Below are 57,011 nucleotides of genomic sequence, written 5' to 3' on the forward strand. Positions count from 1 at the left end.
GCCTCGCAGTCCTGACCGCCCCCGAGCGACGTGACCTCCTGGAAATCCTCGAAGATCGCCACGGCCGTGCTTCCACCATCGTCACCAGCCAACTGCCCGTCGAACATTGGCACGACGCCATCGGCGATGCTGCGATTGATCGACACGCGATCCGCCATGCTGGTCAGGGCGGTGACGCTGGATGGAAAGACCGCCGAGGAGGCGGGCGAGACGGTCGGGATGACAGCCGGCGCGGCGCGGGTTGCGCTGCACCGGGCGATGCGGCGGCTGTCGGGGCTGGCCGAAAGGATGATGAAATGACGGACAGGCGAAGCACGGACGATCTGATCCGTGACCTTGCGGCGGCCCCTGTGCCCGCCCGGTTCTCTCCTGCGGCCACCGTTGCCGGCATCGCGGGCCTGCTTGCGGGCGGATTGGCCCTGTATCTTGCCGGGTTCGGCCTGCGGCCCGATCTGGTTGCCGCATGGGCGCATCTGTCAGTGCAGGTCAAGACCATCTTGCCAGCGCTCCTGTCCCTCTCGGCGATCTGGCTGGCTTTGGGCTCTGCGCGGCCCGAGGGGCGGGTGGTCCTGTGGCCGCTTGCCGGTCCGGTCGTGCTTGCTTTTGCGATGGCCCTTTTCCGCATCATCGGTGCCGACGGGCCGCTTGTTCCGGAAGCGGTCGGGCAGACGGCACTGGCTTGCCTCGGCTCAATCGCAATGATGTCGGCCCTTCCGCTGGCGTTCGGCATCTTCCTTCTCCGCCGGGCTGCGCCGACGCGGCCTGCTCTGACTGGCGCGCTACTTGGTGTCGCGACAGGGGCAGGCGTCGCGGCAGGGTACGCTCTGCACTGCACCGAGGACTCCCCGCTCTTCTTCGTAGCGTGGTATGGGCTTGCGATCGCCATGGTCGGAGGCGGCGGCGCATGGCTCGGCCATCGGTTCTTGCGGTGGTGATGGGTCAGATGACCCGGCAGGCAGTCGGCTTATGTCGAATGCCTTTGTTTCGACGTATCCTGTCGTGGTCCCGACCGTCCGCTTTCCGCCCCTTTCTGCTTTCCGCCTTGTCACTTCCCGCTGGACTTCGTTGGCCTTGCAAGCGGTAGTCGGGTCGTGCCGGCGCGCTGAGAGCGCGCGCCGCTGCCGCCCGGATGTCCGGGCTTTGCCTGGTAGAAGGGCCGGAATGGATCCGGCCCGAACCAGGAGACCGACCATGGCAAAGAAACCCATCACCACGTCCGACAGCACCGAGGCCGCCAGCACGCCGCCCACACTGGGACCTGCCACCCGCCCCGAAAGCAAGAAGGCGCGGCTGATCGACATGCTGCGCCAGCCGGGGGGCAGCACGATTGCCGCGATCAGCGCGGCGCTCGGCTGGCAGGCGCATACGACCCGCGCCGCGATCACCGGGTTGCGCAAGGCGGGCCATGCGGTCGAGACGGCCAAGCCTGTGGATGGCAGCAGCGGGCTGATCTACCGCGTCGCCTCCAAACCCGGCGAACAGGCTGATGGCGTGACCCGTGCGGAGGCCGCGCAATGAACGCGGGAATGTCCGTGATCGTTTCGCCGGTTACCGCGAAGGAGCTGCCCGCAACCCTGGCCGCGCTTGAGATCGCCGACCGTGCCGACCTGCTCGATCTCTGGGGCAACCTGATCGGATCACCGGCCCCGAAGAACCTCTCGGCTCCCTTCCTGCGCCGGGCGCTGGCGTTTGAACTGCAATGCCAGGCTCACGGCGGTCCAAAGGCCCGAACGCTCGAGGACCTGAGCCGCATCGCCGCGGGTAGCATATCGCACGCGTCGGTCGGCACCCGACTGCGTCCCGGTGCGAAGCTGGTGCGGGAATGGCAGGGCAGGACGTGGACAGTCGAAGTGATCGACGGCGGGTTCCTGATGGGCGGCGAGCGCTATGCCTCGCTCACAGCCCTTGCCCGGAAGATCACCGGGGCCCGCTGGTCAGGGCCCCGGTTCTTCGGATTGACCGTGGAGGTCCGGGCGGACGATGGGTCTGCCGCATCCTCGCGTCGCAGAAAGGCGGCCTGAGATGGCGCGCCGGATCCGCTGTGCGATCTATACCCGCAAATCCTCTGAAGAGGGGCTCGACTAGGACTTCAACTCGCTCGATGCGCAGGCCGAGGCCTGTGCGGCCTATGTCGCCAGCCAGAAGGCCGAGGGCTGGGTGCTGGTCCCGACCCGCTACGATGACGGCGGCCTGTCCGGGGGCACGCTGGAGCGGCCGGCGCTGCAGCGCCTGCTCGCGGACATCGAGGCGGGTCTCGTCGACCAGATCGTCGTCTACAAGATCGACCGGCTGACCCGGTCGCTCGCCGACTTCGCGAAGATCGTTGACCGGCTCGATGCGGCGGGCGCCTCCTTCGTCTCGGTCACCCAGTCCTTCAACACCGCCACCAGCATGGGACGTCTGACGCTGAACATGCTCCTCAGCTTCGCCCAGTTCGAACGCGAGGTGACGGCGGAACGGATCCGCGACAAGATCGCCGCTTCGAAGAAGAAGGGGCTCTGGATGGGCGGGACCGTGCCCTTCGGCTACCAGCCCGACGGCCGCAGCCTGAAGATCGACGAGACGGAGGCGCCGATCATCCGCCATATCCATGACCTCTATCGCCAGCTTGGCTCGGTCCGGGCGGTCGCAGAGGAGGCCGAGGACCTCGGTTATCGGACGCGGGCACGACCGTCGGCCTCGGGCACCCGGAGCGGCGGGACGCCCTTCAGCCGAGGCCATGTCTATCAGATCCTGACCAATCCGCTTTATGCCGGACGGATCCGGCATCGCGACAAGGTCTATGCGGGCCAGCATCCGGCGATCCTCGATCCGGCCGTCTGGGATGTCTTGCAGGAACGCCTCATCACCGAGGCGGCGCGCAGCCGCGGCCAGTCGAATGCGGCCGAGCGCTCGCCCCTGGTCGGCAAGCTCTTCGACGAGACCGGGGATCGGCTGACCCCGAGCCATTCCCGCAAGAGCGGCAAGCGCCTGCGCTATTACATCTCACGCCGACTGGTCACCGACCGACGTGAGAGGCACCCCGATGCCTGGCGGCTGCCGGCCCGCGATCTCGAGACCGGCATCGCCCGGATTCTCCACGATCACCTGATGAAGCCCACCGTGCTCACCGATCTGGTGCGGGACCTGTTGGCGGCCGAGATTCCAGGATTGCTGGAGCAGCTGCGGCGCTTAGCGAACAGTTGCGACCCGGAGGGCAGCGCCGATCTCTGGGCGCCTCTGCTACGCCGCGCTGATCTCGTACAGGGCAGCATCCACTTGCGGCTCGACCGCAAGGTTCTGGCGGAACGGCTCGGCATCCTGCCGGACCGCATCGACAGCGCCGCCCGACGGATCAGCGCCTCCTTCCAGATGCAGCGCCGCGGTGTCGAGGCCCGCATCGTCCTCGGTGCCGCCGTGCCCCAAGTCGATCCGGTTCTGGCGAAGAACATCCTGATGGCACAGCGCTGGTATGTCGCCATCAAGGCCGGCGCCTCCTTCGGCAATCTCGCCGCCAGGGAGAAGACCACCACCAGCCGCATCCAGCAGATGATCGGCCTCGCCTTCCTTGCACCGGATGTTCTCGATCAGGTCGCAGCTGGCCGCCAGCCGGTTGCCTTCACCTCGGAATGGATCAAGCGACACCAGTTGCCGGCTGGCTGGGATCAGCAGCGGCAGATCGTCGGCGGACTTTGATCCTCTGAAGTGACGGCCGGGAACGCGAGGCCGCCCATTCCAGTCCCGGTGTGCACCACCAGCATGCTCGGAGCCCTGCATCTTTTGCGAAGTTTGGCACCTTTGCGACGGTTCCGTGATCGCAACCGCTGGCCTTCGGACCGCCGCGTCGCTTTCGAATTGGGCCAAAGTCAAGTCCAGCGCCAGATGCCGACTCCGAAAACCGTATCGCGCCAAATGCCAAACGGAGACTCGCGCCATTCCGGGCCGTTATTCCTCGTGCAAATTCAAGTCTCTAAGTGCCAGCGCACCTCGTAAGGCGCGGAAGACGTGCCACAATAGCCAAGGTTAAAAATCGTGCGATATCAATGTCTTATGTGGTGGCGGAGCACTCTGGATTCGAACCAGAGATATGTTCCTTTTTCTAACCCCCGGAAAACACGGCACAATTTCAGCGTAGAAAATAGGGTAGACTGTTGAACTTGCGCGATTTTTCAGCTTCCCGCGTCCGATCCTGCCTGCAGTCAAGATCGTGGTGTTGACGGTGGGATTGATCGAGGCAAGTCACCTGCCGCAAACATTGGCGATAGTCGCGATCATCGGCGCTGGTCTTGCAGCCCTAGCTCAACCCAGATCCAGCCGAAATCATACTCCGCAATCGGACCCTCGCCATGTTTGGCGCTACGGTTTTCCAACATCTTCAACCAGTCAATCACCTTCACGCGCCCCGCGGCCGTGCGCACAGCCTGGCGTGGCGACTTGCCGCCCAGAGCCGGGATCGGTGCGTCCAGCGTTTCGCGGTAATGATTGTCGAGGTGATCGTGCATGAGCTGGCGTGCAATCTCTGGCGGGATCTCGTCTGCCGCCTCGCCCGGCTCTGCATGCTGTTCCTCTGCCTGCATCTGATCAACCGTCCGGATCGTGGTCAACGGTGATTTGAGCAGACCACCGGCGGCCGCGCTGATCAAGGCCTCGACTTTGGCCGCGCGCTTGGCCGAGTTGACGGTCACCAGCAGCGTCTTGCCCTTCAGTTCCAGAGAGCCCAGGACGGTGGCCCCTTCCATCTGCGTGTCCAGCATGATGCCGCGGCCTGCCTTGCCGCCGCGCCCCTTGCGCGCTGCCAGCCAGTTCCAGAACTTCGGTCCTTCGGGCAGAAAGCCTTTCACTTGGTCCAGGCTTTCTGCCACCGCCTTCTGCGTCACGCCGCTGGCAAGCGGAAAGCGCAGATCGTGGAACAGGACATCATCACCGTCCGAATTGGAGAACTGCGGCAGCGCAGGGGAGAGTGCACGGTCGATCTCGATGAACAACCAGGCCGCGGTAAATATGGGCGCGCTGCCCATCAGTTGATCACGGGTGAGCCGCAGAGCATCTCGCTTCTTCAGCTTCAGGGCATCGCGGAGCCCGGCAAACAGGAAATCCACCGCCTCGGCGCGGAAGGGCAACAGCGCCCCGGAGATGACATGATGATCGCGTTCGGGCACCACCCGCACAGCGATGCGGTCCCATTGCTTCAACGTGCGCGTAGCGGATTTCTCTTTCACCGTGACCGGCGCCGCATCCGTCAACAGATCGCGCAGCACCATCGAAGCGCCGGGCTTAACATCACTGACCTCGTACAGACTGACCGGTGCATCCCGCAGGGCGGCGAAATAGGCCTGGTTCAAGGCCGTTTCCTTCCAGCCGCGCCGTTTCAGGTAAAGGTCGACGATGTTACCGTCTTCATAGCGCTGGCCGAGAAAATCCTCGAACCCGCAGCCCCAGAGCACACCAGACCACTGCTCGCCAATCAGATCGGCGAGGTCGTCATGGTCGATCTCGAACTCCTCCAGCGCGGGCATCAGATGTTCGGCAAGCACATCCTGCATCCGATCCCGCCAGTCGCCTTTTCGGCCGATAAAGGCCAGAAGGCCCGATATGTCGTTGCGCTCGGCCATTTTTTTACCCGTCTGAACACTTGGCCGTGGAGCCATGACTCGGACCGGAGCCCCGCAGCCTGTCATCATACCTATAAGCGATGACACTGGAGGGCCACACAACAACCGAAGGACGTCACTCCTCTGCCGCCACCATGTCCCAGGCACGCAAGTCAATCGATGGTGACACTAAGTCGCGTCAGCTTCCAAAAAGCAGAAAGTCAAGTCCAGCGCCAAAAGCCGCGGCCGCAAACCGTATCGCGCCAAATGCCAAACAGAGACTCGCGCCATTTTCGGCGACTATTTCGCCTGTGAATTCAAGTCTCTAGGGGGTAGCATGTCTCACATGCCGCGGAAAACACGCCACAATACGCGAGGCTAAAAATCGTTTAAAATCAATAGCTTATGTAGTGGCGGACAGTGAGGGATTCGAACCCTCGAGACGGTTCCCCGCCTACACACTTTCCAGGCGTGCGCCTTCGACCACTCGGCCAACTGTCCGTGGGGGGGTGTTTAGCGGCAAGTCCGGGGGTTCTCAAGCGGAAAGGTTGCGGCAAGCCGTGGGAAAATCAGGGCCATATCCCTGCGGGATCAGGTCAGGATCAGGCTGACTCGGCGGTTCTGCCGGCCCTTCTTCTCGATCTTGCCGAACTCGACGCGGCCGATCTCGGCAGTGCGGGCGACATGGGTGCCGCCGCAGGGTTGCAGGTCGATCTGGTTCGCCCCGTCGCCGATGCGGACCAGCCGCACCCGGCCCTGCCCCATCGGCGGCATGACCGACATGGTTTTCACCAGGCCGGGGTTGGCCAGCAGTTCGTCATCGGTGATCCAGGCATCGCTCACCGCCAGATCGCGCGCAATGAGCGCGTTGAGCGCGGCTTCCAGCGCGGGTAGATCGGCGGGGGCCTCGGGCATGTCGAAATCGAGCCGCCCCTTGTCGGCGCCGATCTGGCCGCCCGTCACCGGCAGCGGGATGACGACCGACAACAGATGCAGCGCGGTGTGGACGCGCATGTGGCGGTGGCGTCGGTCCCAGTCGAGACGCTGGCGCAGGGTGGCGCCAACGGGCGGCAGGGCGGCAGGCTCGGCCGGCACCAGTGCGATGCCGCCACCTTCGACCTTGACCGCCGTGGCGATCGCCATCCGGCCGCCGTCCCACTGGATCAGGCCGCTGTCGCCCGGCTGCCCGCCGCCGGTGGCATAGAACACCGAGGCATCGACCACGATGCCGCCCTCGGGCGTATGGGCCAGAACGCGGGCCTCGGCCTCGCGCAGGTAGGCGTCGTCGCGGAACAAGGGCTGGGTCATCATGGGGCGGGGGTGTCCTTGGGGCGGGGCTTGCGGGTCGGGACCGGGTCTGCGGGCGCAGGCATCTCGGGCGCGGGCGCGGGTGCCTCGGGCGCGGCCAGAAGATCGCCGACCGCCTCCATCGCCTGCCGGGCCATGTCCTCGTCCGCCGCCGCCTCGGCCAGTCTGGCCAGATGGTCGCGGTGGGCGTTGGAAAACTCGATCCCCGTTTCGGCAAAGCGCCTGACGATGGCGTGATTGATGTCGGAGCGCACCTGCATCTGGAAGTTCACGTCGCGCAGGATGACACGGATTTCGAAATTCATCGTCTCGGCGCCAAAACCCACCAGCGCCACGACGGGCGGCGGTTGCAGGATGACAAGGGGCTGGGCCTCGGCGATCTCGCGCAATACGGCCTCGACCTTGCGGCTGTCGCTGGTGAAGGGCACCGGCACCGGCACGATCAGCCGGCCAGTCAGGTTGAAGCGTGTCCAGTTCGTCACCCGGCCCGAGATCAGGTCCGAGTTCGGCACGATGACGTCCGAGCGGTCGAAGGTCTGGATCCGGGTCGAGCGCACCGAGATCGACTTGACGATGCCCTGGGTGGTGCCGACCTCGATCCAGTCGCCTTCGGAAACTGGCCGTTCGATCAGCAGGATGATGCCCGAGACGAAGTTCGACACGATGGTCTGCAGGCCGAAACCGATGCCGACCGACAGCGCACCGGCAACGATGGCAAGGCCGGACAGGTCGATCCCGGCAGCATTGATGGCGATGAGCGCCGCGAGGAAGATGCCGATGTAGCCCAGCCCCGAGACGATGGCGTTCTGGCCGCCCTGATCCAGCGAGGTGCGCGGCAGGATGGTGTTCTTCAACCCCCCCTGGAACATCCGCGTCAGCATGTAGCCAAGGCCGAAGACCACGGCAAAGACCAGGAAGTTCGCCGGCGAGATCCGCGTCTCGCCCATGGTGAAGCCTTCGCGGAACCGCGTCCAGAGTTCGGTCAGGTCCGAACTGCGTGCCCCCCAGATCAGGGCAAAGACCGGCAGGCTGGCAAGGGCAAGGGTGAAGTTGGCAAGCACCGGCAGCAAGGCGTCACCCGCGTCGCCGTCGGTTCGGGTGATGGCCGCGTAAAGGTCGGTCACCAGATCCTGCGCCACCAGCAGGAGGCCGACGGCAAACAGGCTGAGCATCGCGGGATAGACCAGGGCCGAAGCCGCCGGCACATAGCCGACCGCCGCCAGAAGCGGACCGACCACGCCGACCGCCATGGCGCCCTGCCCCAGGATGCCGATCAGCCACTGGCCATAACTCGCCGCCTCGCCCTCGCGCCGTTCGCCCGTCAGATGGCGGTGCAACAGCTGGCCCATGCGCACCAGCAGAAGGCCCGAGACCACGATTCCTGGGAAGGACACGACCGAGGTGGTGCCTTCGGAATAGGACTGCGCGTCCATGGCCGCGAAGCGCAGGTCGTCAAGCGCGAAAAGCCCGGCCATGGCAACGGCGTTGAACCGCGCCTCGACCCGGCGTTCGGGCGGCAGGCCAAGCGGGCCTTCGGACAGGCCGCGCGGAAAGACCCGCCCGGCAAGCCAGGCCGCCAGCACGACATAAAGCGCCAGATTGGCGGCGGCATCCGTCACCGTCTCGCCCACGGGACCGACCATCTCGGTCATCGACAGCGCGCCGAAGGCGCAAAGGATGCCGATCAGCGGAAAGGCGATCTCGCCGAGCGAGGCAAAGAGCGCCAGAATCCTGCGCCCGCGGGCCGAGGCCCGGTCCTGCAACCGGCTGGCCATGCCCTGCATCCAGACCCGGCCATAGACCAGAAGCACCACCGCGAGCGCCAGGAGCAGCAGGATGAAGGGCACATTGTCGCCAAAGGCAGTACGGGCCTTGGTGTCCTGCCACTTCTCGGTGGTTTCATCCCACAACAGAAGGCCGGTATCGGTCAGGCCGATCACCGCCTCGGGCCAGTTCGCCGGGTTGATCGGCGCGGGCCAGAGCTTCAGCAGCTGGTCAGCCTGCCGCTCGCGCAACACCCGGTCAATCTCGCTGACCAGACCGTCGGCACGACGGTAGGCCTCGTCCGCGGCAAGGCCGGGGGCTTGCAGTTCCACCAGCTGTTCGGTCAGGGCCGAGCGGCGGTTGGCGATTTCCTGCGCCTCCGACGCCCCGTCGGTCGGCGCAGGCCCAAGCGCGGCGATCTGGGTGCGCAGCGTGGCGATGCGGGCGGCGTTGGCGTTCTGCGCGCCCAGCAGCGCACCGCGCCAGTCCACAAGCTGACCGCGCAGCGCCTCCAGCGCGTCGGACGAGATGTTGCGGTTGGCCGCCGCCTTTTCGGCGCGTTCGGCCAGCCGTTCCCAGGCGGCATAATCCAGCGTGGTATTGGCGTCGGGCAGCGCCTGCCCTGCGGCTGCGGCCGGTTCGGCCCCTTGCCGCGGCATCAGCGCGCCGGTCTCATCGACCTGCCGCACCGCCTCCTGCGCCTGAACCGGCCCAAGCGCCAGCATCAGGGCCAGCGCAACGACCAGCCCCAGCCCGGCCGTCAGAGGACCGAAAGCGGCTCTCATGCGTCCTGATAGACGGACGGGATCTGCATCGGCGCGCGGTCCAGCCAGCGCGGCACCGGCAGGCCCTTTTCCTTCAGGAAAGCCGGATTGTAGAGTTTGGACTGATAGCGGTTGCCATAGTCGCACAGCACGGTGACGATGGTGTGGCCCGGCCCCATTTCCTGCGCCATGCGGATGGCGCCGGCAATGTTGATGCCCGACGAGCCGCCAAGGCAGATGCCCTCTTCTTCCACCATCGAAAACACCAAGGGCAGCGCCTCGGCGTCCGGAATGCGATAGCTGAAATCGGGGGTGAAACCTTCGAGGTTCGCCGTGATCCGGCCCTGCCCGATGCCCTCGGTGATCGAGGTGCCCGGCGCGTCAAGCTGGCCGGTGGTGTAGAAGGCGTGCAGCGCCGCGCCTTCGGGGTCGGCCAGACCGATCTTCACGCCCTTGGGCTGCAAGGCCATGCCGACGCCTGCAAGCGTGCCGCCCGAACCGACAGCGCAGATGAAGCCGTCGACCTTGCCGCCGGTCTGCTCCCAGATCTCGGGGCCAGTGGTTTCGATGTGGGCCAGGCGGTTGGCCACGTTGTCGAACTGGTTGGCCCAGATCGCGCCGTTGGGTTCAGTCTGCGCCAGGGCCTCGGCCAGACGGCCCGAGTAGCGCACATAGTTGTTCGGGTTGCGATAGGGCGCGGCCGGCACCTGCACCAGTTCGGCGCCGGCCAGCCGGATCATGTCCTTCTTTTCCTGACTTTGGGTTTCAGGAATGACGATCACCGTCTTGAACCCCATCGAGGCGCCGACCAGCGCCAGCCCGATGCCGGTGTTGCCCGCCGTGCCTTCGACGATGGTGCCGCCGGGGCGCAACTGGCCCTTGGCCACCGCGTCCTTGATCATGTAGAGCGCCGCGCGGTCCTTGACCGACTGGCCGGGGTTCAGGAATTCGCATTTGCCAAGGATGGTGCAGCCGGTCAATTCCGACGCCCGCTTGAGCTTCAGAAGCGGCGTGTTGCCGATGGTGTCGGCCAGATCGCTGTGAATACGCATGGTCTTTCCTTGGCTGTGGGCCTTGCCCCTTGCGGTGAACCTATTGGCAAGGGCGCGCAAACTCAAGCCGGGGCTTCGGAAAAGGTCGCGGGACCAAGGCCGGGGGAAAAGCGGGAATGGCGTTCCGGCGGGCAGCGGGCGGGCGGGATTTTGCCCCGCTCAGGCCAGCATCAGCGGGACAGTCTCGCCAAGGGCAAAGCGGCGCAGCACGGCGGGATAAAGCCGGTGTTCCTGCACCAGCACCCGCGCGGCCAGCGTGTCGGCGGTGTCGCCGGGCAGGACAGGCACGCGGGCCTGACCAAGGATCGGCCCCGCGTCCAGCTCTGCCGTCACCTCATGCACGGTGCAGCCCGCCTCGGTGTCGCCCGCGTCAAGGGCGCGCTGGTGGGTGTGCAGGCCGGGATATTTCGGCAAGAGCGAGGGGTGGATGTTCAGCATCCGGCCTTCGAAGCGCCGGATGAAGGCCGGCGTCAGGATGCGCATGAAGCCGGCAAGGCACAGGATGTCGGGCCGGGCCGCAAGGATCGGCTCCAAGAGCGCCGCTTCAAACGCGGCGCGGTCGCGGCCAAAGGGGCGGTGATCGACGGCGGCAGTCGGGATGCCAAGGGCGGAGGCGCGGGCGAGCCCCGCGGCGGCCGGGTCATTCGAGGCGACCAGCACGGGCGTACAGGGGTGCGCCCCCTGCCCCATGTCCCTGACCAGCGCCAGCATGTTGGAGCCACCCCCGGAAATCAGGATGGCAACGCGCTTCACAGCAGGCGGCCCTTGTAGATCACGCCCTCGCCCTTCACGACGCGGCCCAGTTCCACCACGGTTTCGCCCTGGGCGCGGAGCAGGTCGGCCAGCGCCGCGGCGCGGTCAGGCGCGACGAAGGCGATCATGCCGATGCCGCAGTTGAAGGTTTTCAGCAGTTCCGGCTCGGCCATGTTGGCGGTCTGGGCCAGCCAGCGGAACACCGGCGGCAAGTTCCAGGACGACAGGTCGATCTCGCAGGCCAGCCCCTCGGGCACGACGCGCGGCGGGTTTTCGGTCAGGCCGCCGCCGGTGATATGGGCCAGCGCATGCACGCCGCCTGCCCGCACCGCCGCCAGCGCCTGCTTGACATAAAGCCGGGTCGGCGCCAGCAGCGCCGCGCCGAGCGTGCCGTCCGAGAAGGGCGAAGCGGCGTCCCAGCCAAGGCCCGAAAGTTCCACCACCTTGCGGACAAAGGAATAACCGTTGGAATGCACCCCGTTCGAGGCCAGACCCAGAAGCACGTCGCCCTCGGCCACGCCCGCCGGCAGTTCGGCCCCGCGTTCCATCGCGCCGACGGCAAACCCGGCAAGGTCGAAATCGCCCTTGTGATACATGCCGGGCATTTCCGCCGTCTCGCCGCCGATCAGCGCGCAGCCCGAAGCCTCGCAGCCCGCCGCGATGCCGGTGATGATGCGGGTGGCTTCCTCGACATCCAGCTTGCCGGTGGCGAAGTAGTCAAGGAACAAGAGCGGCTCGGCGCCCTGACACACCAGATCGTTGACGCACATCGCCACAAGGTCGATGCCGATGGTGTCGACATTGCCGGTGTCGATGGCGATGCGCAGCTTGGTGCCGACGCCGTCGGTGGCCGCGACAAGGATCGGGTCCTGATAGCCCGCCGCCTTCAGATCAAAGAGCGCGCCAAAGCCGCCAAGCCCGCCCATCGTGCCAGTGCGGCTGGTGCGTTTGGCTGCGGGCTTGATGCGGTCCACCAGCGCGTTGCCCGCGTCGATGTCCACGCCCGCGTCGGCATAGGTCAGGCCATTGTGTCCGGTCGTCATGTCGAGAATCCCATGCTGGCGGCGATTGCCCTGCCCTTACGCGATCTGCCGCGGGCGCGCAACGGATCACGCCCCCCGGCTTGCATTGGCAGGCCCCGCTCTGCTAGGCAAGCCTTGGGGGGCTGTAGCTCAATGGTTAGAGCCGGGCGCTCATAACGCCTTGGTTGGGGGTTCGAGTCCCTCCGGCCCTACCAGTTTCCACCATTTGGCAACAACGCCCGCCTCCGCGCGGCTCTGTCGCCGATCTGGAAAAGTCTCGACGCTTTCGAATCAAACTTCTTTCGGCGGGTGTACCCCCGGCTTTCCGGCACAACCGCCGGAATATGGTGCGAAATGGCCTGATTCCGGGCCAGAGGCCATGCTATTGCCCCATGTTCACCCCACTTGCCGCGGCGCACGCCACATTGAGACCCGATTTCCTGCCTACCTCTGAACGCCGGAAAACTGGGGACCGGCCTGCGGGCTGATACAATTTGGTGGAGACTTCGAATGGCACTCATTGAAGGCGGCGCGGGCAATGACTCGCTTGTCAGCGCGGGAACGGCAGACGAAATCTACGGCTACGCAGGCGACGACACCCTTGACGGCGGCAGCCTGAACGACACGCTGGACGGCGGCACCGGGCTTGACTCGATGACGGGCGGTTCGGGCGACGATCTGTATTACGTCGATGACGCCGGTGACACCGTGGTCGAAGCGGCGGATGGCGGCAATGACACGGTGATCGCCTCTGTCGCGCATACGCTGGCCGACAATGTCGAAGTGCTGATCCTTGAAACCGCCAGTTCCTCGGCCGACATCAACGGCACCGGCAACGCGCTGAACAACCTCATTCAGGGCAATGAGAGCCTCAGTTCGACCGGCGGTCGCAATTACCTGTCGGGCCTTGCCGGCGATGACACGCTTTACGGCTACAACGGCCAGGACACGCTGGACGGCGGCACCGGCAATGACGTGATGTATGGCGGCACCGGCGGCGATACCTTCATCGTCGACAGCGCCGATGACGTGGTCGTCGAACTGGTGGGCGAAGGCAATACCGATACCGTCCAGGCCTCGATCAGCTATACGCTGACCACCCCTGTCACCACCAACTACATCGAAAACATCACCCTGACCGGCACGGACAATCTGACCGCCACCGGCAACGGCCTTGACAACACGCTGATCGGCAACAGCGGCAACAACACCCTGACCGGCGGTGCGGGCGATGACGTCCTGCGCGGCGCGGCGGCCATTGCGACGCTGGGCGATGACGTCCTTGACGGCGGTGCCGGCAGCGACGACATGACCGGCGGCAACGGCAACGACACCTACTATGTCGATACCGCCGAAGTCCGCGATGCCAATGATGTCATTGTGGTCGTCGGCGACCAGATCACCGAATACTCGAACTATGGCACCGACACGGTTCACACCACGATCGACGGCTATACGCTCGGCAGCCATCTTGAAAACCTGATCTTCGGCGCCGGCGTCGTGTCCGGGACCGGCAACGGCGAAAACAACACGCTGACCGGCAACGAGCTGGACAACGTGCTTGCCGGCGGCACCAACGCGGACACCCTGATCGGCGGCGCCGGCAACGACACGCTGGACGGCGGCGCGGGCAATGACCTGATGCAGGGCGGCGCGGGCAATGACGTCTACAAGGTCAACACCACCGGCGACGTGACCGATGAAAGCGCCCTGGACGCGGACGGCACCGACCTTGTCGAAGCCACCGCCACCCACACGCTGGGCGCCGGCATCGAGAACCTCACGATCACCTCGGCCACCAACATCAGCGGCACCGGCAACGGACTGGACAACGTGCTGACCGGCGGTGATGGCAACAACCGTCTCGACGGCGGCGTGGGCAATGACAGCCTTTATGGCGGTCTTGGCGCCGATACCCTTGTCGGCGGAGCAGGCGTCGACAGCCTTGACGGCGGCGCGGGCGATGACCGCTACGAACTGGACAATACCCTTGATGTGGTGAGCGAAGCGGCGGACGGCGGCACCGACACCGTGCAGATCGCGGCCGACTTCACCTTGGCTGACAACGTCGAAAACCTGATCCTGTCGGGCTCCGGCCATTTCGACGGCACCGGCAACTCGGCCGCCAACACCATCACCGGCAACGGCGGCGACAACGCCCTTGACGGCGGGGCTGGAAGCGACATCCTGACCGGCAACGCCGGCAATGACTATCTTGATGGCGGCACCGGCGCCGACCTGTTGACCGGCGGTGCGGGCGACGACGAATACATCGTGGACGACGCGGGCGACATCGTGGTCGAAGCGGCGGACGGCGGCGAGGACTGGGTCGGGTCCTACATCACCTACACGCTGGGCGAACAGCTTGAGCATATCATGCTGGCCGACACCGACATCAATGCCACCGGCAACGCCAAGGCCAACCAGATCATTGGCGGCGCGGGGGCCAACCTGCTCAGCGGGCTGAACGGGGACGATACGCTTGCGGGCGGTGACGGCCAGGACACGCTGAACGGCGGCTTCGGGGTCGACAGCATGGCCGGGGGGGCCGGCAACGACACCTACATCGTCGATGTGCTGGGCGATGTGCTGGTCGAAAATCTCGACGAGGGCACCGACACGGTACAGACGGCGCTGGCCTATACCCTGGCGGACAACTTCGAGAACCTGACGCTTTCGGGCAATGACAGCGTCAGCGGCACCGGCAACGCGGCGGCGAACGTGCTGACCGGCAACGTCGGCAAGAACAATCTCCTCGGCCTGGACGGGGACGACACGCTGAACGGCGGCGGCGGGGCGGACACGCTCAACGGCGGCGCGGGGGCGGACAGCATGACCGGCGGCGCGGGCGCCGACCTCTATATCGTCGACAACGAACTTGACGTGGTGGTCGAAGGCGAAGCGGCCGGGATCGACACGATCCGCACCATCTTCTCGACCACGCTCGATGCCAATGTCGAGAACCTGACGCTGCAGGGCACCGCTGATCTGACCGGCACTGGCAACGCATCGGCCAACACGATTGCGGGCAATGCCGGGGCGAACCTGCTGGAAGGTCTGGCCGGCAACGACACCCTGACGGGTGCCGGCGGGGCCGACACGCTGGATGGCGGCGAAGGCGACGATTCGATGGCGGGCGGCGCAGGCGATGACACCTACCATGTCGATGCTTCCGGCGACCTCATCACCGAAGCGAGCCTTGGCGGCACCGATCTGGTGCTCACCACTGCCACCTTCACCATGGGCGCCGGTCTGGAACAGCTTACCATGCTGGGAACCGACAATCTGGACGCAACCGGCAACGGCGCGGCCAACACCCTGACCGGCAACAGCGGTGCCAACAACCTCAAGGGCGGTGCCGGCGACGACACCCTCCTTGGCGCTGCGGGCGCGGACACGCTGAACGGCGGCACTGGCGCCGATGAACTGCGCGGCGGCGGCGGCAACGACACCTACAATGTCAACGCGATCGGCGATGTGGTGATCGAAGGGGCGGGTGCCGGCACCGACACGGTTCTGGCAAGCGCCACCGTGACGCTTTCGGCCAATGTCGAAAACCTGACCATGCTCAGCACCGGCACCTACAGCGGCACCGGCAACGCGCTGGCCAACACCATCACCGGCAACGGTGCGGCGAACATCATCCGCGGTCTTGCCGGCGATGACGTGCTGAACGGGGGCGGCGGCGCCGACGTGCTGACCGGCGGTCTTGGGGCCGACAGCTTCGTCTTCTCCTCGGCGACGGCGGGCAATGACACCGTCACCGACTTCAACGCGCTTGACGGCGGCGTTGCCGAGGGCGACCTGCTGGTCTTCCAAGGCCTGCTGGTCGGCGAGTTCAGCTACCTTGGCGGCAATGCCTTCTCGGGCGGCGCGGACAACTCGGAAGCGCGTTTTGACGCGACCACCGGCAAGCTTCTGGTCGACACCGATGGCGACGGCACCGCGAACCTGACGCTGACGCTGACCGGCATGGATGCGGCCGCGGATCTGACCAGCGCGGACTTCCTCTGGAGCTGATCTCTTCTGCCGATCAAACTGAAAGCGCCGCCCGATCAGGCGGCGCTTTTGCCATGCGGCCGCGCTAGAACCGCCAGCGCCCGAAGGTGCAAAGCCCCCTGGCATGCGCGGCGCTGACCGCGTTGTCCGCGGCCCCGAACCTGAACAGACCGGTCTTCTCGCCCGGCCCGGCGCCGACTGCGAAGAGAACACTTTCGCCGCCGCGCCGCGGCGGCGCGGACAGCCGGTAAATCGGCGTCTCGGCCGGCAATCCAAGCCCGCGCATCACAAAATCCCCTGCCGCGCACCAGCTTTGCGGCGCGGCTTGTCCGGCGCTTGGCTGCACTTCGATCTGATCGGCGCTTCCGATCACATTGATGCCATTGCGGGCCTCAAAGGCCATAGCCGGCGCGCCGATCAGCGACAGAAGCAGGATAGAACGGAACATGGGCGGCCTCCTTGGACGGTTCGCCCCTATGTGCGGCCTCGGGCCGGCATTGGCAAGAGTACACCCCGCCGGATGCCTGAACGGCAAACCGCACACGCCGCCGCGCGGTCGCCCCCCCAAGGCCATGCGGCCCGCGCCGGTCGGTCCTGTCCTGCTCCGCCGCGGGCCTTCCGCCGCGGCTCAGCGCACGCGGTGCAGTGCCACGTCACCCGACCAGGGCTCGGTCACGCCACGGCCACCGCCGAGATCTTCAAGCAGCGGCCGCAGGCGGTCGAGGTTCTGGATCATCGTGGGCCGGGCATTGGCCATGGCGTCATGACTGTCCCATTCCCCGACGATGATGTAACTGCGGCCCCCGGTGTTCACCGCCCAGAAATTCCGACTGCCCTGCATCGTCTCCATCGACATTTCCTGATGGATCTTGAGGAATTCTTCTTCCTTGCCGGGCTTCACACGCATGTGGACGACATTCATTGCAGTCATAGAAGCCTCCCGTTTTATGTGAGGCTTCAGCATAGCATGAAAACGGCCCCGGGGGCTGGCAAATTCAGGGGGATCGATGGGGGGCATCGACGGGGGAGGCCGTGCGGGTGAGGTGTTGACGGTGGGGGACGGTGGGCTGGAAACCCACACCACGGCTCATGGAGAGTTACTCTCCGTCAGCAACGACAACGGCAGTACCATACGCCATTACAAAGAGCATGGATTTTCCACCCCCGGAAAACTCGCTCAACTCAAGCATAACTGAAACGACAGCATTAGCGCCGACCAAAGCCGCCTCTCGCTTCAATTCCCTTAGTGCGGCTTCCCTTGCATCCCGCAGCGTGTCTTCAACAACCCTCGCACGTCCGCCGACAACGTCCCTGATACCTGCCGAAACATCCTTCAGGGCATTCATTCCAAAGGCGCACTGAGAACCAACCATGCCAACCCTGGAAACAAGATGCCGATCAGAGAGTACAGGTTCAGTCGTAAGAACAACAGTGTCAGCAGCGGCAAGCAGATCTCCCATCTGTTCCTCTGCCGTTGCAATCTCCTGCCTTTTCCTTTTCGCTTCCAGCTCCCGGCAGTTCTCACATACCCCGGTCAACGCGTCGATCATTCCAAGCTTAGTGCCGCAGTGCTTGCAGTTTGCCAATTGGGGCGCCCTCTGTACTTGACCTCTTACTGATCCAGGAAACTCCGCAGCTTCCGGCTCCGGCTCGGATGCTTCAGCTTGCGCAGCGCCTTGGCTTCGATCTGACGGATGCGCTCCCGCGTCACCGAGAACTGCTGGCCGACTTCCTCGAGCGTGTGGTCGGTGTTCATGCCGATGCCGAAGCGCATCCGCAGCACCCGCTCCTCGCGCGGGGTGAGCGAGGCCAGAACCCGGGTCGTGGTTTCCTTCAGGTTTTCCTGAATGGCCGAATCCAGCGGCAGCACGGCGTTCTTGTCCTCGATGAAATCGCCAAGCTGGCTGTCTTCCTCGTCGCCGATCGGCGTTTCCAGGGAAATCGGTTCCTTGGCGATCTTCATCACCTTGCGAACCTTTTCGAGCGGCATCTGCAGCTTTTCGGCCAGTTCTTCCGGAGTCGGCTCGCGGCCGATCTCGTGCAGCATCTGCCGCCCGGTGCGCACCAGCTTGTTGATCGTTTCGATCATATGCACCGGAATACGGATGGTGCGGGCCTGATCCGCGATAGAGCGCGTGATCGCCTGACGGATCCACCACGTTGCATAGGTGGAGAATTTATAGCCGCGGCGGTATTCGAACTTGTCCACGGCCTTCATCAGGCCGATGTTGCCTTCCTGAATGAGATCAAGGAATTGCAGGCCCCGGTTGGTGTATTTCTTGGCAATCGAGATCACCAGACGCAGGTTGGCCTCGACCATTTCCTTCTTGGCTTGCCGCGCCTCTTTCTCGCCCTTTTGCACCTGATTGACGATGCGGCGGAATTCGGAAATGTCGACGCCGACATATTGGCCGACCTGCGCCATTTCGCTGCGCAGCTCTTCCACCTTGTCGCGGCTCTTTTCAATCAGCGCCTGCCAGCCGCGTCCGGCCTTCGCCGCCATGCGGTCCAGCCAGGTCGGGTCCAGCTCGTAGCCCTGATATTCGTCGATGAATTCGCGGCGGTTGATGCGGGCGGCGTCGGCCAGCTTCACCATGCCCGAGTTGATCGCCATGATGCGCTTGTTGATGCCGTAAAGCTGGTCGATCAGCGCTTCGATCCGGTTGTTGTGCAGGTGCAGCGCGTTGACCAGCACGACGATTTCCGAGCGCAGCTTCTGGTAGGCCGCCTCTTCCGAGGCCGAGAAGCGCACGGTTTCCGACAGGGTCGCGGACATCCGGGCGTCCTGCATGTCGGCCAGCTTGTCATAGTCGCGCGCGATCAGGTCCAGCGTTTCGAGAACCTTCGGCTTCAGCGCGGCTTCCATCGCGGCAAGCGACATCGAGGCGCCGTCCTCGTCATCCTCTTCCTCGGGCTCCGAGAAGATCGGGTTGCCGTCGGCATCCAGTTCCGGCTCGGCTGTGCCCGCGGCCCGGCGCGGCGCCGGGGTGGCGCCCACATCGACGCCTTCCAGATCGGCGCCGACCATGTCGTCCTCGCCGTCAAGGCTGCGGCCGAAGGTGGCTTCAAGGTCGATCACGTCGCGCAACAGGATGTCTTCGTTCAGAAGTTCGTCGCGCCAGATGATGATGGCCTGAAAGGTCAGCGGGCTTTCACACAGGCCCGCGATCATGGTGTTGCGGCCGGCCTCGATGCGCTTGGCGATGGCAATCTCGCCTTCGCGCGAGAGAAGCTCCACCGAGCCCATCTCGCGCAGATACATCCGCACCGGGTCGTCGGTGCGGTCGAGCGTTTCCGAACTTGCGCCGACAACGGCCACCTCGCGCGAGGTCGAGGCGGTTTCCACCAGCTCGCCCACCGGCGCCTCGCCCTCTTCGACCTCTTCGTCGTCGATGATGTTGATGCCCATTTCCGACAGCATCGCCATGACATCTTCGATCTGCTCGGACGACACCTGTTCGGGCGGCATCACCGAATTCAGCTGGTCATAGGTGATATAGCCGCGCTCCTTGGCGTCGGCGATCATCCGTTTGACGGCCGCCTGCGAGAGATCAAGGGAAACGTCGGCCTCTTCGCCTTCGGGCTTGCCGTCTTCGGTGTCTTTCGAGGCCATGTCGTCTCCGTCGGTCAAAAGCGAATCAGGAAGCCACGAATCAACGTGGCGGGATGCGAATCAATAGCGCGAATCACGGGAAAGCACAGGGGGGGTGCGGACGCTGGCTTAGCGTTTCTTTTCCCAGACCTTTTCGTCGATCATCGCCTGCAACACCCCGGACAGGGCCGCGCGATCCTCGCCCATGTCGGCACTGTCCTCACGCGAGGGATGGTCGGCCTTGTGACGCGCCTCGGCGGCCTTGGAAAGCCGCCAGGTCAGGCCCTCGTCGGCAAGGCCGGTGAGGTCATGCACCGCGTCCTCCACCTCGCGGCGGGCGGCGCGATGGGCGTCAAGCTTGGCCATCTCCTCGGCCAGACACAGCGTCGCAAGCTCGGCGTCCGCGCGGTTTCGGACCGGGGGCGCGATCTGCACATGGGGACGGCGCATCAGTGCGTCAAGGGCATCGCCCGCCTCGCGCCGCAGGATGTCCTGCAGGCTGGCCACATCCTCATCGGCATGGGAGAGAAGCAGGCGGCGCAGGGCGTTGTGGTCCTCGCCCGTCAGGTCCAGCCGTTCGAGGGCAGATTCAAAGCGGTGGATCAGCGCCGGATGGGCGATCAGGCTGGCAAGGATCACCGCCTCGCGCAGGGCTTCCTCCACGGCCTGCCCCTGCGCCAGAAGCGACTGGCGGGCGCTGGCGGTGGGCGGCAGCGGCGTGCCTTTCGGGGTAAAGTTTCGTTGCCGGAAGGCCGGCACCCGCGCGCCGCCCTGACCGAACAGCTCCAGCCGCAGCCGCTTGATGTCTTCGCCATAATGGGCGCGGATCGAGGGGTCGGCGATGCGCCTCAGATGCGCGCGCAGCGATTTGTCCAAGGTTGCCTTGCGCTCGGGACTGTCGAACACCCGGCCTTCGGTCTCGCGCTTCCACAGCAGGCTGACCATCGGTTGCGCCGCCTCCAGCACCGCCTGCATCGCCGCGGCGCCCTGGGCCTTTATCAGGTCGTCGGGGTCTTGCCCGCCGGGCAGCACGGCAAAGCGCAGGCCCTTGCCGGCCTCCAGAAGCGGCAGCGCGAGGTCGATCACCCGCAGCGCGGCGCGGATGCCGGCGGCATCGCCATCCAGAGCGATGACCGGCTCGTCATGAATGCGCCACATCAGCCGCAGTTGCTCGTCCGTCACGGCGGTGCCCAAAGGCGCCACGGCGGCGGTGAACCCGGCCTCGGCAAGCGCGATGACGTCCATATAGCCTTCGGCGACAATCAGGGGCTTGCCCTTGCCCGCCGCCTCGCGCGCCGGGGCGTGGTTATAGAGGTTGCGGCCCTTGTCGAAGATCTCGGTTTCCGGGCCGTTGAGGTATTTGGCGTTGTCCTTGGGGTCCATCGCCCGACCGCCAAGCGAAATCGCCCGGCCCCGGCCATCGCGGATCGGAAAGATGATGCGGCCCCGGAAGCGGTCGTAGGGCTCGCCCCCCTTGTCGGATTTGGCGCAAAGGCCGGCACCGATCAGCAGGTCATCCGCGATGCCCTTCTGCTTCATGGCCAGCTGCAGCCCGTGCCAGCCATCCGGCGCAAAGCCGATCTCCCAGCGGTCCTGGGCTGCAGGGGACAGCCCGCGCCGGGCCAGATAGGCCCGCGCCTCGGCCGCAGCACTGGTCTTCAGCTGCAGGCGGAACCATTTCACCGCCTCTTCCATCACCGCGATGAGCTGGCTGCGGCGGTCCGCCACCTCTGCGGCCTTGGGGTCGCGCGCGGGCATCGGCATGCCGGCCTCGCGCGCCAGCACCTCCACCGCCTCCATGAAGCCGAGATTCTCGGTCTCCTTGATGAAGGTCAGTGCGTCACCCTTGGCATGACAGCCGAAGCAATAGTAATAGCCCTTGCGGTCATCCACATGAAAAGACGCGGATTTTTCCTGATGGAACGGGCAAGGCGCCCACATGTCGCCTTTGCCCTGATTGGACTTGCGCATATCCCAGGTGACCTTGCGCCCGACGACGGACGACAGGGACACGCGGGTGCGCAGTTCGTCGAGAAAACCGGGCGGCAGGGACATAGGGTCTATATGTGTTGTCAAACATCGGCTGTCCACGATTCTCCTCGGGCGCCTTCGGCTTCTCGTCGGGGCGCCCTGAGGAGCGACAAAGTCGACGACGAGGTCAGCCGAGAAGGTCGCGCGCGATGCGGTGAAAGATCGCAACGCCCGGCGCGATCAGGCTGTCGGGAAAGTCGTAATCGGGGTTGTGCAGGGCGGGAAAATCGGTGCCCGCACCCAGAAACAGCATGGCCGACCGCGTGCCGGGCTGGCCGAAGCGGCCGAAATCCTCGGACGCCCGCATTGGCAGATCAGCGTCGTCATGAACCATGCCCAACGCCTCCAGTGCGGCGGCAATCCGCGCCGTGGCCTCGGGGTCATTGACCGAGGCGGCAAAATCGTCATGCGCCTCGAAGGCGACCGTCAGGCCATGCAGGCGGGCCTGTGCCTCGGCCAGCGCCACGGCCTCGGCGCGCAGGCTTGCCATTTCGGCGTCTTCGGTCGTGCGCAGGGTGATCCACAGCTCTGCCGCCCCCGGTGCGATGCCGAAGGCCGGCTCGCCCAGCCGGGCATGGGTCACGGTCACCAGCCGGTAGCCGGGTCGCAACGGGCCGGGAGGCGCGAGGTGGGTAAACCCGTCGATCAGCGCGGCCAGCGCCAGAGCCGGCGACGTGCCCGCCTCGGGCTGGCTGGCATGCGCGGTCTTGCCGCCAAGCGTGATCTTCAGGCCCTGACTGGCGCAATTCACCACGCCCGCCTTCAAGAGCCCCCGGCCGAAGGAAATTCCCGGCATGTTGTGGAGCGAAAAGGCCCAGTCGGGCTTGATGGCGGCAAAAGCCGGGTCTGCCACGACGGCCGCCGCGCCGGAGCCGTCCTCTTCGGCGGGCTGGAACATCAGCACCACCCTGCCCCGCGCCGGCCGCCTGCGCGCGATCAGGCGACCAAGGCCAAGCAACAGCGCCATGTGCCCGTCATGACCGCACAGATGCCCGGAGCCGGGGATCGTCGAACGGTGGGGCGCGTCTGACACCTCCTCGATCGGCAGCGCGTCAAGTTCGGCGCGGAACAGCACGGTTGGTCCCGGCGCCGCGCTGCTGAACACCGCCGCCACGCCGTGACCGCCCAGCCCCGTCAGCACCTGATCGGGGCTGAGCGGGGCGAGTGCAGCGACCACCCGCGCCGCCGTACCCGCCTCATCGCGGCTGACCTCGGGGAAGCGGTGCAACTCGCGCCGCCAGTCGGTCAGCTCGGCAATGTCGCGGTTGGTCAGCATCAGGCCCGCGCCGCGAGGGTGCGCATGGCGACCTCGATCTCGTGCCATGCCGTGCGCGCCATGGAGCGGAAGATCAGGATCAGGAAGCCGGCCTCCTCGCGGATCACGACCGAGGACATGTGGCCCAAGGGCGCGCGCACCGCCCGGCCCGGCGGGAAGGCCGCCGCGCGCAGGTCCAGCGGCACATGGCGCATCAGCACCTCGGCCGCCTTGTCCCCCGACAGCCGCAGCGCGGCCCAGCCGCCAGACTGGTCGGTGACAGCCGCCGCGGCGCCGAAATCCGGGGCTGTGACGCCGATCAGGAAGGCCTGCTCGCGCCCCGTCCAGACCAGCTGCACCCCGGCCTTTGCCGACAGGCTGTTCGGGTCGGGGAAGGACAGGCCAAGGGGTTTCAGGGCTTTCGCCATGGCCTTTTCCTGCCCCGGAAACAGCGCGACCGAGGTGATGGGGCCAAGATCCACCGCTTCCAGCCGGCAGGTGCCAAGGGTCAGCGGCGCCTTTTCCAGCGCGGGTTTGGCAATCAGTTCAGGCACGCAGTTTCTCCCCGTCCTTGTCGTGGAACACCGGATCGCAGACCTCGGCGGTCAGATCGAGGCCGCGCAGATGATCGACAATGCGGATGATCTCCCCATGTCGCGCCCGGCCGTTCTTCAGGAACCCAAGGCCAAGGCAGGCGCCCATCAGGTCGGAATGCGCAAACGAGGTGATGTAGCCCTGGCTTTCCTCGCGCCCGACCTTGTCGCCAACCGTGAACAGATGCGCCCCGGAACAAGGCGGCGTGCCGGTGGCGATCTTCAGGCCGACCAGCTGCTGGCGCTCGGGGCCGACCAGCGCCGGCCGCGCCGCCATGGCCTTGCCGATGCAATCCTTCTTCGGGCTGACCATCTTTTCCATGCCAATGTCGAAGGCCGTGGTGCGGCCGTGAATCTCGGCATGCGTGATGAAGCCCTTCTCGACGCGCAGCACGTTCAGCGCCTCCATGCCGTAAGGCCCGCCGCCCATGGTCTCGGCCTTGGCCACCAGATCGCGGAACAGGCTTTCGCCATAGCGGGTGGGCACGGCGATTTCATAGCCCTGCTCGCCGGAAAACGAGATGCGGAACAGCCGCGCGGTGACACCGCCGAGTTGCACCGCGCCACAGGCCATGAACGGGAAATCCTGAACAGGCTGATCGAGAACCGCGTTCAGCAGGGCGCGGGATTTCGGCCCGGCCACCGCAAATTGCGCCCAAGCCTCGGTGACGGAAATGAACCGCACGTCCCAGTCGGCGCAATGGGTCTGATGCACGAAATCCAGATGCCGCATCACCTGGCCCGCCGCCGCCGTGGTGGTGGTCATCAGGAAATGGTTTTCCCCCAGCCGCGCCGTGGTGCCGTCATCCATGACGAAGCCATCCTCGCGCAGCATCAACCCATAGCGGACGCGGCCCACCGGCAGGGTGCTGAAGGTGTTGGTATAGACCAGATCAAGGAAGCGCGCGGCATCGCGGCCCTGAATGTCGATCTTGCCAAGGGTCGAGACATCGGCCACGCCCACGGCCCCGCGCACCATCGCCACCTCACGGTCACAAGAGACGCGCCAGGTGGCCTCGCCCGGTTTCGGGAAATAGCTGGGCCGATACCACAACCCCGCCTCGATCATCGGCGCGCCCCGGTCGCGGCTCGCCTGGTCCGAGGTCAGGAAGCGCTGCGGGGCAAAGCCCATGCCGCGCCCTCCGGCGCCCAGAGCGGCGACCGAGACCGGCACATAGGGCGGGCGGAAGGTGGTGATCCCGGTCTCCGGGATCGCGCGGCCCGTGGCATCGGCCAGCACCGCCAGCGCCCCCATGTTCGAATTCTTGCCCTGATCCGGCGCCATGCCCTGCGTGGTGTAGCGCTTCATGTGCTCGACCGAGGCATAGCCCTCTTGCGCCGCCAACTTCACATCCTTGGTCGTCACATCATTGGCGAAATCGAGCCAGGCTCGGCCCTTGCCCTCGACCGCCCAGAGCGGTTCGACGACATAGGGCAGGCCCTCGGCCCGGGGCAGCGCGACCTTGGCAGGGCTCAGCCCCAGATCGGCCAGGGCTGCCTCGGCCACAGCATGGCCCGCGGCAAGACAGCCGTGGGTGGTGAACGTGCCGTTGGCGGCCCCTGCGGCGACCAGACCCGGCACCGCGCCCTCCATCGGCACGAAGGCCGCGAGCTCCTCCGACCAGCGCGGACGCCCGCCCATGTGGCAGGTGAGGTGCAGCGTCGGGTTCCAGCCGCCCGACATGGCAAGGCAATCCGTCTCCAGCTTGAACGCGCCGCCGGCATGGTGGCCCTCGATCAGCCGCAGCCCGTGGCGACCCGAGGTGTCGGTGATCCGCGCGCCCAGATAGACCGGGCAGTTTTCGACCGCGCTGGCGTTGGCCCGGCTGTCGAGAATGGCCGCCACCTGAACGCCCGCCGCCATCAGGTCGCGCGCCACTGCGCGCGCGCCGTCATTGTTGGCAAACAGCGTCACCCGCTTGCCCGAGGCCACGCCATAGCGGTTGAGATAGCTTTGCACCGCGCCGGCCATCATGATGCCCGGTCGGTCGTTCATCGGAAAGGCGATGGGCCGCTCCAGCGCACCCGAAGCCAGGATCGCGCGGCGCGCGGTGATGCGCCAGAACGCCTCGCGCGGCAGGTCGGGGCGGGCGGGCTTGTGCAAACCGACCCGCTCCAGCGCGCCATAGATGCCACCGTCATAGGCCCCGCTCACCGTGGTGCGCGGCATGAGCCGCACATTCGGCAGGGAAGAAAGCTCAGCCAGAACAGCGGCCACCCAGTCCGGCCCCGGCTGACCGTCGACAGTCTCGCCATTGGACAGCAGACGCCCCCCCATCCGGGAATCCTCATCGGCAAGGATCACATCCGCCCCGGCGCGCGCTGCGGTCAGGGCGGCGATCAGGCCGGTCGGGCCGGCACCGATGACCAGAAGGTCACAAAAGGCAAAGGCCTTTTCATAATGGCCCTCGTCATGGCGACCCGACAGACTGCCCAGACCCGCCGCCCGGCGGATGGCCGGTTCATAGACCTTTTCCCAAAAGGCGCGCGGCCACATGAAGGTCTTGTAATAGAAGCCGGCCGAAAAGAACGGCGCCATCAGGTCATTCACCGCCAGCAAGTCCCAGCGCAAGGAGCCCATCCGGTTCTGGCTGCGCGTGACCAGCCCCTCGAACACCTCTTGCACGGTGGCGCGCACGTTCGGCGTCTGGTTCTTCGCGCCCACCACCTCGATCAGTGCATTCGGCTCCTCGGACCCCGCCGTCAGCACCCCGCGCGGACGGTGATACTTGAAGCTGCGCCCCACCACCCTAACCCTTGCCGCCAGCAGCGCCGAGGCCACAGTGTCGCCCTTGAAACCCGCGTAGGTCCTGCCGTCAAACGTGAAGGACACCGGCTTTTCACGCTCGATCAGCCCCTTGCCCGCGACCCTCATTGCGCACCGCCTTTCAGGCCGGCGACAAGCGCGGCGCCGTAGATTTCATGGCTCACGGTGTTGCGATGCACCCGGAGCCACTGGGCGCAACCGGCTTCGTGATACCACAGGTCATGCGTCTCGCCGGCCGGATTGGCGCGCAGATGCAGATGGTCGTCCCAAGGCCCCGCTCCGGCATCCGGCGCAGGGCGGTTCAGGTAATCGTCCGAGCCGTAATAGGTGAATTCGCGCCGGTCGCGGGGGCCACAGAGAGGGCAGGGAATACGCATCGGTCAAGCTCCTGAAACGGCAGTAGAAAGGGGCGCTGCCCCTCGGCGCATCCGCGCCTCACCCCGGGATATTTTCGCCAGCATGAAAGAAACCCGGGCTTTCATACTGGTACAAATATCCCCGCCAGAGGCTCCCGCAGCCGGGACGGGGCGTTGCGCGCAAAGGTTCGGGGGGCGGGTCATGTCAGTGCAGGTTGTGCTGGGAACCGGTGCCTTCCTCGTCGAGGACATGGCCGGTACGGAAGCGGTCAAGGCGGAAGCGGCGGGCAACTTCGTGGGGCTCGCCGGTGGCCATCAGATGCGCCATGCACCAGCCCGAGGCCGGCGTCGCCTTGAACCCGCCGTAGTTCCAGCCGGCATCGACGAACAGGCCCTCGACAGGGGCCTTGTCGATGATGGGCGAGCCGTCGGGCGTCATGTCCATGATGCCGCCCCAGCCGCGCAGGATCTTGGCGCGGCCGATCATCGGCATCAGCGTCATCGCCGCCTCCATCACATGTTCCAGCATCGGCAGGTTGCCGCGCGCGGCGTAGGAGGCGTAGAAGTCGAGATCGCCGCCAAAGACCAGGCCGCCCTTGTCGGACTGGCTGATGTAAAAATGCCCCATGCCGAAAGAGATCACGCTGTCGATCACCGGCTTCAGCCCTTCGGTGACGAAGGCCTGCAGCACATGGCTTTCGATCGGCAGCCGCATCCCCGCCATCGCCGCCACCTGGCTGGAGCGGCCGGCGACCACCATGCCGACCTTGCGGGCCTTGATCGCCCCGCGCGTGGTCTGCACGCCGGTCACCCGGCCGTTCTCGATGTCGATGCCGGTGACTTCGCAGTTCTGGATCAGATCGACGCCCAGCCGGTCGGCGCCGCGGGCATAGCCCCAGGCCACCGCGTCATGCCGCGCGGTGCCGGCCCGGCGCTGCATCAGCCCGCCGTAGATCGGGAAGCGGGTCTGTTCGAAATCGAGATAGGGCGCGAAGTCGCGCACCTGATCGAGCGACCACAGCTCGGCATCGTCCCCCTGATTGACGATCGCGTTGCCGCGCCGGGCCAATGCGTCGCGCTGGCCGTCGGAATGGGCAAGGATCAGCTGGCCGCGCTGCGAATGCATGACGTTGTAGTTCAGCTCACCCTCGAGCTTTTCCCAGAGCTTCAGCGAATGGCTGTAAAACTCGGAATTGCCGGGCAGGAAATAGTTCGCCCGTACGATGGTGGTGTTGCGCCCGACATTGCCGCCGCCGAGATAGCCCTTCTCCAGCACCGCAATGTTGCGCAGCCCGTGGTTCTTCGCAAGGTAATAGGCGGTCGCCAGACCATGCCCGCCGCCGCCGATGATGAGGATGTCATATTCGGCCTTCGGGGCCGGGTCGCGCCAGGCCGGTTTCCAGCCCGAGTTGCCGAACAGCCCTTCGGTAAAGACCTTGAAGCCCGAATAGCGCATGATGACCGCCTTTCCATTCCGGCCCAGTGAACCGGTATTGGTGGCGATATTCAACAGGCTTGCGCAAATTCCTGCCACGAATGCGACAGGGAATGTCGCGGACGCCAGAAGGATGCAGTCGGCCCGTCAGTCAACCATGCGGAAATATTCGGCTTCGAAGTTGTTTTCCATGCCCGTGCCGCAGAAGGCCATCGACATGTTCGACGTCCCCGACACCGTGCCGCCCGACACCATGGCCGCGCCCTGGATGCCATCGGCCTGCGCGGCGAACTCGATGTCGCCGATCGCCAGCAGCTGGCTGCCATAGATCTGCAGGTTCGCGGCAAAGTTCATGCCGCCCATGGTCACGAGCTGCGAGCCGCCGCCCGGGGCGCAGTTGTCATTCTTGCCGAGCTGGAAGCCCGAAGGCGAGTTGAAGGACCTGGCCGAGGTATTGCTGTTCACGATCACCGAATTCTCGACCCTGACGCCCGAGCCGAAGCTGACTTCGCAGGCGGTCTTGATGACCACGCTGTCGACGAGCGTGTCCTTGTAGATCGTGCCTTTGCCGCCCGAGCAGTTCCAGTAGATGATCCGACCGGCCGGCAGGTCTGCCGCGGTGATGGTCTTCTTGGTCACGGTCAGCGGCGACGAATTGGTGATGTAGTCCTTGTAATATTCCGAACCGGGAACCGCGATTGTGTTGATGATGTCGTCGATCCGGCTGACGATGCGGATGTTGTAGCTGCCCGAGCGCAGCGCCGCATCAAGGCCGAGGTTGGTTTGAAAGCCCGAGTTCGGAATGTCGAGATCATCGACATCCGGCATCGACACCACGGTGCCCGGCTCGAAATAGTTGTTCGAGTTCAGCGAGACATAGTCGTTCGAATGCACGCAGAAGCCATTCTGGAAGATGTTGTTCGACTGGATGTCCACCGGGCCGGTGCCCACAAAGCCCTCGCGGAAGCAGGTCGGGCGGTAGGTCACGAAAGTCGAGGTCGCCTCGAGGTTCCACTGGTCGATGCCGACCATCTGGAAGAGATAGGTGCGGATCGCGTTTGCCCGGCCTTCCGAGCGCGCCAGCCGCACGCGCACCGCGTCGCGCTCGCCGGGATCGGGCGTGAAGGTCAGGGAGGCGTGGTCCCAGGTGCCGAACTCGACATCGGATTCGTTCAGCACCGCGCCGAAGGTGCCGGGCGGCATGTTCGCCTCGGCAACCGAAAGGGCCGCGTCGATGGCCACGCTTTCGGAGTTGTGTTCGCGCGTCAGAAGCGCCGCATGCGCCGCGGAATCGGCGACGGTCTGCAAATGGGTGCGTTCCATCGTGACGTTCTGGACGTCGATGGCATAGCCGCCCGTCATCAGCACGGTGGCCATCAGCAGCAGGCCCCAAGCGGTGCCACCGCCGTTTTCCGAGCGGGCGAAGCGAGAGAGCGGGAGCGGGAGATACGAAAGCATGGTGTCAGGCCTCCGACAGATGTTGGGCGCGCACGACGATGTCGATGTTGGCGAAGCCGTCAAAGAAGCCGGTCGCCGTCAGGTCACTGGCGGGAATCTGGACAACCGAGGTGATGATGCCGTCAACCACGTCGACGCTCACCACGGCGCCCGTGGTCAGCGGGGCGATTTCGCTCACGATATGGGCGCGCGCGTCTTCCAGGTTGGGGTAACGCCCCAGCGAAACGGCCCGGTTGGTGTCCTGCACGACGCGCAGCACTTCGGCCTGACCACCCAGCACCAGCGAGGCGTCCACGACCATGCTGAACAGCAGCATGAAGAAGGGCATCCACAACACGGCCTCAACCGTGGAGCCCCCGTCCTCTTGCCGGATCATGGATCGAATGCGGTTCAGGATACCCAGCGAGCAGCTACACATGACGAATCACTCCGCGCGTTCTTGCGCAAGGCCGAAGTAGCCCGTCAGATGTGACCGAATTTGGGCGGGACGGTGGCGCGGCCCGGTTTTGGGCCGCGCAACGGTTTGAAAACCGTGGAATCCCGGCTTACAGGCCCTTGGAGCGGTAGGTCTTGGCCACGCGGTCGATGGCCACGATATAGGCCGCCACGCGCAGGTCATGCACGTCGGTACGGCCATGCCAGACTTCGCGCATCGCCTGGTAGGCGGTGCGCATGGTGTCATCGAGACCCGAACGCACCAGCGCCAGCTCGTCCGAGCCTTGCAGGAATTTCTGCTTGAAATCGGCATTGAGCGACCAGCCGAGCCCCTGATCGGCGGACAGCTGTTCCAGCTCTTCCACCAAGAGCCGCGAGCGCGCCTCCTCCGCCCGGCGCTGCATGCGGCCAAAGCGGATATGGGACAGGTTCTTGACCCATTCGAAATAGCTGACCGTCACGCCGCCGGCGTTGGCATACATGTCGGGGATGATGAGCGTGCCCTTCTTGCGCAGGATCTCGTCGGCGCCGTAGGTCACCGGGCCGTTCGCCGCCTCGATGATGAGCGGCGCCTTGATGCGGGCGGCGTTGCCAAGGTTGATGACCCCTTCCATCGCCGCCGGAATGAGGATGTCGCATTCCATTTCCAGCACCGCCGAGCCGTCTTCGACATGGCGGCCCTTCGGGTAGCCTGCCAGCCCGCCGGTGCGGTTCATGTGCTGGCGCAACTCCTCGATATTGATGCCCTTTTCGTCAATGATCGCGCCGTCGCGCTCGATCACGGCGATGACCCGCACGCCGTCTTCTTCCGACAGGAACTTGGCGGCGTGATAGCCCACGTTGCCAAGGCCCTGCACGATCACCCGCTTGCCGTCCAGATCGCCGGTCAGCCGCGCGGCCTCCTTGTCCTCGCGGTAGCGGAAGAACTCGCGCAGGCCGAATTGCACGCCGCGGCCCGTCGCCTCGACCCGGCCCTGAATGCCGCCCGCATGCGGCGGCTTGCCGGTGACGCAGGCCTTGGCGTTGATATCGGTGGTGTTCATCCGGGCATACTGGTCGGCGATCCAGGCCATCTCGCGCTCGCCCGTACCCATGTCGGGGGCCGGCACGTTCTGCGCCGGGTTGATGAGGTCGCGCTTGATCAGCTCATAGGCGAAGCGGCGGGTGATCTGTTCCAGCTCATGCTCGTCCCATTGCCGCGGGTCGACGCAGAGCCCGCCTTTCGAGCCGCCGAACGGGGTTTCCACCAAGGCGCATTTATAGGTCATCAGCGCCGCCAGCGCCTCGACCTCATCCTGGTTTACCCCCAGCGAATAGCGGATGCCGCCCTTCACCGGTTCCATGTGTTCCGAATGCACCGAGCGGTAGCCGACAAAGGTTTCGATCTTGCCGCGCAGGCGCACCCCGAAGCGCACCGTATAGGTCGAGTTGCAGACCCGGATCTTTTCTTCAAGGCCGGGGCTGAGGTCCATCAGCGCGGTGGCGCGCTTGAACATCAGGTCTACGGATTCACGAAAGCTGGGTTCGCCGGCGACGGACATGTGGTTCTTCTCCCTTGGGGACCTGCGGACGGGGCAAGGCCTGCCCCAAGGTTTAGGCGCAAAGACTGGCAATTGTCCGCGTCTAAAAGACGATCTTTTCCGACAAATTGCAGCATCCTGTGATTCGCCGTCGCCCAATTTGGACAGGATTGCCGCGTCTCGGCCCCAATTCGGGCAGCGCGTCGTTCGCCGTTCCGGAACAATGCGCAGCCCCGCGCCGCATCGTTTCCACCCTGCCCCACCCAGCCGACCTTCCGCCGCCTTTGCCACAATTTCGCCACAACTTCTGGACATCGACGTGGCGGGGGCAAGGAAATCTGATGGCAGGGCAACCTGTCCGGAAGCAGGAATGTGACGCAAATGGCTGCCCAGCTCCCCTCCGCGATTGCCGCGTTCCGCAAGGCCGAAGACGGCGCGCTCATCATCTTCGCGCTGTTCCTGTTCGTGCTGATGGCCACCATGGGCGGCGTCGCAATCGACATCATGCGCTATGAGACCACCCGCACCGAGCTGTCGCAGACGCTCGACCGCTGCACGCTGATGGCGGCAAGCCTGGACCAGCAGCTTGACCCGGAATCGGTGGTGAACGACTGCGTGGCCAAGGCGGGGCTGGCGGACAAACTGCAGAACGTGGTCGTTCTGGACGGGCTGAGCAGCCGCGACGTGCAGGCCATCGCCCGCGCCGATTCCGAACCCTTCTTCATGCACATGATCGGCATTGACCATTTCGACGCCGTGGCGCGGTCGCGCGCGGTGCAGACCGTCACCAATGTCGAGATCATGCTGGTTCTGGACGTGTCGGGCTCGATGTCGGGCGCCAAGATCGCCAACCTGCGCAGCGCGGCGTCGAATTTCGTGCATCGGATGCTGTCCACCGACACCAACAACCGCGTGTCGATCGGCATCGTGCCCTACAATGCCCAGGTGAACCTTGGCGCGGCCTTGCGCGGCAAGTTCAATGCGACCGACCTGCACAACGTGTCGGACGTCAACTGCCTTGAACTGCCGCCGGCCGCTTTCGCCTCGCCCGCGCTCTCGCGCACGCTGGCCCTGCCGATGATGGCCTATTCCGATCATTACTACGGCACCAACACCGGCTCGTATTACACGTCGACCAGCGATGCCGCGGCCCGGCCGAATTTCTCGAACAACTATTGCCGCCGCGCCGCCAACAACACCGTCTACATGCCCAGCCAGAACGAGACGGCGCTGCAGGCGCGGATCAACGGGCTGACGGCGGGCGGCAACACCTCGATCGTGCTGGGCATGAAATGGGGCACCGCCCTGCTCGATCCCTCGGCCCGCTCGATCTATGACGAGTTCATCGACGCGGGCCAGATGGGCGCGGGGCTGGCCGGTCGTCCCTTCGACTATACCGATACCGAGACGCTGAAGGTGGTGGTCCTGATGACTGACGGCGAACATGTCGCCCATGACCGGATCAACGATGGCTACAAGAGCGGCCTCTCGCCGATCTATCGCAGCAGCGGCGACGGCATGTATTCGATCTACCACGCCAGCCGCGCCGGCACCGCGAAATTCTATGTGCCCCACCTCAACACCTGGCGGTCGACGGCCTGGACCAACAACGCGACCCCTGCCGTGCAGCAGGACTGGCGCGCGATCTGGGCCAACCTGAAGCTCAGCTATGTCGCCTGGCAGTTCTATGGACGCGCGCTCGGCTCCAGCGCCTATTCCGCCGCGCTGAACGAGATGCGGTCGGTCTATGCCTCGGTCGGCACCATGGACAGCCAGTTGCAGACCACCTGCACCCAGGCCAAGAACGCCGGCGTGGTGGTCTATGGCATCGCGTTCGAAGCCCCGACCAACGGCCGCACCCAGATCTCGCGCTGCGCCTCGACCCCGCAGCACTTCTACGCCGCCCAAGGCGCCGAAATCGGCACCGCCTTCGACTCGATCGCCAGCAACCTGTCGATGCTGAAGCTGACGCAATAGTGCAGAACGTCACGAGTGCCGCGGCAGGCCCTTCCCGGGGGCCGTGCCGCAAGTTCCGAAACCCTTTGAAAGACCCGCATTCAACGAGTTGTATTTGTTATCGCTCTTTTGATCCCGCTCCGCGCTCTCGCGGCTTCCCCCGCGAGAGCGCAATTCTCCCCTTCAGGTGCGGCATGCCCCGCCCTGAGCGCAGTCTGCCCATGGAAGAGCCATACTTCCGCCTCAGGTCTCACGCACCGTCGGCGGGACGCATCGACCAGCGCAGACTGCGGTTCGGCATGGTGCAATTTGATGGTCCGGAGGCGCAAATGGCGCGTGACAGGGTTGAAAAGGCAATTGGCGGGGCCGACGGGGCTTTGCCCAGCCGCGCGCCGGACGCCCCGGGGGCGGCCCGGTTTCTGGCCGGGAGTCTTCGTCGCGCCCTGCGCCGCTTTGGCAGCAATCAGGCCGGAACCGCCGCCGTCGAATTCGTCATGACCGTACCGCTCCTGATCGGCATCTTCATGGCCTCGTTCGAAAGCGGCTTTCTGATGATCCGGTCGATCATGCTGGAACAAGCGGTCGATGTAACGATGCGCGAGTTGCGGCTCGGGCATCTTCCGCTGCCGACCGCAGCGCTTCTGAAACAGGAAATCTGCCGGCGCAGCGTGGTGCTGACCAATTGCGAGGCCAACATCTCGATCGAGATGACACGGATCGACACGGCCAGCTGGTCGATGCCGACCAACCGCGTCGCCTGCGTTGACCGCGAAGAAGACATCCAGCCCGTGACCCAGTTGCAGATCGGCCAGCAGAACGACGTGATGCTGGTCCGGGTCTGTGTCGTGCAGGACGCAATGTTCCCGACCACCGGCATCGGGCTTGGCCTGCCCAAGGACCGGGCGGGCGGCTATGGGCTGATTGCGGCCTCGGCCTTTGTGACCGAACCAGACTGACAGGTGCGCCATGACAATGCTTCGCCGAACCCTCACCCGCTTTGTCACCCAGGAAACCGGCACCCTGATGGCCGAGGCCGTGCTGGTGCTGCCCTTCATGCTGTGGTCCTATCTTGCGCTTTTCGTCTATTGGGACAGCTTTCGCGCCGTGAACACGGTGCAAAAGGCGGCCTATACCGTCTCGGACATGATCTCGCGCGAGATGGTGTCGGTGACGGATGGCTATATCGACGGCATGGACGCCATGATGGAATACCTGATCGACCCCGATCAGGACGCCACGATCCGCGTCTCCTCGATCACATGGTCTGCCCTGAACAACCGCTACGAGGTGGAATGGTCGCGCGCGCCGGGCAACGGCATGGCCCAGTTGACCACGTCGAGCCTTGTCGATCTGGCCCCTGCCCTGCCGACGCTGGCCGACGGCGATTTTCTTGTGCTGGTCGAAGCGGCAGTGAATTACGAGCCATCCTTCGATGTCGGGATGAACGATCAGACGCTGCGGGAATTCATCGTCACCCGACCGCGGTTCATGCCGAAGATCTGTCTGGTTGGCGTTGACTGCACCTGAGATAGGCAAACACCGAAGAACTGTGCAAGCCTGCACATCTGCCCTGCAAGCGCCCTCGGTTGCCGCAGCCACGATCAGACCCTAGCTATGGGGACATGAACCAATGGCAAAGGGAGACCACCCATGTCGATCCGTCCTGTTACCCAGACCAGCCGCGCCCGCCCCGCCATGGAGGGCGCCGGCGTCCACCTGCACCGCGCCTTCGGGTTTGGCGATCCGTCGCGGATGGACCCGTTCCTGCTCTTCGATGACTTCCGCAACGAAAACCCGCGTGACTACATGGCGGGCTTTCCCTGGCACCCGCATCGCGGCATCGAGACCATCACCTATGTTCTGGCCGGCTCGGTCGACCACGGCGACAGCCTTGGCAACCGCGGCACGCTGAAAGGCGGCGATGTGCAATGGATGACCGCCGGGTCGGGCATCCTGCATCAGGAAATGCCGAAGGGAAACGCCAAGGGCCAGATGCACGGCTTCCAGCTCTGGGCCAACCTGCCGGCGCATCTGAAGATGACCGAACCGCGCTATCAGGATGTGAAATCCGGCGACATTCCGGAAATCATCGACGATGACGGCACTGTGGTGCGGGTCATCATCGGCGAGTTCTGGGGCAAGCGCGGCCCGGTCGACGGCATCGCCGCCGATCCGCAATACCTGGACATCTTCGTGCCCGAGGGGCGGAAGAAGACCTTCAAGGTCGACACCCGCCGCCATGCCTTCGCCTATGTCTTTGACGGGGCGGCGAAGTTCTCCGACGCGGCCAACCCGCGCGGCGTTCTCTTGGAAAAAGAGGTGGACGGGCAGGAAGTGAACATCCGCGACCTTTCCGGCAACCGCACTCTTGTCGAGTTCGGCAAGGGCGACGAGGTGACGGTGCAGGCCGGCCCCGACGGCGTGCGCTTCCTGCTGATCTCGGGGGCGCCGCTGCAAGAGCCGATCGCCTGGCACGGCCCGATCGTGATGAACACGCAAGCCGAGTTGGAAACCGCCATGCGCGAATTGCGCAACGGCACCTTCATCAAGCCGGCCCATTGAGACCCCGGCCCCGGCGCTTTTCCCGCAAAGAGCGCCGGGCCTTTCGCCGCCCTCCGCCATCGGCTAGGCTGTGCGCATGATCCGCGCCCTGCCCGCCCTTCTCCTGCTCGCCGCCTGCGCCGACTTCCCCGACGTCGGCGCGGCCGTTGCCGTCCCCGGCGCCAGGCCGCCGCTGCTGACCGCAACCGAGCTGGCCGCCGTCACCGGCACAACGCCCGATCTGTCCAATGCCCTCGCCGCCGAAGCCGCCGCGCTGCGCAGCCGCGCCCGGCTTCTGCGGCAAAGGTGAAGGCCCCGCCACCTGTCGCGTTGCACGCTGCCGCCGAAACCGCTAACAGGCGGGAAGCAATCACGACGAGGTTTCCCATGTCCGCCCCCGCATCCAAAGCCCCCTTGCGTCTTGGTCTTGCAGGGCTTGGCACTGTGGGCATCGGCGTGGTGAAGATCGTGCAGGAGCACGCCGCCCTGATCGAGGCCCGCACCGGCCGCCCGGTGGTCATCACTGCCGTCTCGGCCCGCGACCGCACGAAGAACCGCGACGCCGACCTGTCGGGCTATGCCTGGGAAACCGATCCGGTGGCGCTGGCCCGGCGCGAGGATGTCGATGTCTTCGTCGAGGTGATGGGCGGCCACGAAGGCCCGGCGCGCGATGCGACCGAAGCCGCCATCGCCACCGGCAAGGATGTGGTCAGCGCCAACAAGGCGCTTCTGGCCCATCACGGTCAGGCGCTGGCGCTGGCCGCCGAAGCCGCGGGCCGGGTGATCCGCTTCGAGGCCGCCGTGGCGGGCGGCATCCCTGTCATCAAGACCCTGACCGAGGGACTTGCCGGCAACCGCATGAAACGGGTGATGGGCGTGATGAACGGCTCGTGCAACTACATCCTGACCCGGATGCAGGCCGCGAACCTGTCTTACGAAACGGTTTTCGAAGAGGCCCGGCAGCTTGGCTATCTCGAGGCCGATCCGAACCTTGACGTCGGCGGCATCGACGCCGGCCACAAGCTGGCGCTTCTGGCTTCCATCGCCTTCGGCACCAAGGTCTCCTTCGGCGCAGTCGAGCTGGAAGGCATCGGCAATGTCTCGATCGACGATATCCGTCTGGCCGAGGACATGGGCTATCGCATCAAGCTTCTGGGCGTGGCGCAGATGACCGGCCGGGGGCTGGAGCAGCGCATGACGCCCTGCCTTGTGCCGGCCTCGCATCCCTTGGGCCAGTTGCAGGGCGGCACCAACATGGTGGTGCTGGAGGGCGACTCTGTCGGCCAGATCGTCATGCGCGGCCCCGGCGCCGGCATGGGCCCGACCGCCAGCGCCGTGATGGGCGACGTGATCGACCTTGCCCGCGGGTTGCACCTGCCGACCTTCGGCCAGCCCGCCGCCACGCTGGCCGACCCCCAACCCGCCAAATCGGCAACCCCCGCGCCCTATTACCTGCGCATGACGCTGCTCGACAAACCCGGCGCGCTGGCCAAGATCGCCACCTGCCTTGGCGAGGCCGGCGTCTCCATCGACCAGATGCGCCAGTATCGCCATGAGGGCGCCAATGCCCCGGTGCTGATCGTCACCCACAAGGCCAGCCGCGACGACATTGACCACGCCATGGGCCGCTTCGCCGCCACCGGCGTTCTGGTCGGCGCCCCGGTTGCGCTGCGCATCGAAGAAGTCTGAGACCGCAATCCGCAAAACCCCCTTGCCCGCTTGCTGCGCGGCCCGCTACACGGGGGGGAAACCGAAGCTCGCAAGGACAAAGACCATGGCCGACGCCGTTGAATTTCATGACCGCCTTCTGTCGCTGGGCCTCGCCCGCGTCTCCGAGGCGGCGGCGCTGGCCTCGGCCAGCCTGATCGGGCGCGGCGACGAAAAGGCCGCCGATCAGGCCGCCGTCAACGCCATGCGCAACCAGCTGAACCTGCTCGACATCGCCGGCGTCGTGGTGATCGGCGAGGGCGAGCGCGACGAGGCGCCGATGCTGTTCATCGGCGAAGAGGTCGGCACCGGCAAGGGCCCGGCGGTGGACATCGCGCTCGACCCGCTGGAAGGCACCACGCTGACCGCCAAGGACATGCCGAACGCGCTGACCGTCATCGCCATGGCGCCGCGCGGCACGATGCTGCATGCTCCCGACGTCTATATGGAAAAGCTGGCCATCGGCCCCGGCTACAAGCCCGGCGTCGTCACCATGACGATGAGCCCGTCCGAGCGCGTCTCGGCCCTGGCCGCCGCCAAGGGGGTTTCCACCGAAAACATCACCGTCTGCGTGCTGGAACGCCCGCGCCATGAGGATCTGATCCGCGAGTTGCGCGGCACTGGGGCGGCGATCCGCCTCATCACCGATGGCGACGTGGCCGGCGTCATGCATTGCGCCGAACCCGAGGTGACGGGCATTGACATGTACATGGGCTCGGGCGGGGCGCCCGAGGGCGTGCTGGCCGCCGCCGCGCTGAAATGCATGGGCGGGCAGTTCTACGGCAAGCTCCTGTTCCGCAACGATGACGAGAAATCCCGCGCCCGCAAGGCCGGCATCAGCAATTTTGACCGGGTCTATACCCGCGACGATCTGGTGCGCTCGGACGTGATCTTTGCCGCGACCGGCGTGACCGATGGCTCGCTGCTGGCCGGGATCAAGCGCGAGCCGGGCTGGGTGACCACCGAAACCCTGCTGATGCGCTCGAAAACCGGCTCGGTGCGGCGCATGACCTATCGCAGCCCGGCGCGCTGATCAGTCCGCCTGCAGGTCGATCTCTGCCTTGGCCTTGGCGGCAAGGAAGGCGACAAAGGCCCTGACCCGCAGGGCAATCAGGCGATTGTCGGGGTAGACGGCGTGCAGCGGCACCGGGCGGCCGCGCCATTCGGTCAGAATCGGCTCCAGCCGCCCCGCACGCACGTCGTGACCGACGATGAAGGCGGGCAGTTGAACGATGCCCGCCCCTTCCAGCGCCGCAACCCGCAAGGCCCAGCCGTCCGAAAGCTCCAGCCGCGGGGAAATCGGCACCTCCACCCGCTCCTCCCCGCGCAGGTAGGACCAGCTGCGACCCTGCCGCAGCGCCGAAAAATGCAGGAGGTCATGGTCGGCCAGGTCCATCGGCGCGGCGGGATTGCCCCGGCGCGCCAGATAGTCCGAGCGGGCGCAGGTGATGAGCCGCGACTGGCCCAGCGCGCGGGTGACAAGGTTGTCCTCGACCGCCAGCGTGCCGCGGATCGCCAGATCGAAGTGGCTTTCGATCAGGTTCCGCGGCGCGTTCGACAGCTCCATCGCGATCGAGATGCCGGGATGCCCGGCGAGAAACTCCGCCACCCAGGGCACGAGAAACCGCTTTGCCAGATCGGGGGGCGCCGTCACCCGCAGCCGCCCCTCGGGCGTGGTCTGCTCGGCCCGGGCGGCCCGCTCTGCCTCGTCCAGCCGGCCCGGCAGGTCGGCCAGCCGGTCCCGATACGCCTGCCCCGCCGGCGTCAGGCGCAGGCTGCGCGTCGAGCGGTGCAACAGCCGTACCCCGAGCCGCGCCTCCAGATCCGCCACCTGCGCGCTGACCGTCGCCCGGGTCAGGCCCAGCGCCAAGGCGCCGGTCGTAAAGCTCTGATGCTCGGCCACGGCGAGAAAGGCCGCCAGGCCGTGCAGGGGGTCGACCGTCTTCATTTGTCAAATCATCCTGACAATCATGCAAGGTCCACAGGGATTATCATGTCCTGACCCCGGCAGTATACCCCTGCTGCGAAGACCTTTTCTCAAGACTTTTCACAAGGAGACTTCCTGATGACCCCTTTCGACACGCCTGCCTTTTCCAGATCCGGCGCAGGAACCGAGGCATTCGCCTTCGGACGGCACATCATCCGCATTACCGCGGAACAGACCGGCGGGAGCCTCGGTTGCTTCGAGGCCGAGGTGCCCGCCGGAGAAGGTCCGCCCTTCCATATCCATGAAAAAGAAGAGGAATTCTTCTACATTCAGGAGGGACGCTTTGCGTTCTGGTGCAACGGCGCCCGCGTCGAATTGACCGAAGGCGCGGTGATCTGCGTCCCGCGCGGATCGGTCCACCGCTTTCAGAACATCGGCCAGTCCACGGGGCGGCTGATGGTGGTGATGACCCCCGGCGGGTTCGAGGGCTTCTTCCCCGCGGTCGCCGTGCGGGACCGGCCCTCGGTCGAGGAGATTTGCCAGATTGGCGAGCAGTTCAACCTGCGCTTCGTCTTTGACGCCGCCGAAGCGGCCTGACCTGCGCCGCCGCCACGGGCGCCTGCGCCCCAGCGCCACGGGCGCCCCGTGCGGGGCGCCTATCCCGAACCGGCGCCGATCTTGCGGCGCGGGCTTGCAGGGCAGGTGCGAAACGGGCATCCAAGCGGCATGACCAATCGCTGCTTCCTGAACGTCTCGCATTCCCTCACCGGCCGCCGCTGGGTCGGCCCCGGTCTTGAGGCCGAGCGGCAGGCCGAGGCCATGGCGCAGATCACCCGTCTGCCGATGGCGGTCTGCCAGACGCTAGTGGCGCGCGGCGTCGAGCCTGATCAGGCGCAGGCCTTCCTCAACCCGGCGCTGCGCGACCTGCTGCCCGACCCGCTGTCGCTGAAGGACATGGGGCGGGCAGCCGCCCGCTTCCTGCAGGCCGTCGAAACCCGCCAGCGCATCGCCATCTTCGCCGATTATGACGTCGATGGCGGCTCCTCCGCCGCGCTTCTGATCCTGTGGCTGCGGGCCTTGGGCGCGCAGGCGACGCTCTACATTCCCGACCGCATCGACGAGGGCTATGGCCCGAACGTGCCGGCCATGCAGACGCTTGGCGCGGCGCATGAGCTGATTGTCTGCGTCGACTGCGGCACGCTTTCGCACGACCCGATCGCAGCGGCCGGCTGCGACGTGGTGGTGCTGGATCATCACCTTGGCGCCGAAACCCTGCCGCCCGCCCTTGCCGTGGTCAACCCCAACCGGCAGGATGAGCCGGGCGATCTGGCGCATCTTTGCGCCGCCGGGGTGGTGTTCCTGATGCTGGTCGAGGCCAACCGGCAATTGCGGACGAAGGGTAGCCAAACCCCTGATCTGATGGCGCTTCTTGACCTCGTGGCGCTGGCGACCGTGGCCGATGTCGCGCCGCTCGTCGGCGTCAACCGCGCCTTTGTGCGGCAAGGGCTGAAGGTCATGGCCCGGCGCGAAAGGGTGGGCCTGCGGGCGCTGGCCGATGTCTCGCGGATGGATCAGGCGCCCACCCCCTATGCGCTTGGTTTCGTTCTCGGCCCCCGCGTCAATGCCGGCGGGCGGATCGGGCAGGCCGATCTTGGCGCGCGGCTGCTGGCCTGCGACAACCCTGCCGAGGCCGCCGCCATGGCCGCCCGGCTGGACGAACTCAACACCGAACGCCGCGAGATCACCGAGGCGGTGCGCGCCGAGGCCATGGCGCAGGCCGAGGCGCGCGGGCTTGACGGCCCGCTGGTCTGGGCCGCCGGCGAGGGCTGGCATCCCGGCGTCGTCGGCATCGTTGCCGCCCGGCTGAAAGAGGCCACCCACCGCCCTGCCGTGGTGATCGGGCTGGACGGCGGCATCGGCAAGGGGTCGGCCCGCTCCGTCACCGGGGTTGACCTTGGCGCGGCAGTGCAGCGCGTTGCGGCCGAGGGGCTGCTGCTGAAAGGTGGCGGGCACAAGATGGCCGCCGGGCTGACGGTGGCCGAAAACCAGATGGAGGCCGCGATGTCCCGTCTGGCCGATCTCCTCGCCCGGCAGGGTGCGGGGGCCGACGGGCCGCGCGATCTGGCCATCGACAGCCTGCTGATGCCCTCCGCCGTCACGCCCGCGCTGGTCGAGCAGATCGAAGCTGCCGGCCCCTTTGGCGCGCAGGCGCCGGCCCCGCGCTTTGCCTTCGCCGATGTCGCGCTCAGCGCCCGGCGCATGGGCGAGACCCACCTGCGGCTCTCGGTCAGCGACAGCGCCGGCGGCCGTTTTGACGCCGTGGCCTTCGGCGCCTTCGACGGCCCGCTGGGCCCGGCGCTGGAAAATCCCGGCCATAACCGCTTTCACCTTGCCGGGCGGCTGGAGCTGAACCATTGGGGTGGCCGGACAAAAGTTCAACTTCGTCTGGAAGACGCGGCAATCGCGTGATTTTCCCTCTTGCGCTGCTGCGACCACCTCTCTAAACAGCGCCTCACCGACAGCGTGGCCCGTTCGTCTATCGGTTAGGACACCTGGTTTTCAACCAGGTAAGAGGGGTTCGACTCCCCTACGGGCTGCCACTTTTCCCCCAAGACACCCCCCGGAAACAGCTTCACTTTGTCGTGTGACCGCCTTGGTTCGGCCCCCGGCTGCGCTTGCCTTGACCGGGCAGACCGCTACACTGTGCCGCTGAAGTTTTTGAAGAAGGTCAGCTGCCGTGTTCTTCCGCCCCCTGATTTCCGCCGCCCTGTTTCTTGCGCTGTCCCTGCCCGCTGCCGCCGCCCCCTGCGGCGATACCTCGGCCGGGTTCGAGGATTGGAAGGCGCAGATGGCCGCCGAAGCCAAGGCAGAAGGTGTCGGACCGGCGGGTCTCGCGGCGCTGATGGCCACCAGCTATTCCAAGGCCACGATCAGCGCCGACCGCAACCAGAAGAGCTTCAAGTATTCGCTGGCCAAGTTCATGGAAGTGCGCGGGGCGGATGCCATTGCCAGCCAGGGCAAATCGCGCAAGGCGAAGAATGCCCAGCTGTTCTCGGGGCTTGAGGCGCAATATGGCGTGCCCGCCGGGGTGCTGCTGGCCATTCACGGCATGGAAACCGGCTTTGGCGGCTTCATGGGCGACAGCAACGTGATCTCGGCAATTGCCACCCTGACCTGGGATTGCCGGCGCTCGGATTTCTTCCGGCCGCATCTGATCGGCGGGCTGAAACTGGTCGATCGCGGCTCGATCTCGGACCAGACCATCGGGGCCAAGCATGGCGAATGGGGCCATACCCAGTTCCTCCTCGGCAATGCGCTGCAGTATGGCGTCGATGGCAACGGCGACGGCCGGGTCGATCTGGGCAACCAGACCGACGCGCTGGCCACCACCGCCAATTATCTGGCCGCCAAGGGCTGGCGGGCCGGCGCGGGCTATCAGGAGGGCGAGCCCAACTTCGCCGTCATCAAGGAATGGAACTCGGCCACGGTCTATCAGCAGGCCATCGCGCTGATCGGCGGCCGCATCGACGGCTGACCGCCGGTTTATGCGCGTAAGCGCGGCGCTTATTCCGGCCGGCTTAGGTTCCGGGTTTATTGCCAACCTGCCTTCGAGTGCAGGACGGTCGCCGAAAGGCCGACGGTCATTGCATTTCAGAAAGGCACAACATGGCGGATCTCTATACAGGCGGGGCGACGGTCGCGGGGACCATCGCCTATTTCAATTCCTTCGTTGAAATCCTTGTGGCGGACGGCGACAGCACCAGCCCGGTCAGCCTCGAGCTGACCGACAGCGGCACCATCGACCTGACCGTTCACCTCGATACCCGCGCCGTCACCCTGCAGGCCTTCACCGGCGACGATCACATCACCACCTCGGTCGGCGACGACGTGATCTACGGCAATGGCGGCAATGACACGTTGATCGGGTTTGACGGCAATGACACGCTGGTCGGCGGGGCGGGGGATGACAGTCTGGTCGGCGGGACGGGCGATGATGTCTTTGTGCTGTCAGGCGAAAACGAGGGGCAGGATGTCTTTCTGGGCAGCAGCGGGGCCGACGAGTTGCGCTTGGAATCCGCGGGTCCGCTCGCGCTGCAATGGCTGGTGGTCGGGGCCGGCGCGGCGATCGAGAGCTTCAACCTGAACGGCGTGACCCTGACCGGCACGACGGGCGCCGACCTGTTCGACCTCTCGGGCATCGCGGGCTATACGGCGGACAACGCGATCGACCTTGACGCCGGAAATGACCTTTTCCGCGGTGTGCAGGGCGACGACCACGCCTCCGGCGGCGAGGGCGATGACAGCCTTGCGGGCAACAGCGGCAATGACTGGCTTGCCGGCGGGACGGGCCGCGACACCTTGAACGGCGGGGCCGGCGATGACGTGCTGGTTCTTGGCGCTGGCGATCCCGGTCTGGACAGCCTGATCGGCGGCACCGGCACGGACCAGCTGCTGCTGGACCAGACCCTGACCGCGCTGTCCCGGCTGACGCTGAACGCCACCGCCTCGGTCGAGGTGATCGCAGCCGCCGACACGCTGGTTCTGAGCGGCGCGGGCAGTGATGTCTGGGATCTCTCGGGGGTAAGCTCTTACGTCACGGGCTTTGCCATCGACATGGGCGCCGGCAGTGACAGCCTGTCAGGCACGGCCGCGGCCGATGTCGTGCAAGGCGGCGACGATCGCGACACGCTCGGCGGCAATGCCGGGGATGATGCGTTGTCGGGGGGCAATGGCGATGACAGCCTGACCGGCGGGCTTGGCGATGACAGCCTCTTCGGCGAGGCGGGCAATGACAGCCTGACCGGGAGCGACGGCGCCGACCTCCTGACCGGGGGGACCGGCGACGACACCTATGTCATCGGCCTTGGCGATCAGGTGATAGAGCGGGCAGCGGGCGGGCATGACCGGATCGTCCTTCAAGGGCTGTCATCCTTCACCCTGACTGCCCAGGTCGAAGACCTACTGGCCAGTGGCGCGGGGGCGGTCATGCTGCGCGGCAACGGGCTGGACAATGCGCTGTCCTCGGGCAGCGGCAATGACCGGCTGGACGGCAGAGCCGGGGCCGACACGCTGGCGGGCGGGGCCGGAGACGACATCTATGTCGTCGACAACCACCTCGATGTGATCCTTGAGACCAGCGACGGCGGCCGCGACAGCGTGCGCACCGATCTGGCGAGCTATACCCTTGCGCTGCGGGTCGAAACTCTGACCGGGACCAATGCCGCGGGTCAGGCGCTGACCGGCAATGCGCTGAGCAACACCATCCTCGGCGGCGCCGGCGCCGATACCCTTGCCGGGGCGCTGGGTGAAGACCTGCTGCGCGGCGGAGCCGGGGATGACCTCTATCTTGTCGACTCGCTCGGCGATCAGGTCATCGAAGCGCTGGCCGGCGGCCTTGATACGGTGCAGACCGCACTGGCGAGCTATACCCTGGGCCGCAACTTCGAGACCCTGATCGGAACGCGCGCCAATGGCCAGACGCTGGACGGCAATTCCGCCGACAACAGCATTCAGGGTGGCGCAGGCGGCGACCAGATCACCGGGTTGGGGGGCAACGACACCTTGACGGGCGGCGGCGGGGCGGACAGCTTTGTGTTTCGCGCAGCCTTGGGTGCCGGAAACCTCGACCATATTGTGGATTTCGCCGCGGAAGACCGGATCGTGCTGGAAAACACCGGCCCCGCGCGGTTCCACGGGCTGGCACCGGGTGCGCTTGCGGCGGACGCCTTCAAGATCATCGGTCCGGCCGGGGGGCCGGTCGATGCCAATGACCGCATCCTTTACAATTCCACCACGGGGGAGCTGTTCTTCGATGCCGATGGCTCGGGCGGTCTGGCCAGCGTACAATTTGCGACGCTGGACGGCCAGCCCCTGCTGGCTGCCGCCGACTTCCTTGTCATCTGAGCGGCGGGGGGCGCTGTCGGCCAGGTCCGGGCGAAAAAGCCGGAATTTCGGTGATGCGACCCTTGCGCCCCCCGCCAAGATGGCCTAATCAGCCCGCACTGCCGTGGCCCGTTCGTCTATCGGTTAGGACACCTGGTTTTCAACCAGGTAAGAGGGGTTCGACTCCCCTACGGGCTGCCAGTTTTCCCAACTGCTTTCGCCGCAACGGCATCGGTCGCCCTTGGCGGCTGGCTCATCCCGTATGCCGCAACCTTACCCTGTCTCCGGCGGCAGGCCCGCCCGGTACATCGTGGCCCGCCCCCGGCCTGCGCGTTTCGAGGCATAGAGCGCCTGGTCGGCATCGGCATGCATGGCTTCGAAATCGGGGCCGGAATAGGCTGCGGACAGCACCATGCCGATCGACCCGGCGATGCGGCAGGCCTGATCTTCAAAGCACATCGGCTCGCAGAGCCGGTCAATGATCCGCGCGGCGATCAGCTCCAGCTGCGCAGCCTCGGTCTGGCCGGGAAAGACCAGAACAAACTCATCGCCGCCGACCCGCGCCGCCAGATCGGTGGCGCGGGTTTCCTCGGTCAGGATTTGCGCCACCTGCCGCAAGACATGGTCCCCGGCGGCATGGCCGAGCGTGTCGTTGATCTGCTTGAAGAAATCGAGATCGAGATGCATCAGCCCGAAGGGCCGGCCCTGCCCCGCAAGCTCTGCCAGCCGCAGCTCCAGCGCCCGCCGGTTGCGCAACCCTGTCAAAGTGTCGGTCAGGGCCTGCTGTTCAGCCGCGACCTTGGCGCCGTGCAGCCGCAGGTTCAGGCTGCGCAGCTCCGCCATGACGGCGGATTTCGCCTCTACCAGATAGAGCATTTCGACCGTCAGGTCGGTCGCGGCGAAATCGGCAACCGTCAGGCCATAGCGGCGCACCGCCTCGTTCACCCAGATGCCGAAGGACAGGTTGATGACAAGCCCGCCATCGGTGGTGGGCAGCGCATGGCCGCGCAGCACCAGATCGGGATCGTTCAGCAGCGCGACATGCAGCCGCGCCCCGATGCGCGCCCGCAGATCGGCCATTTCGGTCGGCGCAGCCGGGCGGCGCAGCGCCAGCACCTGGCTGACCGGGTGGCCAAGGACGCCAGCCTCCGGCAGCAGCTTTGCCAGCGTCGGCGCGACCCAGCGGATCACCCCCTGTTCGTCCAGACGCAGATGCAGCGGCATCAGCCGGTCCAGCGCCGGGCTTTCCAGCGTCACCGGGGCCATCGGGATGCGGGCGAAGATCGTCATGCCAGCCCCTGCCCCACCAGATCGAAGTGCCGCCCCGAGGAATGCCGGTGATCGAGCAGCTGGATCAGCACCAGATCCGCGCCCGCGGCATCGCCCGAACGGTCGAGCAGCACCAGCGCGCCGTAATCATCCGCCATGGCCCGCAGCAGCCCGACCATGACCGCCCCCATGCCGGGAAACGGCGCCGACACCATCAGCCGGTATTCCCCGTCGCCCAGCCCGGCCAGCTGCAGGCCCGGCAGGTCAAGATCGGGCAATGCAAGGCGGGCGCGTTCGGGCAGATCTTCCAGCGAATGCAGGAAATCGACGAAGGTCACACCGCCAAAGCGCAACAGCCGACGCACCGCTTCGGTGTTCGGATGCGACACCAGATAGGTGCCGAGATCTTCCAGAAGCCCGTCCTTCGGCCGGTTCAGCACCTTGGCCGCCGCGGCAATCACGGCATGGGTCAGCTCGGGCGCATAGCTGAGCATGGGTTCGAAACTGTCGAAGCCAAGCCGCGCTTCATGCGCGACCAGCCCCCAGGTCGCGGGCCCGTAGGTATCGCGCAGAAATCCTTGTATCGAGCGGTTTATCAGGCCGTGCATGAGTGATCCGGAAGAGGGGTTCCAAAGCCAGCCTAAAGCCATGCCCTTAAGAAACCGCAAATTCCTTCGGTCGCATTTTTCAGAACGGCACGTCGTCCACCTGATGCGCGGGCACCACCCAGCGCGCGACGATCTTTTTCAACCCGGCATGGTCGAATTCGATGTCCAGCTTGTCGCCTTCGATGCCGGTAATCTCGCCATAGCCGAACTTCTGGTGAAACACCCGCTCGCCCGTGACATAGGCACTGACCGCGGTGGCCTCGATCGTCATGTTGCGCGCCTCTGACGGCTGCGAGACCGGGCGCGTGGTGCGCTCCTGCAACCGCCGCCAGCCGGGCGAATTGTAGACATCGGCCTTGGTGACACGTTCTTCCATGCCGGACGAAAAGCCGAACCCCGCCGCCGCGCCATAGCCGCCGCCCATCAGGCCGGGCGGCGTCAGCACTTCGACATGGGCGCCGGGCAATTCGTCGATGAACCGTGAAGGCATCTGGCTTTGCCACTGGCCATAGACCCGGCGGTTCGAGGCAAAGGAAATCGTGCAAAGTTCCTCGGCCCGGGTGATGCCGACATAGGCGAGGCGGCGTTCCTCTTCCAAACCCTTCTTGCCGCTTTCGTCCATGCTGCGCTGGCTGGGAAACAGGCCCTCCTCCCAGCCGGGCAGGAAGACCACCGGAAACTCCAGCCCCTTGGCGGCATGCAGCGTCATGATGGTGACCTTTTCCTCGGCCTCCTCGCGCTCATTGTCCATGATGAGCGCGACATGTTCGAGAAAGCCCTGCAGGCTGTCGAACTGCTCCAGCGCCTTCACCAGTTCCTTGAGATTCTCCAGCCGCCCCGGTGCCTCGGGCGTCTTGTCATTCTGCCACATCGAGATGTAGCCGGACTCCTCCAAAATCACTTCGGCCAGCCGGACATGGCTGTCAGCGTTGGCCGGCGGCGTTTCGGGCAGCAGGGGTTCGATCAGGCTGTCCTCAGGCGCCACGATGCGCACATTGCGCACCGCCGCGTGCCAGCGGTCCACCCCTTCGACAAAGACCCGCAGCTGCGCCGCCCCCTTGCCGCCGATGCCCGCCTTGGCCAGCAGGGACCGCGCGCCTTCCAGCAGGCTCATGCCGATCGCGCGCGCCTCGATCTGGACCAGTTGCACCGCCTTGTCGCCAAGCCCGCGCTTGGGGGTGTTCACCACGCGTTCAAAGGCCAGATCGTCGTCGGGGCTGACCGCAAGCCGGAAATAGGCCATGGCATCGCGGATTTCCTGCCGCTCATAGAACCTTGGGCCGCCGATGACGCGATACGGCAGGCCGATGGTCAGGAAGCGGTCTTCAAAGGCGCGCATCTGGTGGCTGGCGCGGACGAGGATCGCCATGTCCTCAAGGCTGTGCCTGGCCCGCGCACCCCGGCCGCGCTGCAGACCTTCGATCTCCTCGCCGATCCACCGCGCCTCTTCCTCGCCGTCCCAATGGCCGATCAGCCGCACCTTCTCGCCGGCCTGCTCCTCGGTCCACAGCGTCTTGCCCAGCCGCCCCTCATTGCGGGCAATCACCGCAGAGGCGGCGGCAAGGATATGCGGGGTGGAGCGATAGTTCTGCTCCAGCCGGACCACCACGGCGCCGGGAAAATCCTTTTCGAACCGCAGGATGTTACCCACCTCGGCGCCGCGCCAGCCATAGATCGACTGGTCATCGTCGCCGACGCAACAGATGTTCTTGTGGGCCTGCGCCAAGAGCCGCAGCCAGAGATACTGGCAGACGTTGGTGTCCTGATATTCGTCCACCAGAATATAGCGGAAGCGGCGCTGATACTGCTCCAGCACATCGGGGTATTTCTGGAAGATCACCACGCAGTGCAGCAGTAGGTCGCCGAAATCGGTGGCGTTCAGGTTGCGCAGACGCTCCTGATATTGCTCGTAAAGCTCGGTGCCGCGATTGTTGAAGGCGGCAGCCTCGGACGACGGCACCCGATCCGGCGTCATCGCGCGGTTCTTCCAGCCGTCGATGATCCCGGCCAGAAGCCGCGCCGGCCAGCGCTTTTCGTCGATGTTGGCCGCCGCGATCAGCTGTTTCAACAGCCGCAATTGGTCGTCGGTATCCAGAATGGTGAAATTCGACTTCAGCCCGACCAGTTCCGCATGCCGCCGCAGGATCTTGACCGACAGCGAGTGGAAGGTGCCCATCCACGCCATGCCCTCGGCCACGTCGCCCAGCATCCGGCCGACGCGGGAGCGCATCTCGCGCGCGGCCTTGTTGGTGAAGGTCACCGCCAGAATCTCGTTCGGCCTTGCCCGGTTCATGTTCAGCAGATGCACGATCCGCGCGGTCAGCGCCTTGGTCTTGCCGGTGCCGGCGCCCGCGAGCATCAGGACCGGGCCATCCAGCGCCTCGACCGCGGCGCGTTGGGCGGGGTTCAGATCATCGAGATAGGGCGCAGGCCGCGCCGCCATGGCGCGTTGCGACAAAGGCACGGCAGCCTCGAAAGCGTCATTTTCATCCCATCCGCTCATGTGCCGACCATAGCCGCCCCTTTACCGGATTTAAAGAACTGTTCCGGTAATGTTCACAAAATTCCTGCTGGTCGCGGGAAAGTGCGGATTGCGTCCAATTCCTGCCCGGATTGCCATGCAACTTTCGGGCGAACCTTTGGGAGTGCAGACATGCTTGACCTTATCACTCCTCGCGTCGTCATCGCCTTTGCTGTCTTTCTCGGGCTCATCGCCATGTTGCGCCATGTGCTGACCCGCAATGCGGCGGTCAAAGCCGATTCCATCGGCCCCTCCGGCCAGATTGCCCCCAATCGCGCCCTGTTGGCGGTGATCTGCCTGCTTGGCGTGGCGCTTTCCGGCGCGGCGCTGCTGGTCTATCTGCAGGGGACTGGCGGGGTTGCGGTGCTGGGCGTGGCGGTCGCAACCTTGGCGATGACAGGCATGATGGTCACGGCGTTCTTCCCCTTCTACGACATCGCCTGGGATGAAGACGGCATCGAAGGTCCGACGCTGCTTCTGCCGCCGCCCTTTGGCCCGAAACGCCGCAAGATCTTCTGGGAAGACATCGAAATCGCCCGCCACGAAAAGGGCCGCCACTGGTATCTGGAGGACGCCAAGGGCAATCGCATCGTCTGGAGCTTCATCTATTTCGGCTATCCCGCCCTGATCCAGCGCGTCGAGGAAGAATGTCCCTGGCTCTTTGGAGCCGGGGCTGCGGCCGCCGCGCTGCCCGATGACGACCCCGAAGCCATCCCCCCGGTCAAGCGCCGCTTCATCAAGCTGAACTTTGCAGCTGCAAAGTCGAGTTGAATATTTCGCAAAAATTTGCAGGACGTCGCTTTCGGCCCTTGTGCTGCGTTGCAGCGTCCCTAATCTGCCCGCCGAACGCATCCCCGCGCCCGGAGGTCAGCCATGCCCGAATTCAAGAAGATTCTCGTCGCCAACCGAGGCGAGATTGCCATTCGCGTCATGCGCGCCGCCAACGAAATGGGCAAGAAGACCGTCGCCGTCTATGCCGAGGAAGACAAGCTTTCCCTGCACCGCTTCAAGGCCGATGAGGCCTATCTGATCGGTGAGGGCCTGTCGCCGGTCGGCGCTTACCTCTCGATCCCGGAAATCATCCGCGTGGCGAAAATGGCCGGGGCCGATGCGATCCATCCGGGCTATGGCCTGCTGTCGGAAAACCCCGATTTCGTCGAGGCTTGCGATCAGGCCGGCATCACCTTCATCGGCCCGCGTGCCGAGACCATGCGCGCCCTTGGCGACAAGGCCAGCGCCCGCCGCGTGGCGATCGAGGCGGGCGTTCCGGTCATCCCGGCGACCGAAGTTCTGGGCGATGACATGGCCGCGATCAAGAAACAGGCCAAGGAGGTCGGCTATCCCTTGATGCTCAAGGCGTCCTGGGGTGGCGGCGGGCGCGGCATGCGGCCGATTCTGGCCGAAGACGAGCTGGAGCTGAAGGTTCGCGAAGGCCGGCGCGAGGCCGAGGCCGCCTTTGGCAACGGCGAGGGCTATCTGGAAAAGATGATCACCCGCGCCCGTCACGTCGAGGTGCAGATCCTTGGCGACAAGGCGGGCAATGTCTGGCACCTGTGGGAGCGCGACTGCACCGTGCAGCGGCGCAACCAGAAGGTCGTCGAACGCGCCCCGGCCCCCTATCTGACCGAGGCGCAGCGCGCCGAAGTCTGTGAAATGGCCCGCAAGATCTGCGCCCATGTGAATTACGAATGCGCCGGCACCGTCGAATTCCTGATGGATATGAACGAAGAGAAGTTCTACTTCATCGAGGTGAACCCGCGGGTTCAGGTCGAACACACCGTCACCGAGGAAGTCACCGGCATCGACATCGTTCAGGCCCAGATCCTGATCGAAGAGGGCAAGACGCTGGCGCAGGCGACCGGGGTTGCGTCGCAGGCCGAGGTGAAGCTGAACGGCCATGCCGTGCAATGCCGCGTCACCACCGAAGATCCGCTGAACAACTTCATCCCCGACTATGGCCGCCTGACCGCCTATCGCAGCGCCACCGGCAACGGCATCCGGCTGGACGGCGGCACGGCCTATGCCGGCGGCGTCATCACCCGCTATTACGATTCGCTTCTGGTCAAGGTCACCGCCCATGCCCAGACCCCGGAAAAGGCCATCGCCCGCATGGACCGGGCGCTGCGCGAATTCCGCATCCGCGGGGTGGCCACGAACATCGAGTTCGTCATCAACCTCTTGAAGCACCCGACCTTCCTTGACTACAGCTACACCACCAAGTTTATCGACACGACGCCCGAGCTGTTCGCCTTCAAGAAGCGCCGCGACCGGGCAACGAAGATCCTGACCTACATCGCCGACATCACGGTCAACGGCCATCCCGAGACCGCCGGCCGCCCGAAACCCCCGGCCGAAGTTCGCGCGCCGAAAGCCCCTACGCCCCGGGTGGAGCCCGCCATGGGCACCCGCAACCTGTTGGAACAAAAGGGTCCGCAGGCCGTTGCCGACTGGATGCGCGCCCAGAAGAAGGTGCTGCTGACCGACACCACCATGCGCGACGGGCACCAGTCGCTCCTGGCCACGCGGATGCGCTCGATCGACATGATCAAGGTCGCGCCGGCCTATGCCGCCCATCTGCCGCAGCTGTTCTCGGTCGAATGCTGGGGCGGGGCGACCTTTGACGTGGCCTATCGCTTCTTGCAGGAATGCCCCTGGCAGCGCCTGCGCGACCTGCGCGCCGCCATGCCGAACCTGATGACGCAGATGCTGCTGCGCGGCGCCAATGGCGTCGGCTATACCACCTATCCCGACAACGTGGTGCGCGCCTTCGTCGCCCGCGCCGCGGAAACCGGGGTCGATGTGTTCCGCGTGTTCGATTCGCTCAACTGGGTGGAAAACATGCGCGTCGCCATGGATGCGGTGCTGGAGGCGAACAAGGTCTGCGAAGGCACGGTCTGCTATACCGGCGACATCCTTGACCCGGCCCGCGCCAAATATGACCTGAAATACTATGTCGCCCGCGCGCAGGAATTGAAATCGGCCGGCGCGCACATCCTTGGCCTGAAGGATATGGCGGGCCTGCTGAAGCCCGCCGCGGCAAAGCTGCTGGTCAAGACGCTGCGCACCGAGGTCGGCCTGCCGGTGCATTTCCACACCCATGACACCTCGGGCGCCGCCGCAGCGACCATTCTTGCCGCCTGCGACGCCGGGGTGGACGCGGTGGACGCCGCGATGGATGCCTTCTCGGGTGGCACTTCGCAGCCCTGCCTTGGCTCGGTGGTCGAGGCGCTGCGCCACACCGACCGCGACACCGGCCTTGACATCGCCGCGATCCGCGAGATTTCCAACTATTGGGAACATGTCCGCGCCCAGTATGCCGCCTTTGAATCCGGCATTCCGGCTCCGGCGTCGGAAGTCTACCTGCACGAAATGCCCGGCGGGCAGTTCACCAACCTCAAGGCGCAGGCGCGCTCACTGGGGCTGGAGGAGCGCTGGCCCGAAGTGGCGCAGGCCTATGCCGATGCCAACCAGATGTTCGGCGATATCGTCAAGGTCACGCCCTCGTCCAAGGTCGTCGGCGACATGGCGCTGATGATGGTGGCCCAGGGGCTGTCACGCGGGCAGGTCGAAGACCCCGCCGTCGATGTCGCCTTCCCCGATTCGGTCGTCGACATGATGAAGGGCAACCTTGGCCAACCCCATGGCGGCTGGCCGAAGGGCATCCAGTCCAAGGTGCTGAAAGGCGAAACGCCGCTGACGACCCGCCCCGGCGCCGATGTGGCGGCGGTAGAGCTGGAAGCGGTGCGCGCCAAACTGTCCAAAGATCTCAACGGCTTCACTGTGGATGACGAGGATCTGAACGGCTATCTCATGTATCCCAAGGTCTTCCTGGATTACATGGGCCGCCACCGGCAGTATGGCCCGGTCCGCACGCTGCCGACCCGGACTTTCTTCTATGGCATGGCGCCGGGCGAAGAGATCACTTCGGAAATCGATCCCGGCAAGACGCTGGAAATCCGACTGCAGGCGGTGGGCGAGACCACCGATGACGGCGAAGTGAAGGTGTTCTTCGAGCTGAACGGCCAGCCCCGTGTCATCCGGGTGCCGAACCGGGCGATCAAGGCGAAAACCGCCGCCAAACCCAAGGCTGCCGAGGGCAACCCCAATCACATCGGCGCCCCGATGCCCGGGGCGATTGCCAGTGTGGCGGTGACGGTCGGGCAGAAGGTCAAGGCCGGCGACATGCTTCTGACCATCGAGGCGATGAAGATGGAAACCGGCCTGCATGCCGACCGCGAGGCCACGATCAAGGCGCTGCACGTCCATGCCGGCAGCCAGATCGACGCCAAGGATCTGCTGATCGAACTGGAGTAAGGCGGCGATTTTCGGACGAAAATCGCAGGCGGAAATCGTATGATTTCCGCCCCCCGCCTGCCGTTACTTCTTCTTGACGAATTCGGTCAGAATGACGATGCGCTGGCCTTCGACCCGGCCCTCGATATGGGCGGCGTTGTCGGCCACCAGCGAGATTCCCCGCACCGCCGTACCGCGCTTGGCGGTAAAGCCCGCGCCCTTCACCACCAGATCCTTGATCAGCACGACCGTATCGCCCTGCGCCAGTTTTGCGCCGTGGCAGTCGAAATGTTCCAGGGCGGCCGGCTGATCGGCCCAGGCTTGCGCCTCCTCGCTCAAGGCCATGCCTTCGCGCGCCTCGGTCGCCCAGGCCTCGCCCAAGGTCCCGAGTTTGCGCCAGACCGCCAGCTGCACCTCGGGCACCGTTGACCAGGCCGCACCTTCCAGCGCGCGCCAGTGACCGGCAGGGGCAGGCGCGTCCTCGCGGCACAGCGGGCAGAGCAGGATCTCGCCCCCCGGCGGCACATCGACCGGCTCGAGCGCCTCGGCGGCGCCGCAAAATTCGCAAACCCCGCCCGCGCGGGTGATCAGATCGGCCAAGGCCATGGTCATTCTCCTGTTGTTGGTCTGCCCTACGCCCAAGGCCGCAAAAAGAAAAGGCCGCCGCGATGCACGCGACGGCCCTTCAATCCGGTCAGACCGAATTAGCCAGCGAAAGCGTTCGCGGCAACGGCAGCGGCCAGCTCTTCAGCCGACAGTTCGCCCGAAGCGTCAACGTCAGCGGCTTTGAAGGCTTCTTCGGTGGCGGCAGCGTAAGCAACCTGCACTTCGGCCAGCGAGAAGGTGCCGTTGGCGTCGGCGTCAGCAACGACCGGAGCTTCCTGAGCGAACACGGCGGTGGCGGCAACAGCCGAAGCGGCCAGAGCGATAGCGAACTTTTTCATGGTCTTTTCCTAGGTTTCCAAGCCCACGACAGGCGCGGGCCAAAACAGAAGGCAACATCACCTTCGCCGCGCAACATATGGAATTCATTGTGGCTTTCCAGATACCAAATGACTGTTAGCGCTCTCCTCACGGGAATTTTACTGCAGGTGCAAAAGCCATTGACGCGGCGCAGCATCGGGTGTTTCTGAGCGGATTCTTCGCCCTACAGCACCCGCAATTTCCCCGCCATCCAGGGCCATTCCGCCAGCGCCGGCGCGACAACCTGAGCCGCGATCAGGCCGCGCAGCCGGCTCGCGACCTGCCCCGGCATGTCCTTCAGCACCCCCGCCCGCGACGACAGCGACAGGCTGCGTTCAAAGGGGGCAAAGGGCAAGGGCAGCACGTCCACCCCTTCGCGGAAGCGGCTGGCATGGTGCAGCGCCAATGGCGTCAGAATCGACCACCCCGCCCCGCTCGACACCATGGCGAGAATCGCCCGGTAGCTGTCCAGCTCGAAGCGGTGGGTGAGTTTCAGGTTCTGCCGCGCCAGCTGGCTGGCGATCTGGCGGCCCATCAGGTGCCGCGCGGTATAAAGGATCAACGGCAGATCGGCGGGGTTGCGGCCCTTGGGCGCCACGGCGACAAAGGGTTCGACCATCAGCGGATGCACCTCGCGCCAGCCGTCATCGGCGCCCTCGCTGCCAAGATCGGCCGCCACCACCATGTCCAGCGCGCGGGCCTCCAGCTGGTCAAGCAACCGGTGACTTGCGCCAGTTTCCAGCAGGAAGCGGCAGCCCTTCAGATCGGTGGCCAACCCCTGCAACAACAGCGGCGTGACCTGCGCGTCGAAATCCTCGATCACCCCCAGCCGCAGCGTGGTCAGGCCCGAGAGATCGGCCATGGCAAGTTCGCTGCGCGCCTCGGCTTCGGCGTTCAGGATGGTCTGGGCGTGGCGCCGGAACATCGCCCCCGCCGGCGTCAGCCCCATCGGTCGCGCCGAGCGATCCAGCAGCGAGGCGCCAAGCGCCGCCTCTAGCCCGGCCAGTTGCTGCGAAATGGCCGAAGGCGACACCCCAAGGCGACGAGCCGCAGCGGTGATCGAGCGCTCCTCGGTCACGGCGAGAAACACCTCGATTCCCCAAAGTGTCACCCGGCCCTGCCCTTCGGTCATCGGCGCTTAGAGCTTGGAGAGCTTTTGCTGCAGTTCGGCCAGCTGGCGCTTGATCTCGGCCAGATCCTCGGGCTTGTCCTTTGCCTCCGGCTCTTCGCGCGCCGGTCCCGACGCCCCCCACCCCGGCATGCCGCCCATCATGGTCTTCATGAAGGCTTCCTGCTGCTTGCGCAGCGCGTCGAACCCCGGCATTCCCGACATCGGCCCGGCCATGCCCGCGAAGTTCTCCATCATCTTGGTCTGGCCTTCGCGCAGCATGTCAAAGCTCGCGGCCAGAAACTGCGGCATCACGGCCTGCATGTTGGTGGCATAGGAGCGCACCAAATCGGTCAGCACGTTGGTCGGCAACACCGAGTCGCCCTTGGATTCATGTTCGGCCACGATCTGCAGAAGATATTGCCGCGTCAGATCATCGCCGGTCTTGAGATCGACGATCTGCACGTCGCGACCCGAGCGCACGAAGCCCGCGATGTCTTCCAGCGTCACATAGTCCGAGGTTTCGGTGTTGTAGAGACGCCGGCTGGCGTAGCGCTTGAT

Annotated in this window: 46 protein-coding genes, 4 tRNA genes and 2 pseudogenes (1 of these 52 running past the window's edge); 24 read left to right on the forward strand and 28 right to left on the reverse strand. The window is 65.6% G+C overall.

The genetic code is table 11. The features are described 5' to 3' along the window. The 7 genes and pseudogenes from G4Z14_RS18915 to G4Z14_RS14860 form a co-directional block, all read left to right on the forward strand. Positions 1-137, forward strand: a pseudogene (locus tag G4Z14_RS18915) (ATP-binding protein); the annotation flags it as partial. A gap of 19 nt (positions 138-156) precedes the next feature. Continuing rightward, positions 157-300 (forward strand): hypothetical protein, encoded by a 144-nt coding sequence (locus tag G4Z14_RS18920; protein ID WP_227751782.1) that lies wholly within the window; start codon positions 157-159, stop codon positions 298-300. Next, entirely contained in the window at positions 297-935 is a 639-nt protein-coding gene (locus G4Z14_RS14845) for an NrsF family protein (RefSeq protein WP_227751775.1), read from the forward strand. Before G4Z14_RS18920 ends, G4Z14_RS14845 begins: the two co-directional genes overlap by 4 nt. A 256-nt stretch (positions 936-1,191) precedes the next feature. After that, complete coding sequence (locus tag G4Z14_RS14850; RefSeq protein WP_164627115.1) at positions 1,192-1,518, forward strand: DUF3489 domain-containing protein; 327 nt, start codon at positions 1,192-1,194, stop codon at positions 1,516-1,518. An 8-nt stretch (positions 1,519-1,526) separates the two neighbouring features. After that, entirely contained in the window at positions 1,527-2,021 is a 495-nt protein-coding gene (locus G4Z14_RS14855; protein WP_164627117.1) for a DUF2924 domain-containing protein, read from the forward strand. An 82-nt stretch (positions 2,022-2,103) separates the two neighbouring features. Beyond that, a pseudogene (locus G4Z14_RS18925) lies at positions 2,104-2,487 on the forward strand (recombinase family protein); the annotation flags it as partial. A gap of 15 nt (positions 2,488-2,502) precedes the next feature. Further along, complete coding sequence (locus G4Z14_RS14860; protein WP_227751776.1) at positions 2,503-3,675, forward strand: recombinase family protein; 1,173 nt, start codon at positions 2,503-2,505, stop codon at positions 3,673-3,675. Positions 3,676-4,250: 575 nt separating this feature from the next. On the opposite strand, the gene G4Z14_RS14865 is transcribed toward G4Z14_RS14860, so the two are convergent. The 7 genes from G4Z14_RS14865 to purM form a co-directional block, all read right to left on the reverse strand. Continuing rightward, on the reverse strand, positions 4,251-5,591 hold the full coding sequence (locus G4Z14_RS14865; protein ID WP_164627119.1) for a hypothetical protein: 1,341 nt from the start codon (positions 5,589-5,591) through the stop codon (positions 4,251-4,253). Positions 5,592-5,981: 390 nt separating this feature from the next. Further along, positions 5,982-6,071: transfer RNA gene (locus G4Z14_RS14870), tRNA-Ser, on the reverse strand. A 90-nt stretch (positions 6,072-6,161) separates the two neighbouring features. Further along, a complete protein-coding gene (locus G4Z14_RS14875; protein WP_164627235.1) occupies positions 6,162-6,878 on the reverse strand; it encodes an alanyl-tRNA editing protein in 717 nt (238 codons plus the stop codon). After that, entirely contained in the window at positions 6,878-9,427 is a 2,550-nt protein-coding gene (locus tag G4Z14_RS14880) for a DUF3772 domain-containing protein (protein ID WP_164627121.1), read from the reverse strand. Before G4Z14_RS14880 ends, G4Z14_RS14875 begins: the two co-directional genes overlap by 1 nt. After that, complete coding sequence (locus G4Z14_RS14885) at positions 9,424-10,458, reverse strand: cysteine synthase A (RefSeq protein ID WP_164627123.1); 1,035 nt, start codon at positions 10,456-10,458, stop codon at positions 9,424-9,426. Before G4Z14_RS14885 ends, G4Z14_RS14880 begins: the two co-directional genes overlap by 4 nt. 159 nt (positions 10,459-10,617) lie before the next feature. After that, positions 10,618-11,211, reverse strand: a complete 594-nt coding sequence (purN, locus tag G4Z14_RS14890; protein WP_164627125.1) for a phosphoribosylglycinamide formyltransferase — start codon at positions 11,209-11,211, stop codon at positions 10,618-10,620. Then, positions 11,208-12,254 carry a phosphoribosylformylglycinamidine cyclo-ligase gene (purM, locus tag G4Z14_RS14895; RefSeq protein ID WP_164627127.1) on the reverse strand — a complete coding sequence of 349 codons (1,047 nt, stop codon included), beginning with the start codon at positions 12,252-12,254 and terminating at the stop codon, positions 11,208-11,210. The genes purN and purM overlap by 4 nt, the downstream gene beginning before the upstream one ends. Positions 12,255-12,372: 118 nt before the next feature. Between purM and G4Z14_RS14900 the strand changes: the two genes are divergently transcribed. Together G4Z14_RS14900 and G4Z14_RS14905 are read left to right on the forward strand one after the other, a co-directional pair. Then, positions 12,373-12,448, forward strand: a tRNA-Ile gene (locus G4Z14_RS14900). A 295-nt stretch (positions 12,449-12,743) separates the two neighbouring features. Further along, complete coding sequence (locus tag G4Z14_RS14905) at positions 12,744-16,253, forward strand: beta strand repeat-containing protein (protein ID WP_164627129.1); 3,510 nt, start codon at positions 12,744-12,746, stop codon at positions 16,251-16,253. 64 nt (positions 16,254-16,317) lie between these two features. Here the strand turns inward: G4Z14_RS14905 and G4Z14_RS14910 are convergent, their stop codons facing one another. The 13 genes from G4Z14_RS14910 to G4Z14_RS14970 form a co-directional block, all read right to left on the reverse strand. After that, positions 16,318-16,680 carry a hypothetical protein gene (locus G4Z14_RS14910; protein WP_164627132.1) on the reverse strand — a complete coding sequence of 121 codons (363 nt, stop codon included), beginning with the start codon at positions 16,678-16,680 and terminating at the stop codon, positions 16,318-16,320. A 180-nt stretch (positions 16,681-16,860) separates the two neighbouring features. Continuing rightward, entirely contained in the window at positions 16,861-17,163 is a 303-nt protein-coding gene (locus tag G4Z14_RS14915; protein ID WP_164627134.1) for a putative quinol monooxygenase, read from the reverse strand. A gap of 166 nt (positions 17,164-17,329) precedes the next feature. Further along, on the reverse strand, positions 17,330-17,782 hold the full coding sequence (locus tag G4Z14_RS14920; RefSeq protein ID WP_164627136.1) for a YbjQ family protein: 453 nt from the start codon (positions 17,780-17,782) through the stop codon (positions 17,330-17,332). A 62-nt stretch (positions 17,783-17,844) separates the two neighbouring features. Beyond that, positions 17,845-19,845, reverse strand: a complete 2,001-nt coding sequence (gene rpoD, locus G4Z14_RS14925; RefSeq protein WP_164627139.1) for an RNA polymerase sigma factor RpoD — start codon at positions 19,843-19,845, stop codon at positions 17,845-17,847. A 108-nt stretch (positions 19,846-19,953) separates the two neighbouring features. Next, positions 19,954-21,879 carry a DNA primase gene (gene dnaG / locus G4Z14_RS14930; RefSeq protein WP_164627142.1) on the reverse strand — a complete coding sequence of 642 codons (1,926 nt, stop codon included), beginning with the start codon at positions 21,877-21,879 and terminating at the stop codon, positions 19,954-19,956. Between the two features lie 103 nt (positions 21,880-21,982). After that, positions 21,983-23,179: an amidohydrolase gene (locus G4Z14_RS14935; RefSeq protein WP_227751773.1), complete on the reverse strand. Its 1,197-nt coding sequence runs from the start codon at positions 23,177-23,179 to the stop codon at positions 21,983-21,985. Beyond that, complete coding sequence (locus G4Z14_RS14940) at positions 23,131-23,664, reverse strand: sarcosine oxidase subunit gamma (RefSeq protein WP_164627144.1); 534 nt, start codon at positions 23,662-23,664, stop codon at positions 23,131-23,133. Before G4Z14_RS14940 ends, G4Z14_RS14935 begins: the two co-directional genes overlap by 49 nt. Further along, on the reverse strand, positions 23,657-26,578 hold the full coding sequence (locus G4Z14_RS14945; RefSeq protein ID WP_164627146.1) for a sarcosine oxidase subunit alpha family protein: 2,922 nt from the start codon (positions 26,576-26,578) through the stop codon (positions 23,657-23,659). The genes G4Z14_RS14940 and G4Z14_RS14945 overlap by 8 nt, the downstream gene beginning before the upstream one ends. Further along, positions 26,575-26,847, reverse strand: a complete 273-nt coding sequence (locus G4Z14_RS14950; protein WP_164627148.1) for a sarcosine oxidase subunit delta — start codon at positions 26,845-26,847, stop codon at positions 26,575-26,577. Before G4Z14_RS14950 ends, G4Z14_RS14945 begins: the two co-directional genes overlap by 4 nt. A gap of 184 nt (positions 26,848-27,031) precedes the next feature. Then, positions 27,032-28,282, reverse strand: a complete 1,251-nt coding sequence (locus G4Z14_RS14955) for a sarcosine oxidase subunit beta family protein (RefSeq protein ID WP_164627150.1) — start codon at positions 28,280-28,282, stop codon at positions 27,032-27,034. Positions 28,283-28,408: 126 nt separating this feature from the next. Next, entirely contained in the window at positions 28,409-29,719 is a 1,311-nt protein-coding gene (locus G4Z14_RS14960; RefSeq protein WP_164627152.1) for a Tad domain-containing protein, read from the reverse strand. 4 nt (positions 29,720-29,723) lie between these two features. Then, positions 29,724-30,095, reverse strand: coding sequence for a TadE/TadG family type IV pilus assembly protein (locus G4Z14_RS14965; RefSeq protein WP_164627154.1), 372 nt, complete (start codon positions 30,093-30,095; stop codon positions 29,724-29,726). A gap of 169 nt (positions 30,096-30,264) precedes the next feature. After that, positions 30,265-31,695 carry a Glu/Leu/Phe/Val family dehydrogenase gene (locus tag G4Z14_RS14970; protein ID WP_164627157.1) on the reverse strand — a complete coding sequence of 477 codons (1,431 nt, stop codon included), beginning with the start codon at positions 31,693-31,695 and terminating at the stop codon, positions 30,265-30,267. 360 nt (positions 31,696-32,055) lie between these two features. On the opposite strand from G4Z14_RS14970, the gene G4Z14_RS14975 reads away from it, so the two are divergent. The 7 genes from G4Z14_RS14975 to glpX all read left to right on the forward strand — a co-directional run bounded on the left by G4Z14_RS14975 (position 32,056) and on the right by glpX (position 38,911). Beyond that, the gene (locus G4Z14_RS14975; RefSeq protein ID WP_164627160.1) at positions 32,056-33,651 is read left to right on the forward strand and encodes a vWA domain-containing protein; all 1,596 of its coding nucleotides are present in this window, start codon (positions 32,056-32,058) and stop codon (positions 33,649-33,651) included. A 308-nt stretch (positions 33,652-33,959) separates the two neighbouring features. Then, positions 33,960-34,586 (forward strand): TadE/TadG family type IV pilus assembly protein, encoded by a 627-nt coding sequence (locus tag G4Z14_RS14980; protein ID WP_164627161.1) that lies wholly within the window; start codon positions 33,960-33,962, stop codon positions 34,584-34,586. A 10-nt stretch (positions 34,587-34,596) separates the two neighbouring features. Beyond that, entirely contained in the window at positions 34,597-35,157 is a 561-nt protein-coding gene (locus G4Z14_RS14985; RefSeq protein WP_164627163.1) for a TadE/TadG family type IV pilus assembly protein, read from the forward strand. A gap of 123 nt (positions 35,158-35,280) precedes the next feature. Further along, positions 35,281-36,192 carry a pirin family protein gene (locus G4Z14_RS14990; protein WP_164627165.1) on the forward strand — a complete coding sequence of 304 codons (912 nt, stop codon included), beginning with the start codon at positions 35,281-35,283 and terminating at the stop codon, positions 36,190-36,192. 76 nt (positions 36,193-36,268) lie between these two features. Continuing rightward, positions 36,269-36,481 carry a hypothetical protein gene (locus tag G4Z14_RS14995; protein WP_164627168.1) on the forward strand — a complete coding sequence of 71 codons (213 nt, stop codon included), beginning with the start codon at positions 36,269-36,271 and terminating at the stop codon, positions 36,479-36,481. A gap of 77 nt (positions 36,482-36,558) precedes the next feature. Next, positions 36,559-37,860, forward strand: a complete 1,302-nt coding sequence (locus tag G4Z14_RS15000; RefSeq protein WP_164627171.1) for a homoserine dehydrogenase — start codon at positions 36,559-36,561, stop codon at positions 37,858-37,860. Positions 37,861-37,945: 85 nt separating this feature from the next. Then, a complete protein-coding gene (gene glpX, locus G4Z14_RS15005) occupies positions 37,946-38,911 on the forward strand; it encodes a class II fructose-bisphosphatase (protein ID WP_164627173.1) in 966 nt (321 codons plus the stop codon). Here glpX and G4Z14_RS15010 read toward each other — a convergent pair whose 3' ends face one another. After that, positions 38,912-39,826: a LysR family transcriptional regulator gene (locus tag G4Z14_RS15010; RefSeq protein ID WP_164627175.1), complete on the reverse strand. Its 915-nt coding sequence runs from the start codon at positions 39,824-39,826 to the stop codon at positions 38,912-38,914. It lies immediately after the preceding gene. 117 nt (positions 39,827-39,943) lie between these two features. Between G4Z14_RS15010 and G4Z14_RS15015 the strand changes: the two genes are divergently transcribed. The 6 genes from G4Z14_RS15015 to G4Z14_RS15040 all read left to right on the forward strand — a co-directional run bounded on the left by G4Z14_RS15015 (position 39,944) and on the right by G4Z14_RS15040 (position 45,889). Then, positions 39,944-40,402, forward strand: coding sequence for a cupin domain-containing protein (locus G4Z14_RS15015; protein WP_164627177.1), 459 nt, complete (start codon positions 39,944-39,946; stop codon positions 40,400-40,402). Between the two features lie 129 nt (positions 40,403-40,531). Beyond that, a complete protein-coding gene (gene recJ, locus G4Z14_RS15020; protein WP_164627180.1) occupies positions 40,532-42,274 on the forward strand; it encodes a single-stranded-DNA-specific exonuclease RecJ in 1,743 nt (580 codons plus the stop codon). 56 nt (positions 42,275-42,330) lie between these two features. Next, a tRNA-Glu gene (locus G4Z14_RS15025) sits at positions 42,331-42,405 on the forward strand. A gap of 137 nt (positions 42,406-42,542) precedes the next feature. Continuing rightward, on the forward strand, positions 42,543-43,340 hold the full coding sequence (locus G4Z14_RS15030; RefSeq protein WP_321573060.1) for a lytic murein transglycosylase: 798 nt from the start codon (positions 42,543-42,545) through the stop codon (positions 43,338-43,340). A 131-nt stretch (positions 43,341-43,471) separates the two neighbouring features. Continuing rightward, positions 43,472-45,709: a calcium-binding protein gene (locus tag G4Z14_RS18935; RefSeq protein WP_164627183.1), complete on the forward strand. Its 2,238-nt coding sequence runs from the start codon at positions 43,472-43,474 to the stop codon at positions 45,707-45,709. Positions 45,710-45,814: 105 nt separating this feature from the next. After that, positions 45,815-45,889 (forward strand) — tRNA-Glu (locus G4Z14_RS15040). Between the two features lie 72 nt (positions 45,890-45,961). Here the strand turns inward: G4Z14_RS15040 and G4Z14_RS15045 are convergent. From G4Z14_RS15045 to G4Z14_RS15055, 3 genes are all read right to left on the reverse strand, one after another. Continuing rightward, a complete protein-coding gene (locus G4Z14_RS15045; RefSeq protein WP_227751774.1) occupies positions 45,962-46,978 on the reverse strand; it encodes a GGDEF domain-containing protein in 1,017 nt (338 codons plus the stop codon). Further along, positions 46,975-47,565, reverse strand: coding sequence for a heme NO-binding domain-containing protein (locus G4Z14_RS15050; RefSeq protein WP_164627186.1), 591 nt, complete (start codon positions 47,563-47,565; stop codon positions 46,975-46,977). Before G4Z14_RS15050 ends, G4Z14_RS15045 begins: the two co-directional genes overlap by 4 nt. 79 nt (positions 47,566-47,644) lie before the next feature. Then, positions 47,645-50,068, reverse strand: coding sequence for an ATP-dependent helicase (locus G4Z14_RS15055; RefSeq protein ID WP_164627187.1), 2,424 nt, complete (start codon positions 50,066-50,068; stop codon positions 47,645-47,647). Positions 50,069-50,218: 150 nt separating this feature from the next. Here G4Z14_RS15055 and G4Z14_RS15060 point away from each other — a divergent pair, with 150 nt between their 5' ends. Together G4Z14_RS15060 and G4Z14_RS15065 are read left to right on the forward strand one after the other, a co-directional pair. After that, positions 50,219-50,857, forward strand: a complete 639-nt coding sequence (locus G4Z14_RS15060) for a hypothetical protein (protein ID WP_164627189.1) — start codon at positions 50,219-50,221, stop codon at positions 50,855-50,857. A gap of 102 nt (positions 50,858-50,959) precedes the next feature. After that, on the forward strand, positions 50,960-54,400 hold the full coding sequence (locus tag G4Z14_RS15065) for a pyruvate carboxylase (protein ID WP_164627191.1): 3,441 nt from the start codon (positions 50,960-50,962) through the stop codon (positions 54,398-54,400). A 63-nt stretch (positions 54,401-54,463) separates the two neighbouring features. Here the strand turns inward: G4Z14_RS15065 and G4Z14_RS15070 are convergent, their stop codons facing one another. The 4 genes from G4Z14_RS15070 to phaR form a co-directional block, all read right to left on the reverse strand. Further along, positions 54,464-54,985: a PhnA domain-containing protein gene (locus G4Z14_RS15070; protein WP_164627193.1), complete on the reverse strand. Its 522-nt coding sequence runs from the start codon at positions 54,983-54,985 to the stop codon at positions 54,464-54,466. Between the two features lie 98 nt (positions 54,986-55,083). Then, positions 55,084-55,323 carry an EF-hand domain-containing protein gene (locus tag G4Z14_RS15075; protein ID WP_164627196.1) on the reverse strand — a complete coding sequence of 80 codons (240 nt, stop codon included), beginning with the start codon at positions 55,321-55,323 and terminating at the stop codon, positions 55,084-55,086. Between the two features lie 203 nt (positions 55,324-55,526). Then, the gene (locus G4Z14_RS15080; protein WP_164627198.1) at positions 55,527-56,474 is read right to left on the reverse strand and encodes a LysR family transcriptional regulator; all 948 of its coding nucleotides are present in this window, start codon (positions 56,472-56,474) and stop codon (positions 55,527-55,529) included. Positions 56,475-56,480: 6 nt separating this feature from the next. Next, a protein-coding gene (gene phaR, locus G4Z14_RS15085) for a polyhydroxyalkanoate synthesis repressor PhaR (RefSeq protein WP_164627200.1) crosses the window boundary here: on the reverse strand, positions 56,481-57,011 show its 3' portion. The gene runs 27 nt beyond the window's last position; only the last 531 of its 558 coding nucleotides appear in the window; its start codon lies beyond the right edge, outside the window — the gene reads right to left on this strand; its stop codon occupies positions 56,481-56,483.

The organism is Tabrizicola oligotrophica (genome assembly GCF_011008935.1).
GTDB classification, from domain to species: Bacteria; Pseudomonadota; Alphaproteobacteria; order Rhodobacterales; family Rhodobacteraceae; genus Tabrizicola_A; species Tabrizicola_A oligotrophica.

What these genes read in the sequence shown, in the direction of transcription:
- G4Z14_RS15075 (WP_164627196.1), bottom strand. Translation starts at nt 55,323, where the DNA reads ATGAAAAAGTTCGCTATCGCTCTGGCCGCTTCGGCTGTTGCCGCCACC.
- G4Z14_RS15050 (WP_164627186.1), bottom strand. Translation starts at nt 47,565, where the DNA reads ATGCACGGCCTGATAAACCGCTCGATACAAGGATTTCTGCGCGATACC.
- G4Z14_RS15070 (WP_164627193.1), bottom strand. Translation starts at nt 54,985, where the DNA reads ATGGCCTTGGCCGATCTGATCACCCGCGCGGGCGGGGTTTGCGAATTT.
- G4Z14_RS14990 (WP_164627165.1), top strand. Translation starts at nt 35,281, where the DNA reads ATGTCGATCCGTCCTGTTACCCAGACCAGCCGCGCCCGCCCCGCCATG.
- G4Z14_RS14950 (WP_164627148.1), bottom strand. Translation starts at nt 26,847, where the DNA reads ATGCGTATTCCCTGCCCTCTCTGTGGCCCCCGCGACCGGCGCGAATTC.
- G4Z14_RS14845 (WP_227751775.1), top strand. Translation starts at nt 297, where the DNA reads ATGACGGACAGGCGAAGCACGGACGATCTGATCCGTGACCTTGCGGCG.
- G4Z14_RS14915 (WP_164627134.1), bottom strand. Translation starts at nt 17,163, where the DNA reads ATGACTGCAATGAATGTCGTCCACATGCGTGTGAAGCCCGGCAAGGAA.
- G4Z14_RS14920 (WP_164627136.1), bottom strand. Translation starts at nt 17,782, where the DNA reads ATGATCGACGCGTTGACCGGGGTATGTGAGAACTGCCGGGAGCTGGAA.
- G4Z14_RS15000 (WP_164627171.1), top strand. Translation starts at nt 36,559, where the DNA reads ATGTCCGCCCCCGCATCCAAAGCCCCCTTGCGTCTTGGTCTTGCAGGG.
- G4Z14_RS15010 (WP_164627175.1), bottom strand. Translation starts at nt 39,826, where the DNA reads ATGAAGACGGTCGACCCCCTGCACGGCCTGGCGGCCTTTCTCGCCGTG.
- G4Z14_RS14860 (WP_227751776.1), top strand. Translation starts at nt 2,503, where the DNA reads ATGGGCGGGACCGTGCCCTTCGGCTACCAGCCCGACGGCCGCAGCCTG.
- purM (WP_164627127.1), bottom strand. Translation starts at nt 12,254, where the DNA reads ATGACGACCGGACACAATGGCCTGACCTATGCCGACGCGGGCGTGGAC.
- G4Z14_RS14885 (WP_164627123.1), bottom strand. Translation starts at nt 10,458, where the DNA reads ATGCGTATTCACAGCGATCTGGCCGACACCATCGGCAACACGCCGCTT.
- G4Z14_RS14995 (WP_164627168.1), top strand. Translation starts at nt 36,269, where the DNA reads ATGATCCGCGCCCTGCCCGCCCTTCTCCTGCTCGCCGCCTGCGCCGAC.
- G4Z14_RS14875 (WP_164627235.1), bottom strand. Translation starts at nt 6,878, where the DNA reads ATGACCCAGCCCTTGTTCCGCGACGACGCCTACCTGCGCGAGGCCGAG.
- G4Z14_RS18935 (WP_164627183.1), top strand. Translation starts at nt 43,472, where the DNA reads ATGGCGGATCTCTATACAGGCGGGGCGACGGTCGCGGGGACCATCGCC.
- G4Z14_RS18920 (WP_227751782.1), top strand. Translation starts at nt 157, where the DNA reads ATGCTGGTCAGGGCGGTGACGCTGGATGGAAAGACCGCCGAGGAGGCG.
- G4Z14_RS14965 (WP_164627154.1), bottom strand. Translation starts at nt 30,095, where the DNA reads ATGATCCGGCAAGAGGACGGGGGCTCCACGGTTGAGGCCGTGTTGTGG.
- G4Z14_RS14935 (WP_227751773.1), bottom strand. Translation starts at nt 23,179, where the DNA reads ATGGCACGAGATCGAGGTCGCCATGCGCACCCTCGCGGCGCGGGCCTG.
- G4Z14_RS15060 (WP_164627189.1), top strand. Translation starts at nt 50,219, where the DNA reads ATGCTTGACCTTATCACTCCTCGCGTCGTCATCGCCTTTGCTGTCTTT.
- G4Z14_RS14945 (WP_164627146.1), bottom strand. Translation starts at nt 26,578, where the DNA reads ATGAGGGTCGCGGGCAAGGGGCTGATCGAGCGTGAAAAGCCGGTGTCC.
- G4Z14_RS15055 (WP_164627187.1), bottom strand. Translation starts at nt 50,068, where the DNA reads ATGAGCGGATGGGATGAAAATGACGCTTTCGAGGCTGCCGTGCCTTTG.
- G4Z14_RS14985 (WP_164627163.1), top strand. Translation starts at nt 34,597, where the DNA reads ATGACAATGCTTCGCCGAACCCTCACCCGCTTTGTCACCCAGGAAACC.
- G4Z14_RS14910 (WP_164627132.1), bottom strand. Translation starts at nt 16,680, where the DNA reads ATGTTCCGTTCTATCCTGCTTCTGTCGCTGATCGGCGCGCCGGCTATG.
- G4Z14_RS14850 (WP_164627115.1), top strand. Translation starts at nt 1,192, where the DNA reads ATGGCAAAGAAACCCATCACCACGTCCGACAGCACCGAGGCCGCCAGC.
- glpX (WP_164627173.1), top strand. Translation starts at nt 37,946, where the DNA reads ATGGCCGACGCCGTTGAATTTCATGACCGCCTTCTGTCGCTGGGCCTC.
- recJ (WP_164627180.1), top strand. Translation starts at nt 40,532, where the DNA reads ATGACCAATCGCTGCTTCCTGAACGTCTCGCATTCCCTCACCGGCCGC.
- G4Z14_RS15080 (WP_164627198.1), bottom strand. Translation starts at nt 56,474, where the DNA reads ATGACCGAAGGGCAGGGCCGGGTGACACTTTGGGGAATCGAGGTGTTT.
- G4Z14_RS15015 (WP_164627177.1), top strand. Translation starts at nt 39,944, where the DNA reads ATGACCCCTTTCGACACGCCTGCCTTTTCCAGATCCGGCGCAGGAACC.
- G4Z14_RS14960 (WP_164627152.1), bottom strand. Translation starts at nt 29,719, where the DNA reads ATGCTTTCGTATCTCCCGCTCCCGCTCTCTCGCTTCGCCCGCTCGGAA.
- G4Z14_RS14970 (WP_164627157.1), bottom strand. Translation starts at nt 31,695, where the DNA reads ATGTCCGTCGCCGGCGAACCCAGCTTTCGTGAATCCGTAGACCTGATG.
- G4Z14_RS14865 (WP_164627119.1), bottom strand. Translation starts at nt 5,591, where the DNA reads ATGGCCGAGCGCAACGACATATCGGGCCTTCTGGCCTTTATCGGCCGA.
- dnaG (WP_164627142.1), bottom strand. Translation starts at nt 21,879, where the DNA reads ATGTCCCTGCCGCCCGGTTTTCTCGACGAACTGCGCACCCGCGTGTCC.
- G4Z14_RS14905 (WP_164627129.1), top strand. Translation starts at nt 12,744, where the DNA reads ATGGCACTCATTGAAGGCGGCGCGGGCAATGACTCGCTTGTCAGCGCG.
- G4Z14_RS14855 (WP_164627117.1), top strand. Translation starts at nt 1,527, where the DNA reads ATGTCCGTGATCGTTTCGCCGGTTACCGCGAAGGAGCTGCCCGCAACC.
- G4Z14_RS14980 (WP_164627161.1), top strand. Translation starts at nt 33,960, where the DNA reads ATGGCGCGTGACAGGGTTGAAAAGGCAATTGGCGGGGCCGACGGGGCT.
- G4Z14_RS14955 (WP_164627150.1), bottom strand. Translation starts at nt 28,282, where the DNA reads ATGCGCTATTCGGGCTTCAAGGTCTTTACCGAAGGGCTGTTCGGCAAC.
- G4Z14_RS14880 (WP_164627121.1), bottom strand. Translation starts at nt 9,427, where the DNA reads ATGAGAGCCGCTTTCGGTCCTCTGACGGCCGGGCTGGGGCTGGTCGTT.
- G4Z14_RS14975 (WP_164627160.1), top strand. Translation starts at nt 32,056, where the DNA reads ATGGCTGCCCAGCTCCCCTCCGCGATTGCCGCGTTCCGCAAGGCCGAA.
- rpoD (WP_164627139.1), bottom strand. Translation starts at nt 19,845, where the DNA reads ATGGCCTCGAAAGACACCGAAGACGGCAAGCCCGAAGGCGAAGAGGCC.
- G4Z14_RS15065 (WP_164627191.1), top strand. Translation starts at nt 50,960, where the DNA reads ATGCCCGAATTCAAGAAGATTCTCGTCGCCAACCGAGGCGAGATTGCC.
- G4Z14_RS15045 (WP_227751774.1), bottom strand. Translation starts at nt 46,978, where the DNA reads ATGACGATCTTCGCCCGCATCCCGATGGCCCCGGTGACGCTGGAAAGC.